Raw genomic sequence first — 54045 nt, 5'->3', positions numbered from 1 at the left:
TCCATATCTGGTCAATTGTTAAGGCCTTGTTGCCAGCCCAACGCTCACCCAATTCCCCTGTATCATTCGCCCAAGCATCATTCCAGACGCGGATATCATGAATCACTTTATTTCCAACATCGTTTAAACGGCAAATAGCGTAAGCAATTGGATTCGACATGTATTCCGATATCGGGTCCCGCAAAACGTATGCGGTTGGATTCTCAAGATGATTTTGGATCACTTTAAGTGCTGCTCGATCACTATCACCTGTGCCGCTCGTTGTTAACACGTTGCATGCAGTAATCAGTGCCTCTCGCAGCTGAAGCTCTATCAGTGGCTGTGGGCTGGTGTAAAACTTAGTTCCTACTGGAAAATCATCATTCACCCATTCCAGGGTAGGCTCTTCCTTCATGAAATCCGCCAACTTAGAAAGCTTTACTGTTGCAACTGGCACATCATGCGTATGCTCACAATCGATCACTGCACCATACTTGCTAAGCGCACCAATCGCCATGTCTAGCATATCGTTAACAAAGTCTGCGAAATGTTCCTCCACGGCCTTTTTAGCTTCTGCTTCACTTGCGTACCCAAGCTTACCCTGGTTGTCCAGTTTAGCTGCCCATAGGTTATCGCCTGCATTGTTTACCACCTCACCTCTGTGGCCCATGCATTCAAAGTGCCACATTGGATGTTCATTGCAATACCCTTGACGTACCCATTGAATCTCATAGGGTTTTGCTTTGATTAACCCGATATTTAAACCTAAAGACATTTCAGCCCCTTTTAATCTACTCTCGAATATTTAATTACCCAGACCCACGGGTTAAGCTTCCAGGAACCCGCACCGTAAATGCTTTCCCAAAGTTCCTTAAACGCGTCTTTGGCGCTGGAGTATTTTGTGACCGATTCTTCGCTCGCCATGTATGCATAATTGGGTAGGGGATACTCAGTATCTCGCCATTGATGCTCTACCTTAATCACGCCTTCAGCTGCTGCATCCTTCTCAGTGATGTCCTGAAGTCGTTCTAATCGGATATCGATAATTTCCAGCATTAATCGACTGTACGCTTTAGGCATGAAACGTGCCGACCGCTTGTACCAAGCTACTGTATCACCATCAGCTTTGCGGCGACCTCTACGGTAACTTGTTGGCGGATCAAAAAGGACCCCTGGTTCAGTTGGCACAAAGCGCCATTTCGCCTTTTTCCCCTTCTTAGTAACCATTCCCTTTACAAGTTCCCAACGACCACGCTCAAAGTATGTTTCGCGGACGTACAGCCTGTCACCGCGTACACCATATGGGCAAACATGTTGCTCAGTCATATTAGAGCCGTCAACCAGTTTGGTGCTGAATTCAGCCTGATATTGCGGTGTTTTCATATTTGGGATGAGGTTTAAACCTTTGAAGGATATATTCCCTTCAACAGCCACATCTTTAAAAGGTATTGATTGAAGTAACCGGCGAGAATTGGTCTTCAGACCTGCCCGGCTCATATTCGCCATCGGCGTAGTAAACAGGAATCCGCGGTCCATTATGCCGCCTCAAGCAATGCTTGCGATTGCTCATATACAGTTTTCGCGTGATTGATGTCTGAATCAGCAATTTCTGAATAATCAACCCATGGAAAGTTTTCGTGGTCGTGATCGCTGGCCCGGCTGCCTTTGCGCGCTTCAGCTGCTTCATCTACAATTCGCTTCAATGCTGCCAGTGGCTCACGTTGAACAGTTTTAAGAAACGATAGTAGGGCTTTGCGGTCAAATTCATAGGTTGTTTTACCATCATGGTTGCTATCACTAGCAGTGCCATGCATGTCTGCCAATTCCCAAATTGTTTTTACTGCCGGCTCTTGTGCGTTTACGATTTCCATTGCTTGTATCCAGTGTATGATTATTTTCAGACTTACAGCCCCATCGCACGACAGGGCTACGCTGGTGGTTTGATTAAGCTGCCTTTTTTAGCGCCTTCAGCTCTTTTTCAGTGGTGACTTTAGGATATTTCCATGCGTCATCATTGATCAGCGCGTTAAACGCGTCTGCCAGGCATTCAAAAGTGAAGTTGTCGCCGCCTTCCATGACCAATTCATCATTCACCAGCAAATCATAAGTGTCATAGCCGAAGTCGTATGCCAGTGAAATAGTTTGGTTTTCCAGCTTGAAGGTAAGGGTAGGCTTCTTATCGCCTGCGGAATCAGCATCCACATCGATGTATGTGAAACCTTCTTTGCGCAAGCCTGCATCGACCAGGGCGCATGAGATGAAGCGCATACCATCCGGCATGATGAGGTTGTTAATCTGGTCAATCATCTCCAGCAAGTAAGGCGACTTGATAACGCCATACTCAATACCTTCATTGATTTTTGTAGAACCACCAATTGTGTACACCGTAGAACCATCAGCATTTCTACGAGCCTCGCTAGTCGGGTGCCCGTCAATGAATTTTGGTGAATATGGCTTTACTTCAAACTTTTTACCAATTTGTCCCTCAAACAACTCAGGTTTTTCAAACACCGATTTTTCGGCAACCATAAATTTATTGCCAGTCAGCTTGAACGCCAACACATCATCAGAGTTAGCTACCAGCTTACCTTCAAAGCTGCCACCAAAACTAATATGCCCTAATGTGCCAACTGATACAGCATCTTTAGCGATCACATTGAATTGATAGTTTTTGGCCGTGCGGCTCAAATGCGGGTGTAGCAGTGTTTCAGCCAATGCACTCACTTTTTTCGCAAATACATTTCTGCGTGCCTTCGCATCATTAAAGCTATAAAGCTGTCCAGTGATAGCGCCCTTAACCAATTCATGCAGTCTTTGATTTTTGGTAGTCATAACTTCTCCGAATTAAGATGTCGTCAACGGCTTTGACGACTTAAGTGAATAATATCAATTTGAACTTATAGATCCGCCGATTGGATTAGCGCTCATCAGGCAAGTGGTGGATAACAGCATCATGCGCTAAGTGATTCTTGCAAACGTGATTAGCAGAACCATTAAACGGCGAGTGGCCCGGACCTGCGAGAAATGCATCGCCACGGCCATATTCCTGATAGTTGCTAGATTCCATGCAAAAGAAGCATGTCACTTTCTCTTCAGGCTCCAGGTCGTATACCGCATTGCTATCGTCAATTTCTGCAATTGCTTTCAGCTTTTCCGCGTAGGCCATAGTCAGAATTTTCAACATCTTGACCGTTTTCCCGGTAATGATGAATTTCTGTTTCTCCACCTCATTCGTGCTGAGATATAGCCCATACTTCTTTTTCTTAGTTACCGGGCATATCTCCGGTGAAATAATAAAAAACTTGTCCAGCCTGCTGACGTATGCGCTATGCCTTTCCTGATTCCGACTGTAATTCCATGATAGATTTAAATCCATTCAAGTCCCTTACTTAGTGAAGAATCCTACATCATGGATGATTGCATCAGCATCCAGATGCTTCGTGCAAATATGTTTAGTTGCCAAGTGTTGAGGTGAATGCATCGGGCCTGCAAAAAATGCCTGGTCCCGTGTTAACGTCTTGCGCTTACCATCCTGCTGGCATAAATGACATTCAACCATTTCTGATTCAGTGATCTTGAATACACCATTAACCTGCTGGCCGCCAAAAGCAATTTTAGATTGCTCCTGATAGATGATGTTTGGCAAGTCTGGGGATTGTGCTGCAACCGCCTTGAAAACGCGTTTCTGACCGCGCCGCCACTGCCTTAATTGAACCAATGCTCCTGCCAATTCAGTTCTTGTGCGGTCAGTATGAATCATTGGGCAAAACTTCGGCTGCTGGAAGCTTTGCTTGCGAGATGTGAATATTGAAAAGGTTGGGAATTCATATTCACGCATTACAACGCCATTGTGATTATGCTTTCTAGTGACCAGACTGACCATATGAAACCCCTTGAATTGGATATATGGTCAATCTTAGCAATTGTCGGCATTCAATTTGCCAAATGGGGTAGGGCTGGTTAGTTTGTTACTCTGACTGTGTAAACCTGTTGCGCTAATAACTCTTGCAGTGTTTTAGCTTCCGTATTTCCCTGTTCTAATCTGCTTGCACTGCGGTTTCTGACATAGTATCAGCAAGCAATGCAGCTGCTTGAGTTATCGCCACAGCTACCGTGCGCAACTCAATGCCATCATAGTCATTATAAAAAGCCCTTACAGGCTCAAAAAGTCGCGGGTGAAACACTTCTACATACTCAGGCTCGTATTTTGGCACCAGCTGCAAAGACACCATCAATTTGAAAGTTTCCTTATAGGAAGCTAGTGGGTTAAATTCAGATCCAGCCTCATTGCCATTCATGATGAAATACCCGCTGGTGATAACCGGGTGAATCTCATAGCCAATGGCTTTAGCCGCTTTAAACACCATGGCCTTTAAATCAATATCGCCTAAACGCATTAATACTCTTTCACCCCAAGCGCACTGCCGATCACCTTACGCATAAATTTATCTGCCGACTCTTCATCCACTTCCACGATGAAGCCATCGCTATCAAGCTCGCCTGGAATCAGCTCGTTTTTGATCAGTGCTTCATATACCGGGCCTTTGAATGCGCCTGCTTTAAACACCGTTAAACCCCGTGCCGGACCTTCAACCCATGCAGACATCAGCAAGTGCCCAAGATACTCTTTCAGCAACATATTGCCATTGCCTTCAATGTCTACGCGGATATCCAAACTATTTTCAATAGAATTCGGGATAACCATCAAACCATAGGTATCGCTACCGACTTTCCACGCCTCGCGTTGCAGGCCAGTCCACGGGTCAAATAGCCATGCTGTTTTGTGGTTCTTTTCACGCCATGCAGCTGCATCCGTAATAATTGGATTTGGCTTTCCGGTGGCCGGGTCAAATTTCATTGGAAGTCGTTGCGGGTCTGACATTATTGTTATTCCTTATTGAATTGACCTATTTTAACAAACTGGCCTTGCTGTTGCGCTGTTTGCTTGATTTCACTGCATCAATGCATTCTTCAAGCCTCATTAGCTGGCTAGGATTAAAACCCAGTGCTTCCAGCTCATCAAACGCGTATTTCATCGCACCAGCTCTGACTTTCTTTTCACTACCTGATAGGTCATGAAACATACCGTCTATGCTGTGGAAGGTATTTGCCAGCGCGAATACCTTAGATGCCAGTGCTAATTCAACTTTAGTCATTAGCAGCAATAAGCAGTTGATGCTCCCTGTAAGTGCGTCTGTACACTTCAATGAAGTATGCAAGAAACGAAATAAGGCACAAGCCAACCGCGAAGATAGAAAGTACGCTGAAGTTCGTGAAAATCAAACTAGCCATTGCAGCAACCAGGCTCGCAACAACCACGATCATGCTCTCAAGCGATCCCAAGCATACAAAAATTAAAGTGATGACTAAAGGGCTTACAACAGCTACCGAAACTGGATGCACCTTTGTGAATATATCCAGAATTTGAGTGAATGATCTGTGTTCGATTTCAGTTGTTACCGCCGCCCATAGGTGCGATACGCTACCAGGGCCAATGCAGATGCCATAGATTAACCATGCCAAAACAATCGCCAAACAGACGGTCACGCCCGGATTTACTTTACCAATCAATTTCCACATTACTAACTAGCTCCAAAATTAAATTATATGTTCGATTTTTACGGTAAGACTGATGCAGGCTCAGAACTGTCTGTGTGTTCAATGCCCAATGCTTTACAAGCAATCGCTCTCGCCACCCCAAAGTTGGTTGTACTACCTCGCAACTGATTAATCTCATGCAAAGCCGCCTGGAATTTACCAAGCAAAGCGAGTGATTCACTCTCTACCATGGTGATGCTAACCACCTCAGAGGCATATTTAATGCGGTTATTGATCATATGCCTGATGATCTCTTCAACTCTTGCTTTGGCGGCCTGCATCGACTCAAAACCGCGCTCTCCGCCACTGTCAACTTTCATGGTCCAAAGTTTATTGTCATTCGATAAGTAAACGTCACCAATGTGACCGAATACTTCGCACTTCAGTATTGGCTCATCGCAATTTTTGCCTGTTTGCACCCATTCAAATACAACCGGCTTCGCGTGCGCCTCCAGTTGTGTCATTAACATTTCTTGGCCGCATCCCCATACACGCCAGTCATCTTGCACTTTCCCATACTTATACCAGCCCGTATCGGGGTCTATCTCGTATGTGTACAAGTGCATGTTTTCTTTCGCGTGCCAGGCTTCAAATGCCTGACGCATAGCGCTTTTAACCTTATCACTCATGATTTCCAGTCCCATTATTTAACTAACTTCGATTTTTTTATGATGGCATCAACCTCATTCGTGAATGCCAGCTCTGGGAAGACCGCCAGACAAAGGCGCTCAAGCTCTGGATCATCCACTTCGCCAGATACGACCAGGCGCAGCGCTTCTGAAGCAATATCGAATCCAGATTCTTTCCTCGCCATCGCCATCTGCATGTTTTCATCAATGATGGATAATGTCTCAGCCTCACGTTTGCTGTTGTGCCCATCATCTTCAAAACTGTTTGTAAAACGGAAAATAGCCATTTCTCCTATACTTCTACCAAAATGTGACGCTGCATATCTGGCAGCTGATTAAGCATATCAATTCCATAGCGTTTTGTTGCCAAACGGGTGTCAGTGATGATTACATCGCCGCTGTCTTCCATTGTTCTAATCAAACGGCCTACGCCCTGAGTCAATTTCTTGATGACATAAGGCAAAATCAGGTCAGTAAAGCTGTTGCCACCCATTTTTTCAATGTGATGTTTCTGCACTAAAAACACTGGGTCATCCATAGTAGGGAAGGGTAGTTTGCTGATAATCACTGTTGAACAATAGTCGCCCTTCAAATCTATCCCCTCATAGAATGAATCGAGACCGAAAATGACGCTTGTGATACCTTTATCAACATTTTGGCAATGCTTGGTAATTAATTCTTTCTTCGATAATTCACCCTGCACCATAATCTGACCGTTGAATGTGCCTTGCATGCCATCGCGCACGGCCAGCATCTGTTTCTTGCTGGAAAACAGCACAAGGCTACCTTTTTTGGGTTTCAGTAATTTCATACTAATTTCTATGACTTCTTCAGTGTGGCCTACCACGTTAGTCGGGTCATTTCTCATCGCTGGCACTGTCAAGGCTGCGTTTTCTTTGTAATTGAATGGTGATGCGCATCTAACCTCGCTAATTGTCTTAGTGATGCCGCAATCACGTTTAAACGTTGCAAAGCCATGTTGATCGCATAAGGTGGCGGATGTGAATACGACAGCTGCGCCGCTATCTACCAAAGTCTCTTTTAAGCGCTTTGCTGCGCTGGTGACGCTTGCGCCAACTTCAATATCTTCGCGCTTGGTGTCATTCTTAAACCATTTTGCTACTGGTGCATCGCCCTCAAACTCTTCACCGAAAAGGTTCCAGACCTTCTGCACTTTCAGGTTTTCCATCATGCCGCGATAAATGGTGGCATGCAGGTTAGCAATATACGGGCTATCGTCATCCGTCATTTCATCGTCAAGCGTTTGGCTCAAGAACTGCATGCGATCATTTAATACCTGTGACATTTCAGCGATTTTGTCTTTGCGTGACATAAGACCACCTGGAATAACACCGTCCTTATAAACAATCATGCCACTGCGTTGCAGGTTTTCTGAGTTTTCCAGCAACATCGACATTTCATCAAGATTAGTGTTTAAACCTAAGATGGATTTATTAATCATTTCGATTTCGCGCTTGTATTCACCTATCGCATTGAACAGCTGCACGTTGCCCAATTCGTCCATGCTTTCGTTAAGAAGATGCTTTTCACTGAATGCGTTGATTGCAATGTTTGGCAGGTTATGAGCTTCATCAATAGCCACTAATGAATCACTCATTTTTGGTAGCAGTATGCCGCCGCCAATAGATAAATCAGTAAGCAAGTAGCTGTGATTGGTCACGATGATATTCGCAACCTTCACTTGAGCTTTATTGTTTTGGTATTCGCACTTTTCATAAAAGGCGCATGTACGGCCTTTGCATTGATGAGTTACGCGCACTCCAGATAGCTTTTTAGCATTGACCGAATCAGGGATGCTGTCCATGTCCATGCTTTCGCCAGCATTTTTCATGCGCATAATCGTATTGCAATCTGGATTAGCTGTTTGCTTTTCGACTTTAGCCCAACATACGAAGCGACCTTTACCTTTCGCTACGGTTGCAAAAATCTTTTCTCCAAGAACATTTTCAATGACAGGGATATCGTTATTCATCAGCTGGCTTTGAAGCGCCACGTTAGACGTGCTTATGATTAACGGCTTATTGGTTTCACGTCCGATGATTGCACCTGGCAATGTGTAAGCATAGGTCTTGCCAGTGCCGGTACCCGCTTCTGATATTGATATACCGCCATTGCGGAATGTACTCGTTGCGGCATTCATGAAATCTACTTGACCCTGACGCGCTGCAAAGCCGCTCATTGAAAGCATTTTTGTATACAGGGTGTTTACAGCAGAATCTTGAATCAACATGGCAATGAACCTAATAAATTTCTATTAGGTTCATTATAGGAAATTAGACTATCGTTTCCGCCGAATGGCGAAGTAGGACTGGCGCTAGTATTCTTTGAAAACGTCGATGTAAATAAACGATGCTATTAAGAAAAAAATCATGGAAAAAGCCCACCACATAAACCCTGGCAGGTATACGTGCTTTGAAAAGTCAGAGTAGGTATTTATTGCAACTGGCGATAATGCCCATGCACCCAAGAGTGAGGCCACTAAATAAGCAATCATGCTTAAAAGTACCAGTTTATCCTTATTGATTGGTTTCGATGCTCGATACTTCATGGCATTAGTACATCTTCTCAGACGCGCCTTTTTTCAGCGCATAAACAACAAAGCAAAAACCAACCCCTGCAATCAGGTAAAAAATGGTACCGTAATCCGGTGTAGCGAAAGCGGATGAAGATGGTAGGGGAGTGTATTCGTAAGCACCATACAACCCATAAAAAAAACAAACCAATCCAACAAACAATTGGATGCCATAAAAGCGCGCTGTGAATAGTAAAGTTCTCATATCAATCTCCTTTAAAAATAGTTGAAGTTAGCAATTTTTATTCCGACTTTGCCCAGTCGGTATTTACCAGCATCGGAATAACTCGTTCATGCAGACCAGCCAATAACAAATCATTCTTTTTATCTAACATCGATTTAAATACAACCCAGTGCGGATCGCTTTGGGTGATGTCAAACAACCTCTTTTCTTTGCCCATGCGCACGCCGTACAAATGAATATTATCCAGATAAACCCTGTAATTTACGCCATTGATCATGTAGTTAAAGCCATTGTCGTCAGGGTTTGGCAATACATCGATATCTGCGTAGTAAGTGAATTTTCGAGCGCCCTTATTCCCATGCTCAGTCAAGCACCACCCCCTGACCGACTTACGAAATTCCACAGCGCCCAATTCCTCCAGGACTTCAAGAGTCACCAGGTTGCCTACCTTCGACTCTCCAATCACCACAATGCAACCTTGATCATTTCGCACGGTAGCTACTTTCCCACCCATCATTTGCAACAAGCACTTAATCTGAGTCTGGGTTAATCGTTTTTCAGTATTGTTTTTCCCAACGAACAGCATTTATCCACCTTAGAAATTTAACTTACTTTCCATACTGCATCAGCAGGAACATTATCAGGCCACAACCCGGCTGCACGAAATGCCGGATCAAACTTTGCTGCCGTCATTTTCTCGCCCCATGATCCATCCGGTTGCATGAAGCCGCCACGTTTTGAAACAGCAATAGATGCACAAAATATCCTGAAAAACTTCGGACTCATTATTCTCAGTAGTGCAATCTGCTCACGTATGGCCTCATACAAGTCCTTACGCTTTACCCTGCTAAGCCCAAGTTTTCGCTCTTTCCACCAGTCTCTTACATTCATGAATGCAGATCCGTAGTCGGTGCTTCTTGCTGCTTTCCACTCACTGCCAACAGCAAAGCCGAAATGGTTATTGCTTTGCTTCTTACATTTTCGGATATTGGCGTGATGCTTCATCGCTTTGTCGTAGCTCATGATTTCAATATCCTATGTCAAACCACGAATGGCAACCCAACCAGAGCCTCAATCTTGTCAAAAATCGAGCCATCAAAATTTGGGATTTTTTCCGTTACGTCTGTCACATCTTCAATAGATGTAGACGTGTAAATTTTCCTGTTAGCGCCCACAATAATATTGTAGCTACCAGCACCCAATAAAACCCGCAATCCGATCACTTCTTTGATTGCATCTGAAATAGCGCTTTCAGTTTTGCCATCGTCAACGTACAACATTTCACCGTCTTGCTTAACCCATTTTTGGTTTAGGTGGAATACAAATGGTAACAAACCATTATTGCCGACTTCGCTTACCGCATCATCTAGCAGGCTGATGTCCTGATTCCCATGCTCAAACGTTGGAGCAATGAAATTGTCATCCGTAAAGCACCAGCGATATTCAGCATCGAAAAAGACTTGAGTTACACCTGGGTACAGGCCAGCAATATGATCCAGCGCCTTTTTCACCAGCGGCCATGAGTTTAGGTAAGCAGTTTTTAAGTTGTTATCCATGTCTGAAATTTTCCTTATGCTACCGCTACAGCTTGGTGCTTGGCTTTTTGCAGGCTACGAACATCAGGGAATTCAACTGGTGCTTCCTTTAGTTTTTTGCCATCTTTGTTTGAATACCATGCGAAAACCTTGCCATCTTTCACAGAATCGATGATCCAGTAGCTAACACCACCTTTTGCTCGCCGCCAGTACAGGCAGCCAATCTCCAGCTGGCTTGATACGCGTGCATTAAGATTTTCATGCAGCCAAATCATGTTTGCTCGTTCTAAAGCTTGATGAGTATCGAGAATGCCGTCAGCTTCATTACCATTGCCAGGCTTTACCGGAATAATTGTTTTGATATCGGATTCCCATGTCTCGCTATCGAATATAACAAAGTGGGCGCTTGAGTTATCATCAATACTCACATTGCCCTCGTTAACCGCCTGGTTGATGGCCTCTACCTTTTCACTCAACTCAGCGTTGCCCTGAGTCAAAACTGTTAATGCTGCCAATTGCGCCAGTAATGCACCTTGTTTCTCTGAACCCAGTAGTAATACGTTCATACAATTTCTCCCTATCAATGAGATTAAAGTATACGAAAATAGGGGGTGTTTCCCGCCGATTCGAGCAGCTGCCAATCGGCAGGAACCCCGCATAAAATCTATATAATCGGTTCCATAAATAAGATGAGTTAAAATCTAATCGAACATGTATACATTTCTTGAAACCGACCTAACTATTGATGTTTTCAATTACGCAAAAAAGCGTCACGGCGCTAAGAAACAGAAACGTAAAGGCACAGGCCAACCCTACATAGTTCACCCCGTAGAAGTCGCTACAATCGTTTCTACTGTGACAAGTAGTGAGATTCTGGTATCAGCTTCTTTACTGCATGACGTTGTTGAAGATACTTTCCATGAAAGAGCTTTCGGCCTGGCTGCCATCGAAAAACGCTATGGCCGTGAAATTGCCTCCCTCGTTGAGATGGTCACTGACATCTCAGTGCCTAGTGACGGCGGTAGGGCGATCAGGAAAGCCATAGACCGTAATCACTTAGCCCAAGCAAACCCTGATGGCAAAACAATCAAACTAGGCGACTGCATATCCAACTCAGCTAATATCCTTGAATTGAAGTGGGATGGCTTTGCATATGTATACCTCCCTGAAATGCTTCAGCTGGTTGACGTGCTGCAAGGCGGCGACACAACCTTGCATGCCAGATTCGTTTCACAGCTAAACCGGGCCAGACTTCAACTTACCGCTAAGTCTTCATAAAGACTCAGTTGTTTGCCAGGTTCATATAGCTCCGCTGGTGCTGTCTTGGCTTCAATTTCAACAATACTGATAATTTTCTTGCCACGTACATCGAGCGCGTTATCGCTCTTCTGCAACTGGCCTGACTTGGAAATGAATTCCAATACTTTTTCTGGTGATCTGAAAACGTTGAATTCTTCATCAACCACCTTGTTGTCATACGCCCACTGATTCCATGCAAAGTTTCTGCCCAGGCCAACCGTAGTGCTACTGCTAGGGAAGCGCTCGCCTGAAGTCACCATCTCTTCCCACGATTTACCTACTATGAGGGTGTCAAAGCGTGAATGGCGGCCTGTAAGCGCAATCCTTTCCATATACAACGCTTTCTCAAGCAATTCAGGCTCGTATCCTGCCAGCCAGTACAATTCCCAGATTTTGGATGCAGGACAAAAAAAGCATGCTGATTTCACGGGCACGTAATCTTCACCTAAGACATCTACAATGGCCTGCACACACTCTTCACGCCTCCAGCCCACAATTTGCAAAGGGTAGATATACTCGAAGTGAGCGTCTTCTGTTTGAAGATTCTTAGAGCGCCGCATGTCTGCTTTACCTGAGTCATAGCCTATCAGTTTAATAATCTTTTTGCCCGATGCTTTTGCCTCTTCCCAGATGGGGTGTGAATCCTGTTTATTTGGCCCACGTTTAACGCCCATTAGGAAATTATCCTGTACAGAAATTTTCCACTTAATCGAGCAACTTTTTAACCCGAAGGAAAGGCTAGGTAGCGTTTCATTTTGGGTACAGTTCCCATACAGGTCGTCGTATTCAGTAGTCTCCAGCGTAGCTTTGCTCACTACACTGATCTCAGGCCAGCCCCATTCTTTCATGACCTTCTGCATTTTTGCTAAATGCTCATAGGTCGCAGTCTTTTCAGATTTAAGATCCGCAAACGTGATTACCGATGGCGTTATACCTGCAACCTTAAGTGCGCACATCATGGCCGTAGAGTCCACACCAGCGCCAAAACAAAGGGCAATCATCCTGCCAGATAACCGCGCTCGCAGTTCATCAATAATTAAAGGGTCAATTACATGAGAAAATTCAGACATAGATTTTTACCAATTATTTAAGGGAATGCGCCTACAGCTTGCCAAAATCGTAGTTGGCCGAAATGTAGACAGCTCTTACGATCTGCTTTGGTTTAGCTATTTGCTTGAAGTCGATTTCAACCCCACGAATCACCGGGATGATGTGCCCACGTACCCAGATAGCGCATTGAGGTACACCTGCAAGCTCTACCAGCATGCGTTGAACGGTCATACCACGTCTGACTCTACGTTTAGTGAGTTTTAGCACATTGGCAGCTTCGTCTATTACCGCATTCTTGGTTCGCATACGTCTTCGTCTGCCACATTCGGCTACGACCGCGTGCGCCTCCAGGTAATCAATGCCGGCTGCAATACTGAAGCCACGGACAACGCAATCGTTTTTCTCGTCATCTGGCCGTCCGGCAAATTGTTTTTCCTCAAACTTCATAATTCCCTTAAATGAATCAGTCTTTGATTTTTATTGTTCCGACTTGAAATCCGTCATGTCTAGCAAGTGGTGCGCTGTCTTTTCAACGCCATCCTCTTCCCACATCACAGCAATCAGAAACCAGCGAGCGGGTAGGGCGATATGAACAAGTTTTGTTTCTACCAGCTCTTTGATCTCATCCTTATCCAGTCTGGAGTTGTAGCCGTATCCCAAACTATTTTCGTCAGCTTCTTCTTCGCTAACGAATAAAGTATCCGTATCGATGTGTTCAACACGATTTGCCATCATGAAAATCATTGCATCATCAGGTAGGCCTAGTTTTAACCTGGCAAACTCAGATTGCTTGGCGTAGATACGCTCACTGTGTAGCACTCTTAATGTTTCACTCATTTCTCAATTCCATTTCTCTGATTAGTCGATACATAATCCTTATGGGGATCAGCACACTGATGTACTCAAGTATCGTGCCAAATCGAACATGAATCAGTGTATTAAAAACCGGGGTCATTTCCGCCGAATGGCGATTGCGCTTTGCATGATATGCAACGGGCACCGTGACTGACTGATATCCAGTCGTCACTAAGCTAGAAAGCTAACGACAATTTATTGAGTTAGTTTCAAATGGCGGTGGGGAGGGTGGTCGGCAAATTCCGGATGGATAATCCGCGATGTAAAGGTGATGAATAGGCATTTGTGGCCGTAAATCCGGCGCTGAAGGCAACCTCGTTTTATGTTAAGCACGAATTTTGCTGGATAAGGCCAGTTAATATCGAGCTTAGAAATATGCAAACAACTACAGATGGACCTAAGTGGCACGACCGGGCGCGCCGGGTTGCAGAAGAGCGATTCCCCGGCATTGATCTGGATAGTGAGTATTACTCTGCGAGACTGTTACCAAAAAAGGGCGGTCTCCGGACTAAAGTAAAAGCTGCTTGTGCAAAACAAGAGCTTAAGTGGATTGAAGAGGGGTTCAAGGGCCGGTATTACAAGGTTTCGCCTAAAAAGCTCTGTTTTGTGGTTGCAAGCCCTGAATTAATAATTCATGTCCTTTCGCTTGTCTAGGCTTCGCTTAAATTGGGGTTAAGCATATCGCTCTGAATCCCTTTTACTTTACCTATTAGGCGAGTCCAGTTACTTGGTGGATGCTTTTCTCCATTCCAGCTGTTTAATGCATTTAACGCATCATCCTTTTCAGCATAGCAATATCGACGTTCAAATGCTCCGCATCCGGTCACACCGATGACAAGGCTCCATGAAAAAGCAAACTCCTTCAACGCACATGTTACGCCACCAATGATTCGGTGGTTAGTGATTGGGAAGTGTTTCCGCTGAGTAAACTTCCAGCTTAAACGAACGTGCCTTGTAGGTATTGCACCGAGTTCTTTAGTGACTACCATTCCACCGACATCACCCTTATCAGGGAACGTTGCGTCAATGACAGTAACTAATCTACCGCCTCTAATTGGCACCTGTTCGCCCACTGCTATAGCGTAGTCACAAAGGCCAACTTTCTTAGTGAGTACCATTCCTGAAATCATAATTATTTTCTCAGTCATTCCAATCCCCTCTAGCTAATGCAACAGCACTGAAGCTGTAATGTGAACGTTGTTTACGGTCTCGCCATGGAAAACTGGGTGGACAAGACAACCGCGTTCATAGTTTTTTACAAAGAAGTTTGCGTCAAAGTCCTGCCCGGCCACAGTGAAGCCTACCCATTCGTCTACGTGCGACTGGTTTAGATCCACTTCCCCATTTTTCACGATAGCGTTAACTGCCACCTGGATATCTAGCTCTTGAGCTTCCAGGACCGCAGTAATTTTTTTGGCAACAAATCCATCAACAAACATTCATTTCTCCTTTAATGACTGCATTCTATCCAACCAGGCGGTCAATTTTGCCGATCCATTGCCGTAAAAAAACCGGGCACTGTCCCGGTCTTGCATTTCTTTAATGTCCAATTTTTATATTCGTATGCTGGTGAAACACGCAAACCATCCAGTGACCGTTAATACTATCTTCGCTGAATGTTTCCTTTTCTGCGCTCAGCCAATCGATTTGCAACGTTTGCTTGAGCCTCCAGGCGCTGAACATAGAATGGTGTGCTGTTAATGCGCAAATCACCTAACCTTGATGAAGTTTCACTGTTTAGTAAATCATCATTGGAGTACGTGTAAATTTCAGCGTTAATTTCTTCCATACTCATATTGCTAATTTCTGGAACAAACTTGCGACCACTTTCAGCCAGTATGACGTAGGGCATAATTCTTCTCACAAACTCAATATCGACAATGTATCAAGACGCGATAGACTTTCCGCCGATACAAATTCCTATGCAAAACAGTGAATGTAAATGCTCAACTTGATTCTCATTCTGGTATAAACTCTGCTATCACTTGTTAAGATATATGACAGATGAATAAATCTAATGCCGATTTTTCGCCATAATTTTTGTGTATTGCCTGATACAGTTCTCCTGATGCATTAAAATGCCTGGAAGTTTTTGATCATAGAACTTAAGTACAAAAAGACTAAAAATCAAACATGCCAAACCTACTGCAACAATTCAAACTCAAATTTTCAGAGGCAAAGGCCGTCAACAGCGAAGTCGAACAAGCCCTAATACGCGTTTCATTCGTCAGTTTTATTACGCTGTACTTACTCTTCAACCATAGCCACTACGAGCCAGTTGCGTTGTGCCTGTTCTACTTGTGCTGTGGTTTCCTGATGTTGTTCAATATCCTCCGCAATCCGCAAAAGAACGAAAAACGTCAGTGGACTGCCATGGTCATGGACATCACCGCCACATCACTGGAACAGATGATTTCTGCTTCTTTGGCCGGTGTGTTTATCGGAGTATATCTGTGGCTGATTATTGGATACGGCCTGCGGTATGGCGTGAAATTCTTCAAAGGCTGCTATGTAATGAGCCTCTTCGGTTTCGGATTAACCTTGTATTTAAACCCCTACTGGAACCAACACACGCATTTAGCCTATGGCTTTATCGTAACTATGTTGCTCATCCCGCCGCATACTTTGCGTCTGCTGGTGCGCTTGGAAAAGGCCACTAAGGATGCAAATCTTGCCAATGAAGCCAAGACAAACTTCCTGTCTAATATTAGCCACGAAATGCGCACGCCCCTAAACGGGATCATTGGCGCGTCTGAATTACTAGAAAAAACTGAGTTAGATAAAAAACAGAACGAATTCTTAGGCATGCTTTCCACATCGGCCACCGCACTAAGAAAACTGATCAATGATGTGCTAGATATCAGCAAAATCGAAAAGGGCAAAATTGAACTTGAGCAGGTCACTTTTTACTTGCCTGACGTGACTTTCCGTTTAAATCAAATGTTCAATATTGAACGTGAACGCAAACAGCTATGGATGCGTTTCCATGTTGATAAATCTGTCGAGAGATATTATGTCGGCAGCCTTCAGCACCTGGAGCAGATTCTTATGAACCTGGTATCTAATGCAGTAAAGTTTACTCAGCATGGCGGTATAGATATTGTCATTACGCCGGTTCATACATATGCCAACTTCAGCAAATTAAGCATAAAAATCCAGGATACCGGCATTGGCATTAAACCTGATATGGTTGCTCACATATTTGAATCCTTCACCCAAGCTGATAGCACAATCACAAGAAGATATGGCGGTACTGGACTTGGCACAACGATTGCCAAAGAGCTATCTAAGCTTATGGGTGGTGATATTACTGTTAGTAGTAACGAAGCCACAGGCACGGCTTTTGAAGTTCTGATCCCACTAAACCACGCCACATCTGCTCAAATTGAAGCTGCAAAGGCTAATCACATAACCGACACATCTAATGTGATTCAACTCAGCAAGTATTCTAAGCTTGGAAAAAAAATCCGCGTACTGGTCGCAGACGATAATATCGTAAATCGATTAATCCTAAATGAGACACTGAATTCTATGGATTGTGTCGTCAAATCTGTTGATAACGGTGAAGAGGTGCTGGATATTTTAGAAAAGCATCAGTTTGATCTGATGATTTTAGATTTCAACATGCCTGAAATGAATGGCCTGGAAGCGTTTAGGATTTATCACACACTGCCAGGCAGTAAGCCAATCAGAACAGTGATTCTCACAGCGGATGCTACCAAGGCCACACAAGATATGTGTTTAGCCGCTGGTATCTACCAGGTCTTAACCAAGCCAGTGATTTCTAAACAGATCCAAAGCTTGATTGATGAAGTAGCTACAATCATAGAGGCGACAGGATTTGATCCTGACAGAAATATCAACGCCACCCCCGACATAGGCCCAATCAAAACTATTGCCAATCAGCCAAAAGAGCCTAGACAAGTCGCTATGATGCATTCAGACGAGCCGCTAGTAGATTCGCTCCGTATAGCTCATTTGAGAGGCTTAAACCCGAACAAGTCGTTTATCCTTACATTGATATCTCAGTTTATTTCCTCCAATGACGATCTCATTGAATTACTGGGCCATGAATGTCTGAATTTAAACCTTGAAACCGTGCATAAGCTCGCTCATCAATTAGCGGGAGAATCTGCGAATATGGGTTTGATGCCACTTAGCAACCTCAGTCGTCAATTGATGGGGCTTACGATGGCTGATGCAAAGAACATTACCGACATATACTCTGCTGTGTTAGATGTATATAAGCGCTCATGCACGCAACTGAATGACATTAAGACAAAATCTTCCTAACTGCCCTCACTACTGTTTTTGTTATCCAGTGTCAGGAAGCTAGGCTCACCTCCTAGTACCTGTTTTGCATGTGCGTTGATCTCTATTTTTGCTTTTTGCACTACACCTTCCATCTGGCCTTGGAATGACTTCAGAATAAATGCTCTTGATGAAGTTATTCTTTGATGAGCCTTATTCGTAGCATTCACCAGTTCTTCAGTCTTTTTCTTCGACAACCCTGAAGCTTCAATTAGCAATTTAAGCTCTGCAAGCGTTTTTTCAGCTTCGTCTATGTCTTTGGATGCATCTGACTCGAATTTCTCGCCCATGGTCTTCAAACCCTCAATGCCAGGCATTTTTTCATCGCCAACATGCAGCAGTGTGCATTGTGTGCCTGATCCAGCATTCATACTTGACAGCAATTCGCACCATTGAGCTTCAGTCATCATGAGTTGAGCCAGCTGCTTACGTGCAAAAGGCCTGTCTTTCGAGTAACTACGCTTCAGGTCGCTAGCGTTAATTGTCAGTTGAATGAATCTGTTGTGAGGCAGTTCCGATCCGTACAGGGAAATTGCCTCGCTACTGTTAACTCTACTTACCGTTATCTGTCCAAAAGCAGGGTGCAGGAAAACCTCACTATCATTTTCCAAGATGGAAGTAGGGCGCTCTCTTGTTGAACTCACAATAATGTCTCCAGTTAATTTTCAACAAGTATATCAATCGCCAATAGTGTATTTGCCAAAACAAAAAAAGCGCCCTAAAGCGCTTTCTTAAATTTATGCTGCCTATAAAGCCATTTTATCTATGTTCGTTATCTCAGTCATCTGCTGAGTGAGACTTATGCTGACTGTCTCCGGTGGGTAACACAGTCCTTGCTCACTACAGCCTTGATATTTGATTTCTACAACTTCCGGCATCTGGCCTTCAAACTCAATATCAGCTACCACCTCATTGAAGAAAACCTGTTGTGGTCCGAAATTAGGGTCTTTTTTCTTCCACCCATCTGGCAAATTCATTTTCCAAATATTACCCGGTGACACAATCCTGAATCGTTCACGGTAAAGATAGTGTCCAGGCGCAATTTCAAAGTTTACCTTGGCGTGCCCGGCAACCACTTCTTTCAATGTAACCACAAAAGCTTTATCAGCCGGAAGATATTCCGCTTCACGAAGTTCATGAATTTCTTCTTTGGTCTGCTCATTAACTTTATGCAAAAAGTAAGCATTTGCAGATGAAATAGCTAATAGGGCAAGCAAGCCAATAGCGATCTTTTTAGAACTCAGCATATCTAACCTTAATTTTTTATAAACAACATTAAATTATTTTTCGCACTGATTCAGCACTTTGAGGTTATCAATCGTTCCCTTGTGCTTTTTATACAGTTTCGAGATGAAGTCTTCACCCGTGTTCTTGTTGATCGTAAACAACTCACCGCATAGACGTGTAGGCAGTAATTGCTTGTCCTTCAAGCATTGCAGCGTGCTTGCCTTCTGTTGGTTGCGCCATTCGATGTACTCATCGCCTTCAGCGACAAGGCGGCCATACCATGTTTTAGCGTACAGATCGTTTTGCTCAATACACACGTATGAAACAATGCCATCCCAGACAAACTCACCATCTTCATGGACAACCTGGCCGTCATTGGTATCAGGCTCAAATTCTTGATCAGCCATAGCAGCCACAGAAAACATGGCACAACAAAGTATCGATAACAGAAATTTATTCAAACGCATCTCTAATCCCTCCGAAAAAACCTATATCAAGCAATAAACGTACTGGCTTTTTCGTTTTTCCAATTTTGCAGTTTTAAAATGCACTTTAGTGCGGTTTTGGCGCTACCACCTTCATTGCCTTCAATGAAAAAGGAACCGTCACCCGGCTGCGCAACCATTGCTGTAATACCCAAATATCGTTTTCGTAGTCAAAATCACTCAGGTCAGAGTATTCCTTAACCTTCATGTATAAACCGTTGAATTCAATCTTGTCGCGTGTGAAGGTAACAGGGTCTTTACTCATACACACAACCAGGTCATTATTCTCATCCTCAGAAAGCCACAGGATCTTACGGTTTACCAGGATGGCAGCCTCTCCTGATTTTTTGCGAATAAGCTCTTCACCCACTTGAGAAACAATCTTCACAAATGTTTGAGTGTCATTCAGTCTCAGTGTTGGTACCTGATTGAAATCGAAGCTAGAAAATACCTTGCGTGCTGAAACATAGTCTCGCGGCTTTGGATTGATTTCCCAACTGCGCTTGATGCCATCATCAAGTTCGCCCCAAGTCTTGCGATGTTGACCATCTGGATACAATGGAATGATCCGCACGTCTTTTTCGTAGGCCTGCTGGCCTGGTGTTTTTGTTTGTTCAGCTTGCATAAAAAATCCTTAAACCAATAATTAATTAAATGTGTTCTGCTCTAGCGGGAATGCCCCAAAGTTACCTGTTGTTGCTGATGCCGCCTCATGATCAGAAAAGACCGCGCCAATCGCCTTAATGAACATCAACACAACTAAAATCCTCAGTACCATTCCCGTCACTCCATGTCCAAGATATCAAAATCAGCCCTCATATCCGCCGATTGCTTAATAGCTATACAAATGTCTACGTTATGCAGCGTACAAGCGCAATTCGCTCAATTTCAATCCATCTGAATACATGCGGCTTCATGTAGCTACCATCTGGCTTCGCAAGCCCTTTAAACGTATTAAATTGCCAAGCATCAATTGGCTTGTATGACTCAATTTTTGTCTGAATCTCAGCTGAGTATGTCCACGCGCTATTACTAAGTACGAGACACATAACCAGTGCTGAAATACACATGCACGTCGATACCATCACAATCAATGACTGCGCTACATGGATGCCCATAAACCCAACACAGGCAAAAAAACACAGTGAGAAAAAATAAGTCAGTATTCCAACCCGACTAGCGATACTCAATCTGGGCCCAAGGAAACTTCTCCCATCCGCAATCAAGGATGCTTCAATCTGTGAGAGCTGCCCCATTTTTACTTCGTAGTCAATATCGCTAACGTATTTAGGATTTTTCATGCTTGATTTTCTTACTTGAAATTAAGCAACCATCTCACTCTTGATTGCCGGATGGCTTTGATGGTCTTCAAGCCAAATATCGTCAGGCATGATGCGCTGAAATGCGCCCTTGTAATTTTCAAGAGTCACTTCCTTGATGTTGTCTGAAAGCATCAATTTAGGCGGTGGCAAGTCATCACGCTCTAGCATCGTATTAACCATATCTAGGTTCCGCGAATATAAATGCGTGTCCAGACTGAAGACGTTTACCATCCTGGGAGTTAGATTTACAAAGCGGCAAACGATGTTCAGCAGAATCGTCGCTAATTGAATATTAAAAGCCTTGGCGACGTCCCACGACCTCATAAAACAGGTAATATCAAGGAATCCACCAGGGATATATTTGAACCCATACGAAAAATGGCACGCGGGAAGTGAGCATTTATCCAGTTGTGTAGGGTCCCATGCTGTAATCAGCATGCGCCTGTCTGATTTATTAGTCAGAAGCAGTTTGATCAAATCATCCAGCTGGTAAATTGTACGGTGCATACAGAAGCGACCGTCTTTTCCCTCCAATTCAACCGTATAGCCCTGCTCGATATAGAAGTCACGCTCAGCTTCGTCATTAACAATGCAGCGATCATCTTTTTCTTTGTACTGATAAATCAGGCCATTGTCGTTCTCGCCTTTACGCCATGGTGATTGCAGCCATTTTTCAGTTTCGTTGGCGTTCTGGTACCAAACATTGGTTCCCCATTTTTCAAATTCAGCTGCATCAGTAACGCCATTTAAAATACCCAGGCACTCGCCGCGAACGTTCTTATGACCAACCTTCTTGCGAGTATTCCATGGGGTTCCTTCGCGAAGATCAAAGCTCAGCAATGTATTTGGAATGAAATAGCAAACCTCACCAGTTCTTTCGTTTACGATCTGGTGCCCATCTTCCAAAACTTCCTTAATCAAAGCAAAGTACGGCTTCATGACATGAGTGCCATCAGAAGCAATTGATTTTTTATCGGTCATAATTTTTTCTTTCAAATTTAAGTTTGAGATGGCTACCAGCCACCTAATAATTCGATGTTAGCAAATCAAGCAATAATTTCTGCCGAACCGGGTAGGGCGCTGAATTTTGGCTTTGATGCTTCTTTTCTACGGATTTTTTCGATAATCTCTGGCACATTCACCCGTGCTAATTCTGTAAGTGCGCACTCATACATATCCATACCAAATGCGTTAGCTAGTGCAGCTGCTGTAAGCATGACTCCACCCAATTCTTGTTTAGGCTCACCAACTGGGCGTGAAAATACATAATCAACTAATTGCAGCACCTCTTCCTTCGTACAATTCAGCGACTGTGCCAGCTCCAATAATTCTTCAACCGCCCGGTGTATCCGACTTGCCTTGTCGTTGTTGTGAAGCTGCCCGAATGCTTTAATTACCCATTCTTGAACTGCCACTTGAAAAGTGTTCTTGTCCCAGTCAACACGGTTGGCAGACATTGCGTATAGCTCTGCGTCACTTTCACTTAGGAAAAACCCGATATTGCCTTGGCTTGACTCGCTGTATACGCGGTATGGCAGTTCAGGTGTATTGGTATCAACTACAAATGGACCTTTTGAACGTTCGGTAGTGGTATCGAGAATTGAGTTATCCGCCCATAAGGAAAGGTCGTTATCCCATATATGGTAGATAGAATCCCACTCTTTAGTTGTTTCGTTCCAAACTGCGGGTGAATTTTGCACAGCACCAAAACCATCATCTAATTCAAAGGGAATTGATTTCAGCGTAATGAGCTGGCCTTCCTCGAATTGTGTTGAGGTTTCAGCGTATTGCTTACCAATGCGTATCACCGCGCCATCGACCAGCAACTTTTCCAACATAGATTTAACGGTAATAAATTTGGCTTGCATCACAAATTCCTTTGTTAGTTGATACCCAAAGAATACCTTTTTAGGTGGCCTTTTTTGCCGATAGGTAACGCTCGAAATGCTCTTGCCAGCGCAATGCTTTCACCTCGCCAGAAACGTCAGAATTGCTGAATTTAATCATGTCTCCAATCGCGTTCACTCGCACAATTTCACCTGTTTCTATGATTTCAAGTTTATTGCCCACCTTCAGTCCAACATCAACCATACGCATTCCCTTTCTGAATCCTATTTAAATCTACTCTGGATTATTCTGATCAACCGGATTGTCATCAGGCTGGTCGCCAAGATACTCAGCTTTGGGTGCCAGCCCAACCTTCATGTTTTCAAATGCAGCACGCCTTAATTTAGGGTGTGTGATATGGCCGCTAAACAAGTTTGCCGTTAATGTATCCAAGAAAATCTCTTTATCCATGCCAGGTCCTAAAAAAGCGAAACCGGGCAATTAACCCGGTCACTAAAAACTAATCGATGTCAGCTATAAGCCTAATTCACGCAATTTCTTGCTTCTATGCCACGCAAACAGCATGAATCCAACATTTAAAATAATTGCCACGATCACCAGTAAATGCGTATATGGGAAGTGGATCTTATAAGGACCCCAGAACATGAAAAGCGCAAAGTGAACCAATATAATCAAGCTAACAATAAGCCCGTTGAACGCAGTAAACCAAACCTCTGATTTTTTCTCTTCCACCTCATCCAACCTATCTGCTCGCTGAACTAACATCCCTTCACCTCTTCGTTTTCTTTTATTAGACTTTAATTAAGTGGACTTCACGACAAGCCTAAATAGCAATTTAGATGCCACTTTATTAATTTCTAACTTTTGTAACGCAATCTTTACTATTGTCAATCAGCCACTTGTACTAACAAGTTTGCAGTCACGACCGCGCTCTTACCCGCATGCCAGCTTTCCTTAACGAAATCAGCATGAGCATCTACAAGCCCCTGCGCATCCCCGCGCGACTCTCCAGAGCCTTCAATGCATGCGATAAGGTCATCTTCCCAGGCAATAAAGTTGATCCGTTCAGCGGTCTCTTCGACGCTCTTATTGGCATTCCAGAAAGGGGGGATGAATGCTCGATTGTTATGTATAAAGGTCTCAGCCTCACCACGGCCAATTTTCTTAATTTCCATAAGCTTCATGGTCAACTCTTCCATCCAAGCCCTGTATTGTTCGTTCATGCCTAATCCTCAAATTAATTTCAAAAACCGGAAGTCATGTTCATAGTACAAAATTAGGCCGTAAAAAATGCCGAATCAAAGTTCGGCATTAATTTTGTTTTAGCTACAGACTTCTAACTGGTTGCGGGTGTAATCCCTAAAAACTCCCAATTGCTCTCAACGATCTGCTTCCTGGAGAACTCGGATACTTCACCTGGGCACTCATCAACCAGTAACGATGTGATCGCTTCATGAGGGTAAGAGAAACCAAGATACGCCTCACGTTTCAAGCAAATCATTAAATTGGTGAAAGGTTTACTATTTTTAGAAGCATCTAACACCGATTCAATCGCATCATCTGGGCTGTAAGTCTGATCGTATGACTGCTTGCATAACTCAATAAAAGCTTTGAAAAATGCTTGCATTGATAGCAAGTCTGACGCTTGTAAATGATTAACCATGCTTAATGTACCGTCCCATTTAATTCACCAGCAAATAGCACTGCCCGGCCAGCAATGTCACCGGCTTCAATCTCTTCTGAAACCCAACGTTGCTGATCTGGAACTGAAAATTGAATGGCAATGTCAGGTAAGCTATAAATTGAAATCATCCCACTCCCATTGATCCTGCGGATATTTTCTTGGACAACACGATAGCCATCATCTGTTTTTGTGAATTTCACAACGTACCGGTATGTTGCTTTATCCAGCGTAACAAATACATTCACTATATCTTTCTCTTCAAAGATAAAAAACGCATGGTTTTTGTAGCTAACCGCAATACCAACACTGCCCATTAAATTAATCGCGTCTGAAGTATCCAAAACCGCAACATCCATTTCAAAGCTGATACTCGACCCTTGTTCTTTCTCACTTTCATCCAGGTTAGTAATATTGAAGCTATGGCATACTTGTTTGCCTTCGCTATGCTTTTCAATAATTATTTGATTTAGCGTAAAACTGACCGACACCAACCTGTCAGAAACTTTCTCCACTTGAACTTCAGTAAACCCCATAACCCGCTTTCTAGCTATTCGCTACTTCCAACAAAATTTCACCGTGCCAGGAATCAGCTGAACATAAGAGGTTCTTACCCTTAAGTTCTTTTATAAGCGATTCACTTAATTGCTGGTTTTCTTTCACATGCGCCTTATATTTTTCACGCACCTCTTCACTGGTCCCGTCCCTGCCAAGCACAAATGGACTCTGCCACTTTGATCGTCTGCCCACGTAAACACATCCAGCAGGGTAGTTATCGAGATGCTTGTTAAAAACGCGCGGTACCATTAATTTATTGTCTTTCCAGTGGTATCTTCACCACTAAAGGTAACATCAAATATTTCCAACCCAGATACATCCACCGGGTCAAGGAATTCACCAGCCACATGCAATGCCAGCTCGCTAAACTCAATGCTCACGGTACTATCAAAAGCCCGGTTAATATCTGCCATTGCTTTAAATGACTTTTCGCTAACATAGATATAAAAACAGAGCGAAATTTTATCTTCCGATATCCTAGTCACCAGCGCCATACCTCGCTCTGGGTACATCTCATTGATTCTCCCAATCTTTTGAGAAAAAGCCAACTGGTCAAAAGGGTTAATGCTATCGCAATTTAACTTAACATTGGTCATCGCTTCTGTTTCGTCAATTGTGATACCAAAGCCCAAGTGCCGCACTTTATTGGCCTCAAATTCAGCCTGAATTAACTTCTGCATCGCTGCATAAGTGAAAATTGCCCTGTCAGGGAATACTTCTTTCATTGTGTCCATATAGCAATATCCATTCTCAAATCAAAAAATATCCGGCATTTATTCTGCCGGACAATTGTTACCCGTGTACTAACAGGGAAGATAGGTCGATTTTTGTAGATGCTTTCACCTTCACATCTACCGGCTCATCGCTGACAATCAGGGAAGACAGGTCTAAGTTTTTATAGATGTCTTCCACAGCTTTAGTGGTCATCATGGCATTACGCTTGTTTTCCGCCAGCGTAGCCAAGTGTTCTGCCTCTTCTGCGATTTCCAATGCATCTGCGCCGCGATATCTGCATGTTTTATAGCGTCTGCAATAATCAGGGTTGCACATCATTGAAGACGGGTTGCCGTGGAAAATCTTATGTTCAAGAATGCGTCCAGCGTTCTGCAACATACCGGCTTCATGCTGAGTGCCAATCAAGATGTCGCGTGAACTCATCGTTTCACCAATAGCCACACGCGCCTTACCGTTCGTCTGCATGCCTACAACTCTTGCCGGTGCATTGACTGGAATGACGATGTTGCCTTTCTTGTTGATGGTATTCTCGCCCATGATTTCATAGATACCCAGTTGCGGCTTATGCGCTACAACTTCAACGATGTTTTGTGCGTTTACAGCCTGTACACCAGTTTTCACGTCCAATACACCACGGCTCATCGGATTGGCATCAGGGATATACAGGCGGTCAATCGTGCCTGTTAATGAGAGGATGACACCCCCTACATCAATCTCCATAGGTTTGCACTTAAGCTCGATATTTGAATAGCTAACTGTCGGAGCAATCTCATTGATATATCTGGCTACCAGCTTAGTGCCGATATTCCGCATGTCTCCGATTTCTTTAGCTGTTGCGTCTTTGATTGCAAATTTAGGATTGTCAAATGCAACCTTGAAAGATGCGAGCGCACGCTGCAATAGCTCGTCGTTTGGTGTAGCAGGCGCATATCGACCCAAGTAATTTTTATCGTATATTTCAGTGGCTTTGTGTACAGCTGTACCTGTATGGCCTTTAATTGAAGTTGGAATAGCAGGGATGCCAGAATTTGTATTGTTTGCTTCCCAACGGTATGGGCAATCGAACAGCTCTTTCAAGCTTGATGCACGCAACCAAATAACGCGTTTGTTATTTTTAAATACTTCAGTATTGTTGTCAGTTACCGCTTTGGAATTTGCCATTTTCAAGCCCTCGTACATATTCAATTTGATATATGAATTGTACAAAATAGCAGGGTCGTTTCCGCCGAATGGAATTAAGCCCTGATTGGTTCTGGCCTAGAAATTGCGTAATAGGGCTACAAGTCTTTTAACAGGAACCCATGATGAAAAGAACATTGATATTTTTACTTGCAGTTGCCTTATTAAATCCAACATCTATTCTTGCCCAGGATAAAGAAGATGCAGCCACCATGCGCTATCAGAATATCCCACTAGGCTATTCATTCGAGTATTCAGATCCGTTTGTGATCTTGGAGCATGAAGGTATAAAGGATGATTTGAAGCCCGTCATTTTGATAAACGAGCGAAACCAAGACACTCTACGAATCGACGTTTTTAAAAATGCGAACAAGAAATCTCTGCCTATCCGCGCATTAATTGAATCTGAATACCCTGAAACTCACCCGCCTGAAGCGTTTAACGTTGTCCGCGAAGTGAATACCACGGGCACACAATATATCGTCAAATACCAGCTCAAAAACCTGTATTACACCATCACATTCAGCACTTTTAATGCTACTGATGTCATCGTTTTGAGTTACCAATCAACCATTGATTTTAGCGTAGCACCGCAGGCCAAAACAGTCATAGCCAGCATTAGAACGGTAAAGAACTAGGCCGCCGCTGTACTACTGAAGCTCTCAAGGTTGAAAAAACCCTCTTGAATCAGCCTTGTGAGCATTAAGGTTTCAATCTCAAGCGCACCCAAAGCTTGTTTTAATGCATTTGTCCTAGAACACAACTTGCGAATTCGAGACTTAATTCTTTCCACCCGTTTAATTGCATTAGCATCAGACAGCTCTTTCACTTCCTGCTTTGATTTACCATTGAGTGTCCGTTCAAACGCGCTTACGTTTTCATAAGCACGCTCATACAAACTCATTCTGAATTTATAAAATCTATCCGACCGCAAATATAAGCTCATCGCCCTAAAATCAGAAACATAGTTAGCCTCAATCGCCTTCATAATCTCTTCATTGATTGGGTGTTTTGCATCAACCTCAAACATTCCTGCATATGTAATCACGCCCATGAAGTCAACACTCCAAAAGCGCTTTCCACTTTCCGTAATATGAGTCTCATGCTTACGCACCGCAATAAGCTCTACCTGTGCTAGTAAAAGCTGCGCTGAAGCCAGTTCATTTTTGCTTAAGTCCACGGCATGCTCAAAGTATTTGTAACCAACGATGCCCTTTAACTCTTCAGAAATATTGCTTCTGTGATTGATGCAGTGCGAGAACATTATCGAAATATTATTCATTACTTAATCTCCTATTTGAACCAATTATAGAAAATCAGATAACTATTTACGCCGAATGCCTGGGCACGTCCAAGAACGAAAAAGCCCGGATATACCGGGCCACTAATTATCGATCTGGATCTATTCTTTCGCATGAATCATCATCAGTATTTAACCTAACGAACTATGCAGGAAGCTAAAAGAAATTGGAACAATATAGGGTAGGGTATACCCGTGCATTTCCCATAAACCACTAGCTTAAGCTACATCATTGCCGCTGGTAGCTCTTGCCGCACGGTGCCTTGTATAACCCCAGAAAAGTCTGGCACATCACTCATCACGGCCAGAATGCTGCCACTGACCAGTAATTTTCTAACTTTGATTCTTTCACTAGGTAAAGTGTCGTGCCACTTGTCGCGTGTCCAGACCATCATTTCACTGACTTTTTCTCGTATCTGTGTCGTGACAGGCGGTACGGTTACGCCGTTATCGATAACTTTGTGGATGCTGTACTTGCCGCAGCCTTCATAGAACATTGGGATTTTGTCCAGACAGTCAGCGCTGATTTTTTCTACCCAGTCTGGGTGATTAGGCTTGCTGTCGGCCTTGTACTCATTCCCTACAATCACTACGCTAAGTTTTGATGCGATATCGACGCTTGACAGGTTGATTTGCTCGCTCATGTTCTCGATATACAGGCCAAATAACTTTTGCTTGCCGTCAGGGATGTGTGTCATTGCACGCTCAACATCCGCATTCTTTTCACAGAAGGCCATAATGCAACAGTTCGAGTAGTCTTCATTCCAATCTTTTGGAAGATGCTTTGCCATATTCTCAATCTGCTCAGTCACGATAAGCCACATGACATTTTGCGTATTTTTGATAATGGTCCACATCACCATTCTTGATTCGCCAAACATGTCACGATCAAGCTTAAGTAAAACCCGCTTCTTTACCCCACTCATTGAGGCCTCGTAGTTCATGTTGGATACCTTAATTAGACTACAGCCTTGTGTATGGGTATGGTCGAACCAAGTCTTTTTCATAAATCACCTTCTAAGATTGTTTAACTCCCGCCACGTATCTACATACCTGGCAACATCGCCTAGTTCAGCAGCTTGAGTTAAAGCAAGTTGGCCTGCACTGGCATTCAGTGATTCACCTAACTGCAATTTTCGTTCCACCCCAAAGATTTTGTTACGGTCTTCGTCGGTTGGTGCGCACTGGCATACGCCTTGCTCATCAACTGTCTCAGGCACCAGTGCAAATAAATCATCGGTCATTGGTTCATTCATAAATGCATTCTAACAATTTCGAGGTTCTTAAAATCCATGTCTAAATTCATCTTAGTTACAGGGGCTTCAACCGGCATAGGCTTTCAAACCGCCAAGCTTTTAAGCGAAGCTGGCTTTCAAGTCATCTGCACTGTGAGAGAAGAGGCCGACAAGGTTTCATTAGCCAGATTTTCGAGGCCGCTATTATGCGATATAGCAAGCCAATCGCAAATTGAAACATTGATGGAACAGGTAGAAGAAATAACTGGTGGCAAGCTTTATGGTGTTTTCCTTAATGCAGCCTACGGCCAGCCAGCCGCTTTATTAGACTTAAGCGAACAAGTCTTCCATCAGCAGCTCGACGTAAATCTCATCTCTCAACATGCCATTGCCCGGCGTGCGGCCAAGATGATGATTGCAAAAGGCGAGGGTAGGATCGTTTTTAATTCATCCGTACTGGGAATTACGCATATGCCATTGCGCGGCGCTTACAACGCTTCAAAGTTCGCACTGGAAGCATACGCATCAACCCTTAGAGTTGAGCTTGCACACCTCGGTATTGAAGTGTCAGTGATTAGGCCGGGTCCAATTTCCACTAACTTCAAACGGAACGCGCTTCAGGCCTTCCGCAAAAACGTCACGATTACCAATTCGCTATATCAGAAACAATACAAAGAAATGGTCAAGCGACTGGATGCGCCGTTTGCAGACTCGACCGTCCCCGCGTCAGTAGTAGCGAAAAAAGTGCTGCATGCGTTTAATGCTGATAAGCCGAAGAAATACTACCGCGCGACAGTGAATACGATTGCAGCTGAGTTTGCGATCAGATTCCTGCCGGCTTTCCTGGTAGATAAAATGGTGGCGAACAGATACTAGCTAGTTGATAGCTTTATTGACGTGCCTGGATAGCTCGATGCAATCGTCTATCCAGTCTGGAGCCACATAACCCTCACGGCGCAGACTGCTGATTCTGGCGATCACTTCCGCCTCATCATTACAATTGTAGGTGCTTGGAGTCAGTAGAAGCTCGACATCACGGGAAATGCCGTCAGTGCCTCTTACTGTAGTTTTTATCAGTCCACTGGTAGCGACGACAAAGTGACTCCCTATCTTTTCGCAAGATATGTCAGAGTGATATTGTCTTGACCCGTGGGCACAAATAATCATTTTTAAGTGTCAAAAAATATTTAAAATAATGCTACCAGTTACAGAAATTTGGATTTAATATTACGCCACACCCTTAAAAACTTCAATCACTCCCAAGTTGAAGTTTTTTGAAAAGCCCCGATAACTCCTAATCAGTCGGTGCTTTTTTTTTGCCTGTCACTTACATCGATATTTGATATTTTTGCAACAACCCCAATTTTCTGAAAAATAATTTATGTAAGCATTATTTAACAATTGCTTTTGCTGGTTAAGATATACCAACATAAATATCCATCTCATATTTTTTTGGGAGCCATCAAAAATGAAAAACAAATTAACGACCGCAGTATTACTTGCAACTATCGTATTTTCAGGTATTTCAGTCGCTGGTCAGTTCGACCAGGAAAAAATGCATTCAGTTTCAAACGTAGCTTTGGGTATCGATCCTGATGCACGCGGCGACCGTTTCCTGCTAATGAAAAACAAACCTATCAACTACGATAGCACTAACGTGCTTGCTGGTGCCGCTGTATCTAGCGCACTTGGCAATAACCCTGTATCCATTAACGGTGCTTCACTCGCCAATAAAATTACTGTCGGGCTGGATCTGCTTTCTATCTTTGGAAAGAGTAAAGAGCCGGTATATGCAGAAGCTAAGACCAAAAATTCTCTGTTTGGTAAGGTCTATGTCAAGGAAGAGCATGAAAACGGCTTCCAGGCTGCGCGTGATGCGCTGGTGCAGCTGACAAATCAGGTTGTTGCCGCGTCTAAAGAGTCATTCGGTGTTGAGACAAATTTCAACCTGGGTTTCATTGATAAGCAAATCGCAGAGTTGTCTGCTAAAAACATCAAGGACCGTAAGATTTACTCAATCGTTGAGATTAAGCTTGATTCAGAGCATATCCTTTATGCCGGTATCAAGATGCTGCCATTGGTTAAGCCTGCATTCAAAAACACTGAGTTGCAATATGACTATGCTTATGAGAATGAGCTTCCATACCAGCTCACTATTGACTTCCAGATGCGCAACCCACAAACAAACAAGTCCACGTTTGTTTTAAATGAGTTGCTACAGGATGAGAAATACAATGCCTTCTTTGCAAAAATCACTGAAGCAGGCAATGTCGTGCTGTTTACCCAGAACCTGAAAAATACGTTCTACGATGGCAACCACTACGTTGAACAGCCTACGGCCAAGAGCTAATCACACTTAAATCAAAAGGGGCGATAAGCCCCTTTTTTTACGCATTAAATCCTGCCTTCAGTAGCTGGCGGCCAATTTCATCAGCATGTTGCTCATTCACTGCACTTATCACTATCTTGGACTGTAGAACCATCTGTTAATGGTTTCTCTTCTTGCCAGAAAATCTGTGAACTAATACTTCCTCCTTAGTGAATTAGACTGTCATCAATCATGCCACCAATCATCTCGCCGCCGTGGTGGTTAATGTTGGTGAATGAGTAATTGTTGCTGAAGCTCGGTGTGTCGAATGCATCCATGATGCCGTCAAACATGGAACCGAATACGGACTGCTCTTCTTCATGATCAATTAAATCTGTATCGATGCCACCAAATATGCTACTCATGATTTCACCCAGGATACCAATAATCAAACCGAATATTTCCAGCAGAAAGTTGGCGAAAGTAGCTTCATTTACATCATAGTTTTCTTTAAACATTCTTTTTACCTTTTACCCCTTAGTTATTGATTACATTATACAAAATAGGGGAGGTAAGGCCGCCGATAGCTAATAAAAAAGCAGCCCTAAAGCCGCTTGAATGCTACTCAACAAAATTGTTTTGTGACTGCAAAGTTATGGGGTAATTTCCCTTAAAATCTGGTGAGTCTGTCTGGCGTACTGGCTGAATTGATACCAAATCTCTGCATCCAGTTCAGATGTTCTAGTGCCCAGTGCGTTACTGAAGGCAATAAACTGTTCTTCAAGCTTCAGGTAGTCTTTCTGCACCGTCAGGGTTGGATCTAGGAAGCCTCCAATTTTGCCAGCGCGCAAAATATGAATGTCCAGGATAGCGATATCATCAGCGTCGAGAAAATTTCGGGCGGCCCAACCTGCCGTTTTTGGCCCACAGCCCCGCATGTTCATCAAACCATCTCTCAGGCTCTTGCCGCTATCCATAGGCATTTGGTTAGTTGTGAGGTATTCAATTGCACCTGCAATGTATTTCGCCTTTTGTTTAGCAAACCTGTACTTAACTGGCCTCCCATCGATTAGCATCGGTTGTGATAGCCACTCTACAATCAATTCTTCATCCCAGTGAGTACCATTGAATGCACCAACGTCTTTTAACGCCTTAAACGCTGCCAAACCGACATAGGCGGGTATGCCATAGCCACCCAACAAACAAGCGCAAACCTCTTCAAGTAATGTACTTCCGATTTTGTTATTGATTGGTTTTCCAGCATGCTTTCTAGCTTCTACCAGGTATAGCCAGTTTGCAGGTGTATAAGTGGCCTCAAACATTCCCCATTTCACATTGGGTAACAATTCGACATCGGCTGCCGGGCACCTTATTTCTGCGAAATCTGGCCCGGAGCCAATCATCGCATAAGCAACTTGCAAGTTACTTCCTAACCCTGCTGGTAGCGTCAATCTTAAATTCTGGGTTAACCGTAGCAATGATCCCAAAATAAAGAACTGTTGAAATGAGTATCAGCGCGTAGATCGCACTGAATTCAACCCCGTAGAGACTGACTGATATACTCATACCTTGTCCGTTAATACCTGAATCATAGACTCTATAAAATAAACTTAAGGCTAGTATCACCAACATTACACCAAACAGCCTTAAGGAATATCTCTTCCACATACAAATCCCTAAATCAGAAGAACATCACTCGATCAATACCAATCGGCGCGAAACTCAGGAAAGCAAGTAAAAGACTGAAAGTTAGAATCTCAGTGTCAACCTTTTTACCCTTGAAAGCGAGTGAATAGTAAAACGCCGTGATTCCGAATACTATCAGCCAAAGAATCCATGTGCTATTTGAATCGCCATCGACATCGAAATATTGCATCAAAATGACGTTTACCCTATGCAGTAGCAAATCAAAACCTGCACTAGACTGGTAAGACTCAATCTGGCCCTTTGAATAAGCGCTTATGAATGCTTTGTGATCAGTGGTCATCACATCATTAAGCACTGTCCAACCAACACGGCCTTTTTCCAACTTAAACTTTATGTACACGTCTGTGTACTGCAATCGCCTGCCTTTAAGGTCACTTGTGTCCACATACTCATAGTCGTGGGGACTTATCAATGGGATCTTGTACTTTACAACCGCTACTGCCTGGCCTTCGATGTTTTCATCAATGCTTTGCACCTTCGCAATGGTTTCTCTATCGAGATAGCAGTCAATGTTAGCTGCCGACTCGCAAATAAATCCCATACGAATATGCTTACCTAAAGCCGTATCTTTAGTGCCTACAACCTGGGGATAATATGAGTTGAGGGCACCGAAAACACTTGCCCAAAACAACAATACTCCAATAACTCTAACCAATGCACCCCTCCCGGTCATTAACCCATTCGATGTTTGACAAACTTAAGTCAGTCAGCATTTTCTTCAGCATGCTTTCATAGAACTGGCGCACGCTGTATTGATCGTGAGGCTCGCCTGACCCTGTATTCACTGCGAAATTCCCACGTACCGGGGCAAGAATCATGTCTCTAAGCTGCGCATCCTTGTTACCCAGTTTGAAGTTTGGATTTTCGACTGCCTCCATCCAGCATGCAGATACCAGATGGACAACTTCAGGGTAGGGCATGCCAATCGTATACATGGCCGCCAATGCCTTCTGTACTGAAGGTAAAGAAAAATCTGCGTTAGATTTTTTTGAGAATGCTAATAGCAGGTTAAGTGTAGAAGAAATACCGGGAATTGCTTTCAAAATAATCTCCAAATGTTTTATCAGTCTGATATAGCACAAAGCCTGCCAGCCTAATTAGGAAGGTTTATCAATCACTTTGCAAAACTGTGCTTCCAAATCTTCAATTTTAAGCACACCAAATGCCAGCGCTATGCGTGCAAGAACTGGCAACCGCTTTCTCTTCATCATGTATACCAATGCCCCACGACACACTTTTTCGTTGCCGCTGGACTCATACAATCCAGTGTCATCGTTAAATTCCCCCCCATCTTTAGAGTGTACTGATTTGTGACAGTGGAAGATTTGGTTATCATCAGCTTCAAGCCCGTTCACTATCCCCTCAACACGACCAGGCGCGAGCTGAATAGCTTTGCTGTCATTGCGGAAAGGGCAATTTCCGCAAGGCTTTGTGATTGAGAATATTTTCTTTAAATCCATCTTTTATGTGCAATTAAAAGCGGGTTATTTACTTAGTAGAATTATACTTTAAAATTTAATAGAGTCGGCTTGTAACCCGCGCCAATTCTAGCTTAACGCGTAACTACTAGGTGCTTTGGCGAATGGAATGTCATCTAGGGGATCTAGCGGTCCGCCAGGATTTCTATTGTCGTTACCAAAAGATGAGTATTGGTTGTTACCACCCGCATGTTGCTGGTTCTGATTGTTATTAGTTCTCGACCCTTGATTTTGATTTTGATTTTGGTGTTGATGCTGCTGACCACCATCATAATCATCACCGGATTGCTGGCCGCCGCCGTTACCGTCACCCAACATCTGCATCTGATCAGCAATAATTTCAGTCGTGTAACGCGTCACACCATCTTTTTCCCACTTACGGGTTTGCAAACGGCCTTCAATGTACACCGGACGGCCTTTTCTCAGGTATTCACCCGCAATCTCAGCCAGCTTGCGGTAAATGACAATGTTGTGCCATTCGGTCTTTTCCTGCTTAACACCAGACTTGTCTTTCCAGTTTTCAGTGGTGGCTATACTGAAGTTTGCGACCGCCTCACCATTAGGCATGAAACGAACATCCGGGTCTTTGCCTACGTTGCCAACTAAAATCACCTTATTTACTGAAGCCATTTTTATTCTCCAAAATTGTTTCGTTTAGCTATTTGCTATGTAACTTAATTATAAAAAAAACTCTTCGCGTTTCCGCCGAATCAGCTAAACCAAAAACTTATCAATGGCCTTGTTGTACTCGAAGCCTTCAAAGTCTTTAAATCTATATGACGCACCCGCCACGTAGTCAAACGTTTTATCTGTAGTAATCCATCTTCGATTGTTTAACTCAGATGCTAGGCCTAGAGTGCTTGACCCGCCGAACATGTCCATGCACAAATCATGCTCATCAGTTAGAAATTTCACAAAAAAGTCAGCCAGCTTGAGCGGCATAGTTGCCCCGTGCTGCGCCAAACCTTGCTCAGAGCAATACCGTTTATACTCTCTCTGGCTTTTGCAAGTTGTGCTAATCCTAAGTACATTTCGCGGAATCGTGCCTTCAGTCATGTTGGAAAAAGCCCCAACCTTAACCTTCTGAGTCCGATCACCGTTCACTCGCTCTTTCTTGTTGCCCCCACTGAGAATAAACTTTTTGTGAATCTCTGTATGGGGCTGCAAGACGTTTTGATTATTGGATTTAACTAATGCCGGGTTCTTTGCAAACCACAGTACAGGCTCATAACCATGATTCACATGTACCCTGTTATTGCTCACCCAATGAACCGGACCTCGCGGTTTATTAGGCGAATCCCAAATTATCCGGTCCATTAACGCCAAGTTGAATCGATCTTCTAATGCAATTATTAGTCGTTCCAAGTAAGTGCTTCTTGCAGGCGAGTTGTGCATAAAAATATCGTTACTCAAGTTCAATACCAAAGAACCTGAATCAGCCATTTTATCAACGGCCAATTCTACAAAACCGCTTAGCCAATTAACGTACTCCTTTTGATCAACTCCACCGTAGTCTCTTTGATTCCTAAGTGGGTAGGGTGGTGAGCTTAAAAACAGGTCTACCTTCTGGTCAAGACCAGCCAGCATTGTTTTTGCATCTGCGACCGCTGCAAACCCTAGTAGGGTAGAGAACCCTAAAATGATGAAGCCGGACTTGATTTCCGTTAAGTTCTTTTTGGTTTTCTCAGCCATCTTCCACATGCCGCGAGTCGCAACACGTTCAATCACACCAGCTGCCTTAAGCGTTTGCTGGAACCAACGAATTTTCCGCTTTAGTAACGAATGGGAATCCCCGCCGATATCCAAACGATTTCCAACCAGGTCAGATTCTGAAACTACCTTACTCTCGCAAAGTGCTTCATAAAGTTGCTCATTGCTAAGTGGGCCGTCTGCTTTCTCATAAATGCGCTCGATTTCATCGAATAATTGTCTTTGGGCTTGATCAACCATTTTTATAACCGTCTGTAATTAATACCTAAATTATACAAAAACCATACCCATAATTTACCAATGCTCTAACTGGCACAAATAGTGCATTAAATGGCTTAAAACCTAACACTTAAGCCATGGAACTACTTTTCTCAAAACAAATAATAAGAACAGTCCGAAATCTATACAGAAGTTCGGGGCTTGAATCCGCCCATAACAAAGCACGTCTTCACCATGTAAAGAGGGAGGTGAAGACTACTCCTGAAGACAAGGCGAAAGTGACTGATGTATTTATTTCTTACACCGTTTTAAGCGATGCTCAAGAGTACAGGGACCGGATCGAGAAAAAGATGCTCCATGTTCCGATCAACTTCGCCAACATCGCTTTTTTCCGGAAGGCATATCCACCGCCAACCACCATTAAGTTTGTTGGTTTCTCCACTGATGGCAACACACCTCTTGAAGTGGTGCGCCTTATGGTGACTGGAACCAAATACCTGCACTTCACGATTGAATAATCACATGGCAAATACCCAGAAAACATCCCAGAAAAATCATACCTCTATGAATTCCAACAGTTTCCACAAGACGCTGTTGCTTCGTTTGCTGGTGATTATATTTACGGTTTCTTCCGTTCTGTTTATCACGTCCAAGGCGCACGCTGAAACTTATCCATTCTATGTCCAGATTGTTTACCGTGGTGAAACCACTATCGAGGTCAAGGCCACGAACGGCGGCAACGTGCCCATCATCCTGAAAATCAACCCACTCACCTTTGATGGTTATAAGTACACCAGCTCGAACAAGCCAAGCCGCGATACGGCAATAGTGGTTGATAAATTGTCAAAGAAAACCGTTTTGACCGTTGTAGCTGATCGCGGTGTGAATATCCATGACTACAAATTCAACTATGCCTGGACATTTGGTAATCCCAAAAAGGCTCAGTACATGGACTACATCTATTCCATGCCATACGACAAAATGGATGGTACATCCGTTGAAAAGCTTTACAAGGCAGATGAAGAGAATAACCAAAAGCGATATCGCCACGCTTACAAGTTCACTGGTCAGGGCGGCAATATCATCACATCAAGACCGGGCATCGTGTTCGACTTGCGCGCTTATGATACTGAAGTCCCAAATAAATCTGATGTAGATATCATGGGCTTTGTCCGCGTTTTGCACACCGATGGCACATGGTCAGAATACTTCAACATTCCCTATGACACTATTCAGGTGAAAATTAATGATTACTTGCCTGAAGGCCGCGTAATTGCCAAGGCTGACACATTTGCCTTCGCCATCATGCTACCGACTACTGATGGCATCCCATTGCCAATTCAGTACACCATGAACCTAGAGACTGGTGGAAAGATTAATACGTCTTACATAACTGACTCTTTGAATCTTGAGCAATATAACCCTGAAAAGTACCGCGTCACATCCTGGTACCAGACCATCATAAAGGCCAAAAGCAATCGCAAATATCTGATTGGTGCAGCCGTTGTGCTGGTGGTCGTGATTTCCGTAGGTATTTATTTCTATATTACATACAGGAAGAAAAAAGCGCTTGCTGCGATACAGGCCTTGCATGTCGCCGCTGATCCGGTAGATGACGATCCAGATTTTGAGCCATTTAGTGAAGAGCGCCTGGCTGAAATTGAAGAGCCTGAAGACGATGTATTTGATCGTATTAACCAGATGCTTGAGATTAGTTCAAACCAAAATCAAGCCAATGAAAAAGTAAAATTGGAATCCTAGATGAGACTACAGCATAAATTCGGCATTGATCAGTATGCCGCAAAACAGCAGGGTAAAACTACTGAAGTAATCTACGACTCGGATGCCATGATTAACCCTCATGTGCTTTTAGCCGGTTCAACTGGTACTGGTAAGTCACACCAGCTCCGAGAACTTCTTGATCGTGCATCAATGTATATCGATGGCGATTCTTCAATTGATATTTTCGATGTCCATGCTGAGTTGGATATCGGACAAGCTTCAGTAGTCAAATATTCCGCTCAGACAGGATACGGCTACAACCCGCTAATCATTAATCCTGATGTGCATTCAGGTGGTGTACTTAACTCTATCAACAATTTTATCAGGCTTGTTAATACCACTACTGTGCAACTGGGCACAAAACAACAAGCTACGCTACGCTACCTAATGATTGACTTGTATGCTGAGAGAGGCATTACTGAAGACAATGTGCGTTCATGGCGTATGGCTTATGAAAAACAGCCATCCATTCAGGACTTAATTGACTTCACCAGAACAAAGGTACTTACCACCCAATTCGGTACAGACTCAATTGCTACAAACGTACAGTCCATTACCAGGCTTGTCAAAGGCATACGTCGAAGCAAGCTTCATGAAGCCGCCAGGCAGAAGCTTTCAGTACAAGGACACGCAGTAAACGAAGACCTTAGTGCTGAAGAGGCTGCCGATCAGGGTTCAGTCGAGGAAATGGAAAGCCAGCTTGATAAGCTAAATGAAAAAACAGAAAACATGTTTCAGCTTTTCCTCAAAGGATTAAAAACCGGGGATGAGTTGGATGTGTTTTTCAAATACAACAATAAAGAAGTCATGATGAGCCTTGTTGAAAGGCTGACCACGATCAATTCAGCCGGCATCTTCAATCACAACCCTCCGCCTTTTGATTCAAATGTCCGTTGCCACGAAATCATGTCCCTGGGTGATGACTTCCAGAAGCTATTCGTTTACATGCGACTCGAAGCAATATTCCGTGAAGCGCGCGATAGAGGGCACACCAGCGAAATTCGCTATATTGTTGTACTCGATGAGGCTCATAAATTTTTTAAAGATGAGTCAGACAATATCATCAACATCATAGCCAAAGAAGGCCGTAAATTCGGTATCGCATTATGGTGTGCTTCCCAAAGCCCGACACACTTCTCAGAAGAGTTCCTAATCAACACTGCATGTATCGTATTATTGGGTATTCATTCAAGCTACTGGGATATGGCCGTTAAGAGACTGCGCATCAAACTGGATAACCTCAAGTGGACCAAGCCCAAAAAGGTCGTATCTATCAAAATGCAGCTGAAGGGCGCAAGCGATCCTCAATTCAGAAGTGTCGTACTTGCCAGTTATGAAAGTGAATTCCTGGCAGAGATAGCCCAAGGTCGAGCCGCATAATGCAAAATAGCCGCTTAGCGGCTATTTTTTTACCTTCCTGAATACCTAACTGACAACTTGCATCGAAACTCTGTCCAAATCAGCTGTAGATATTAAAACATACGGCGACTCGTTAACTCTTTGTACAATAAGTTTTGCATTATCCAGGCCTACATTGGAAACAACTGTCGTTCCGTCTGCGGCATCCACGTCACAATAGCCTTCCGAATGTCCACGGGTGACTACCTCCCACGGCAAAGCAGAATGATTGATTTCATTTTTTTGTTTTATAGCATCTATTTGTTCTGTCATGAATTACCCCTAAATCAATCATAAAAATATCCAACCTAGTATCCAACATTGATTATTATTTTACATCTCATATTGGTAACTTATTATCAGCTTAAGTCCTTGCTGTGAATAAGAAAAACACTGGAATAAATTTCCAATCTAGTTACCAACCGTTGATAACTTTATTGGTCAAAAAACATTACCTTAATTGGATATAAATAAACGCCAGATTAGACAACCTTTTGCTGCTGTTTTAAAACATAGCCATCGCTATTCAAACCCCAAGTTTCTGCATCTGGCGCATTCGGCAAATCTTCCGGGGTTTGCAGCCTCAGAAAAGGTGCGGTAATGCATAAACGTTCTTCAGTCGCTAGATCTGTATACAGATCCTTGAAGCGTCTAAACAGTGTCAGCTTATTCCATACATCATAGGGTGTAAGTAGCCTGGCCTTTTGTATTTCCTTGCCGCAGTCATTTTTAAGTGCATTAAACTCTTTCCTGAATGACTTCCGGAACCCTGAAGTAATGCGGTCATACATCTTGCTTGAATAACCAGCCGCTGCCAATGCGATTTCGGTCTGCATAACGATACTGCCATTCACCACGATATTTCGAGGTATCAAGCTAATAGCCGGTGCAATCGCATACCCAAAGTGAATCTCTCCATCGTCATCTGACACCTCATCGGTAATGACGCAGCTGCAAATAAGCACCATCCTGCGCCATTCGTAGACGGTTAAGCCTTCAATGACCTCCGAAAATCCTTGGCCGCCGTAGCCAAGCTCCCACATTTCTGGAAATGATTTATCGCCTTTGCAAGTATTGGCTTTGGTACTCATGATCACCAGGTTGCCAGGCACGTACCCGCCATTGTTATTGATCCGGTCCACCGACCAGTCATTTTCAGTAATGGTGCCATGGGTTAGATCCACCCCAGTTACCGGGCATTTACCTGAATCAATGCTTTTCAGGAACTTTGTCGTCACTTCGTCGCTGAAAATACGGCCACGTTTCCACGCATTCAACCGCAGAAGCATTATTTTTCTGCTGAACCTGTCATGGTCAAGTGGGCTTACGCGTGCGGCCTTGGCCGCGTTGTAACCCTCCATAAATGCCGCATAACCGGATGCATTGTCTGGCACCTTTAATCTGTATGCATACCAGTCCCAACCAACATTAAAACCATTTTTTGGTTCACACTTGGCAATCGCAGCGTGTTTATTAGGTAACACGCTCATGCGAACAACCCTTCCTGACTTTCATCAATCCCTTGCACTAACAGCTGAATGCTCTTATTACCGTTCCACACGTTGATATCCAATGCATAAACCAGGTTGCTTATAGGGGGCAGAAAGTGTGCCCGGCCAAAGAATATCCCTTGTACCATCAGTCTGCCAATTTTCCCAGTAAATTTGCAGTGAGCATCTTTTAAAATTTTTTGATCCGTAATTTCAACTGGACCTGCAAATAGAGGCGCGGCCATTCCCTGACCCCACACCTCAGTAGAAATATCTTCTGCGAGTCTCATATTGATGTCAGATTCTTTGAGTTCACCATCAACCATGAGGGTAGGGTTGAAAGCATCCTTTTCAGCAAGCTCTATCACCGCCTGGTTAAATGTCTCCTTGAAGATATCCCATTTATCCGGGTCGCACTTGGCTCCAGCAGAAGCCGCATGGCCGCCGCCAGACAGCTTAATGTCTGGCCTTAATTGCGATACTAAATCGATTACATCGCGTATATGGACTCCTGGAACTGATCTAAAGCTCCCCTTGATATAACCATGTTCAGTTGCAGTAAAAACGCATGAAGGTAAGTTAGTCAGGTCTTTCACTTTGCTCGCAATTAGACCAACAACACCTTCATTAAACTCTGGATTAAAAATGCATGCAGAATGTGATGACACATCCATTGCTAGATTATCTATCGCCAATTCCGACATCTGCTTTTGCATTAATTTTCTAGCGTCGTTAGTCTCTTTTAGTTCAGAAGCAAGCATGAAAGCTTCGTCATAATCGTCTGTACATAATAGAGTCATTGCGCGCTCAGCGCTGCCAAGCCTACCGCAGCTATTCAGCATTGGCCCAATACCAAACCCTATTGTTTGTGTATTTGCTGCTTTCTCGTTATATTTTGAGACATCCATTAACGCCGCAATGCCTGGATTGACGTTGTTACTATTCATCTTCTCAAGCCCAAGCTTAACTAATTTAATATTGTTATCGTCCAGCCTAACCATGTCTCCAACTGTTGCTACAGCAAGAATGTCTACCAAGCTTTTCATGGCGAAACTATGTTTCCAACCACGCTTTTCCAGGTAATCTTTAACGCAAGCCATGACATACCAGGCCACACCAGCACCGCAAAGATTTTTGCTTCCAAACTGATTCTCACCAGTTTCCGCCCACGGATTAACAATTGCGTCTGCTTTGGGGAAAATCATTCTGTTATCTGGCATGTGATGATCAGTAATCACAACATCCAATCCAAGCCGTTTAGCTTCAAGAACAGCCTCAAAGGATACAATGCCATTGTCACATTATACGGAACTACACTGTAAATGACTACATATATCATTTAAACCAGTAAATATATTGGTAATTTACTTATGGACATTTTTTTTAGAAATAACATTAGTATTGTTATTGAGCAACTAATAAGATTGTCCACAAATGAAACAATATCGTATCAAATCTATTCGATTACAAACCGGTGAGCGGTTACCGCTTCTCATAGATTCAAGTGGAATACCACTCTTTGAGCCTACGGTATTTGCTATCTCTGTATTGCGTGGACGCAACCTCGCCTCTAACACAATTAAACAAGCGCTTCGTGGGGTGATGGTGCTACAAACAATGCTAGATAGAGAGAGCATTAACTTAGATCGGCGCTTTGAGCAGGGTGAATTTCTGACTTATGGAGAAATCGACCGCTTAGTCGCATTAACAAAACTTGAAATGGACGCAATCTGGGAAATAGATAAACCTATTGGTCAACCACGCAAGATGATTTCGTTAGAACAAGCAAGATTGAATCTAACCAGAAAAAAAGCAATGGGCGAGGTAGAACCTGGGACTTCGGCAATCCGACTAATTTATATCCGCAAGTACCTTGTTTGGTTTGCAAACAGTCGGATTATGAGGATGCATCAAGGTTCGAACAGAAGCGACATGATCGAATTGCGAGATCTTGTACTAAGTGCAATTGAGGAGCGCACTCCTTCGTCTAGAGGTCGCAGCGGAGAACCAGAACGTATGGGACTCACTCCTGAATCACAAAAAATCCTTATGGAAATCATTGAACCAGACCACCTGAATAACCCATGGGATACTTCGCATTCCAAGGAGCGAAATGCTTTGATCGTCCATATGATGATTGAACTCGGCCTACGAAGGGGTGAATTGCTTGGCGTGAGGATTAACGATATAAAAAGCAATGAACTCTACGTGGCTAGGCGACCAGACGATGAACTCGATAGTCGACTAGACGAACCCAATGCAAAAACTAAAGCCAGACCAATTCCGCTTTCACGAGCACTTTCGCAGCGAATCTATGAGTATGTGAATGGTACGCGCTATGCAATCAAAGCGGCGCGAAAAAAACCAATGCTAATTGTTTCAGAAGAAGGTCAGGAACTCTCGCTCAGTTCTGTTAACAAGCTTTTTGTTCCTCTCCAGCAATCATCGTCATTACTAAACTTTCTTACTCCTCACATCCTGAGGCACACCTTCAATGACAATTTGTATGAATCACTTGATAAGGCTGGAATGAGCCAGGTGGAAATAAGGAAAGCTATGATTCGCCTTAATGGGTGGAGCGATAACAGCAATAGTCCAGACTACTACACAAAACGTTCGACTATGCGCAGGGCTCATTCTGCACAAATTACATATCAGAACAATATATCCATGGTTGAAAAAAATGAAGTCTGCCGCTAAAAAGTTTCTCGCAACCTTTCCAAATGACCTTCCTGAGGTTGCCCACACAAAGTCTGGAATTGAATACAATCCTCGTCTTCAGCATTGGAGAATCAGAGATCAACTTTCAACCTCTAACTTTAACTTTGACTTGTTGCCGCCACAAGCTGAGCCATTGATCTTTGGGTTGAAATATACCCTTATCAATCTATTGGGAATAAGGGCAAGCAATACCATTTATCGAGAATTTCATTCTTTTATAGCACTCACTCGATTCATAGTCTCTGAAAAATCAGATTTCATCAACACAATCAGTGTTGTTGACATCCAAAACTTCATGGCGAGTAGCAAAACAGCATATAAGTACACACAGGGTTGCAGGATGTTGCTCCGCAAGTGGTGCAATTTGGGGGTGCAGGGAATTGATCCTAATTTAAATCCCCTGTTAGCCAAAATCAAGATTAAACGCCCACCCGATATGATTGCAGTCTCAACGCTGTGCCCAAAGAAGGGGCCGTTTACTGATCTCGAATTCGAGTCCATTGACCAGCAAACCAACGAGTCATATGCTGATGGCAAATGGAACGAAGCCGATTATTTCCTAGTTAAACTTTTGATGGCGCTAGGTGCACGCCCAATCCAATTTGCGGCTCTTAAGCTGGTAGATTTTCATACACCCGAATCTGAAGGTGCTGACTACTGGCTAAACATGCCGATTGCCAAACAGACGAACACTATCGCTCGTGACAAATTTATGCCATGCCTGCTTGGCCGGCATCTTGGAGAACCCCTTTATTTGTACGTGTTGTCAGTGTGGCAACAGTACAAGGACATACTTCCTGACCCTTGGCAAGCACCGCTATTCCCAGCATTAGAAATTAAGAAAGATCCTGACCCAAAAGGGTTTGAGTTTCACTTTACAAACCAAGACATCATAACTCGTATCATGGCATTGTTTGATCGTCTTGCTGTCCCGTCGGAGAGACTAGAAAGTGCTATGAAAGTTAGTGCTCGTCGTTTTCGCTATACCTACGGCACTCGTCTAGCGGAAGAAGGGCATCCGGTTCAAGTTATAGCACGCTGTCTCGGGCACACACAAAATTCAACCGCACAGGTGTACATCGCCTTAACACAGCGACTAATGGACAAAATTGATGCAGCAACGGCGTATGCCATGGCACCTCTTGCCAAGGCGTTTATGGGACGGCTGATCTCCGGTGAAGATGAAGCCTCCCAGCCAAACCGTTCGAGCCGGATAATCGACTTTCGTGTGGACCAAAGTGGCAGTGGGATGGGCAGTTGCGGGCAACATGGAGATTGCAATTTCTGTAAACCGATTGCCTGCTACCCTTGTAATCGCTTCGAGCCATGGCTAGATGGACCTCATGAAGAGGCACTGGCCTTTATGCTAGCCAGGCGCGAGGCATTAATCAAAACCACCGATCTTAGAATTGCCAGTATCAATGATCGCGCAATCCTTGCTTGCGCCGAGATCATCTTACGTTGCAGAGAACTCAACAGACAGCATCCATGAACAATATTCTAATCATCCCTTCGCGTTCAGAGCTTGATGCTAAAGCGTCACTCGAGCTATTTGTTAAAAATAACCGACTTATAAAACCATTAGGCTATGACCAATCATTCGAAAGTAACGCCTGGGGATTTGGGCATATGTTTCCTAAGAATAAGGCCAAGTCTGAGAATAGGTTGCACTTCACCCGTCTAGATATGTATGGAGATGAGCTTTCAACTGGCAAAAAGTACCAAGGCACGCCATTTAATGAACCTTTCCTGTCTTTTGCTAAAGCGATGTTCAATCATTTACACTCAACTAGAGGGCTCGGAAGTGCTGACAGCAAGCTCACAGCCCTAAGGTACATGGAGTATGCACAAAGGACCCTAAATGGTAATTCTGATCCCTGGAGTATTACGCCTCAAGAGTTAAATTTTGCAACTCAGAAGATCGTAGAAAACTATGAATCCGCATACTACATAAGCAATCAGCTTGATTTAATCTACAGGGAAATGGTAGATCAAAGGTTGGTATCACTCCCTACAGTATGGACAACCTTTGTTCCGTCGCCAGAGATACAACGTCGCCGAAGCGATAAGGAGTTTGACGCGGTCCGGAATAAAAGACTGCCATCCCCCGAAGCGCTTTTAGCACTTGCTCATATTAGAAACCACAGCCAAGGCTTTGCTGAACGTTTCATTGGCAACATCACCTACTTGATGTTATGTTCACCTGACCGTATCGTAGAAACGCTAACCTTGCCCAAGAATTGTATTGTCTGGAAGGACGGCTCGAAGAAGCAACGGATGGGCCTAAGATGGTTTCCTGCAAAGAACAACGCACCTTTGGTAAAAGATGTTTTACCTATTATGAAGGATGTTGCCCAAGTTGCGGTCGATGAACTGATTGCCATGACTGATCAAGCGAGGGTAGTGGCGAAATGGTATGAAGAGAACCCCGACCAGATATATCTATTGTCCAAACATGAGCACTTCCGTACTCAGGAATGGCTATCTTATGATGAACTGAATGCCATCCTTTTTGATGGCAAACATACCTCTATTACTGCCTATTGCCACTATCTGAAGTTGAATTTACGCAAATTCGGCAGGACAAATCTGTTGAGATTCCAAGAGGTCGAACAAGCAATTCTTTCTTTGCTCCCTGCCGGGTTTCCTGTCCTCGATATAACCCAAAACCTAAAATATAGTGAAGCTCTCTGTGTTTCCAGACTAAATGAAATGTCTGGTAGAGCTATTTATGTTGGAATGATCCATCCTGTTAATTATTCCCAAGTAAATTCACGGATTTCTGCAAAAACCACTTCCAAAATCCAAAATATCTTCGAGAAACATAATCTTCGCAATCCTGATGGTACTAGGATTCACCTAACTACACATATGCTACGGCACTACGGCAATACTGTGATGCAGGCTGGTGGCCTAGACGAAATGATAATTGCTAAACTCTCGGGTCGAAAAGTGACGACAAACCGTGCCTATGACCATGAGTCGGATCGGGACGTGGTTGACAAAGTTCGTAAAGCCTTAGGGCCAGACTTGGTGTCCAAGGTCGCTAAAGCTATTGGTGACAAAAGTCAGGAAGATAACGAGCTAGTTACTACCGACACGCGTGTGTATAAGTTACGAGCAGAATTCCCAGGCATCAAGGTCATATCGGCACACACCACCGAACTCGGCTATTGCATCCACAACTTTGCAAGCGAGCCCTGTCCGCTACATGGCGATCATATCCATTGCGAAAAGTCTGTCTATATCAAAGGGGACAGCGAGTGTGAGCACAAGGTACGTTTCTTGCACAAGGAAACGGAAACCTTATTAGATATTGCCCATAAAGCGTTGACTGAGGAAGAATATGGAGCAGATAAGTGGGTGTCTGGTTACGAAAGCGTGCTTGAACGCACTACACAAATTATAGGTTTCTTTGAAAATACAGAAATCGTCGATGGCGCTGGAATTGTGTTGGCAGGCCCCAACGGGGCGAGCAGAATACTTCAATCAATGGAGCTGCGCCTCGAAAAACACGGCTCGGTATGCGGCATTAATTTCCAATCACTGGACGAGCTTAAGCAATACCTAGAAAACCAATCAACTAAAATAGAGAATAACCATGCCTAAATTAACTAGTTCTAGAGCACCCAATCTGGATGATGCGACAATCGAGCGCATCGTTCAGATTCTTGATGGCTGGAGCGGTAAGCTTAGCTGGAAATTATTCATAGAGGCTATCACCATACAGCTGCACCTGTCATATGCACGTCAGACGTTAAACAATCATGAGCGCATCAGGTCTGGGTTTGTAGCCCGTAAAAAAGAACTTACTGGTCAGGAGCGAAAGAGTAAAAATACCGAGTCTCCTGAGCTTCAACTTGCCGCCCAGCGTATCAAACTTCTAGAGGCGGAGATAGCTCGTCTTACCCGTGAAAACAATACGCTACTAGAGCAATTCGTGCGATGGGCATACAACGCATCAACACGACAGCTCGATCTGGACTTCCTGAATACGCCACTACCATTAATCAACCGAGACAGGACGAAGAAACCAAAGGGCATTAAATCCTAATTTCGAGAAAGCCAGGTCACAAAGTGCATTTGACATACGAGTTTGAATTAAACATTTAATAAAGCAATTCTCGTTTAAATAATTTTCTTACTAAGTTATTTATAGACCATATTCAGACTTTAGCTCCAAGCATATATCTTGAAGCTTGTCCCCTTCTGGAAATAGGGCATCAACTGGAATGGCATGAAAATTCTTTTCCCAAAAGTTGAGGCTATTTAATTCAAATTTGGCTATGAGCCTAACTCCAATATCTAAATTAGGACGTCTTTGCATACGATAAGCTGGGAAACTTCCAACTAAAAATCCCTCTTGAAAATACGGTCTTTGTGCTTCAGGAGGGCAGATACTTAATAATCGTATATTTAATAGTTCACTTTCAACTGAATATGTGATGCTCCCTTCCGGAAAGGTGTTCATTAGAGGATCTGGATGACAGGCCTAGTAGAGACTTGGATAAGCCATTGATTTCAACATTGGCGACATGTGAGTGGGTACATCGAAAGCAAAACTTAACGATTCGCGGCGCGACTGGTACAGGTAAAACCTGGCTAGGAACTGCTATTGGAACCCAAGCATGCAGGCTCGGCATATCGGTGATATACATACGTAGTAATCAGCTGCTTTCAGATATTGCGACAGCATTGGCTGACGGGTCATTAGCCAGCCTGAAAACCAAACTCATTAAACCAGCATTATTAGTTATTGATGATTTTGGACATGGCCAGATAAATATCTCGGTGGGTCATGTTCTATTGGATATTATCGATCAAAGAATGCGCTCAGGCTCTTTACTCTTCACAACTCAATATCCCTTCGAGCAATGGCATGATTTGTTTCCTGATCCAACACTAGCAGACGCTATATTGGATCGCGTGGTACACCAATCGCATGTTCTGCATTTGAAAGGTGAGTCTATGCGGAAATTGCGTGCAAAGAAAAAGTTGACTGATCGCTAACCTAGTTCGCCCATACCCAAATTGCCACCAATATTGCAGTTTGGGTATATAACTTCTATAAGTTAAATTACAAAACATTATTCAAAATAAATATTATAAAAAAAATCACAAGAAGGCTTGAAATTCCTACAAGCACCCCTACATATAGAATATGTGCCGACTTAAAGTACTATATGTTGTAATCATTGCAAGGCACAACTCTCAATCGTAAAGGGGAAGTGAATGTATTGTCAGCAACAGTTCAAAGAGTATTACGAAGAAATTAAGATCAGTGATGAAAAAGCAGGATTGCGTGAGAAACGCACAATCCTGCTAGAGGCCCTTAGTGCAGGCCTTTCGGAAGAAGTCCCAACCTGGACTCACTTCAATCAGGGTAGTTATGCCATGGGCACTGGTGTTATGCCATTGGACGGAAATTACGATATCGATGTTGGTATCGTGTTCGACATGGATAGTACTGAGTACACAGCACTTGAAATTAAAAAAGAGGTGTTCTTCGCTTTAAACAAAGGTAATCGTTCAGTGGAAATCAAATATCCATGCGTTCGAGTTAACTATATGAAGGGCAGCGAGGTAGATTTCCATGTGGACTTGGCAATTTATTGCAAAGAAGATAATGATTATTACATCGCCAAGGGAAAAACCAACTCAGACGAAGACAAAATTCTCTGGGAAGATTCAGCTCCCAAAGAGCTAATCGACTGGGTATATGAGCGATTTAGCGGTGATGACCGTAAGCAATTCCTCAGAGTCATTTCATACCTTAAAAGATGGCGTGATCTTAAACTTGGTCACTCTAACCTTCCAAGTATTGCTTTGACCGTATTTGCAGGCGAGTACTTTGTCCCTAATCATGATGTTTTTAATGACAATAAACCACGTGATTTACTGGCTCTGAAAGACTTAGCTGAAATGATGAAAAATAAACTGGATTGGGGTATGTTCGACATTCACCTCCCGGTTTCACCATTTACAAGTTTGGTAGCCAAACTCACAGAGCTTCAGAAAGAAAACTTGCAAGACAAACTTGAATGTTTAATTTCAGTTTTAAACGAAGCTCAAAGCGAGACTGACACTCATAAAGCTTGTAAAAAACTAGCTAAACAATTTGGTGATGAATTCCCTGTGCCTGAAGCAGAGGCTGCGAAGTCTAATACTCCGCGATCTGTGACTGTCACAGGGAGTTCTGCTTGAAAAAAGCTCATCCTCTTGAAGCACTAGCATCTACTGCTTTGACAAACGTAAAAGCAGTAGATGTCTGCGTGGAAGAATCCACGAGTGCTTTACTGAAGATTAATTTTTCAATCAACGAACTTCCATTACAAATATCGTTTAAGGGTGACTTGATGTTTGAGTTGCCTACAATTTACATTAGAAATCCAGATTACTTCTGGGGGCACCCTCACATTTCACCGTGTGGCAACATCTGCATTTCCGATAGACAAGGTGTAGTTTTCAATCCCGATGATGTGGATGGTGTAGTTGAGTTTGTCGTCAAATCCGCACTAGTAATTATTGAGGATGCCAATAAACTAACCGCATCTGAAAAACTTCAGGCATTTGCCAATGAGCTTCAGGATTATTTATCCGAGAGATTTGTTACTGGCAATCGGATGATTGAAGGTGGATTTGGATCAGCTGATTCAGTCTTTTTCAATGTGAATGTAGGCAAGAAAGAGCATTCACTAGTTTCGATTACCGCTTCAGGTCAAGCAACTGCTGGGAAGCAAGCAACTTTTCATACGGCCAATGTCATTAAAACTAGCATTGAACGCATACCCTCCATGGGCTCAAAGCCAGATATTAACTGGTTGAAATCTTTCTTAAATAATCATCCTGATTTGCAGTTATCAAAAAAAAGAATCGGGGGATTAGTAATCAGGGTAGCCAATGTCTTTGGTTATTCAAATTTCGCCATCTCATTTGTAAGAAGTCAGAATTCTGAGATATCCCAACTGAATTTTTATGCAGTCAAAGAATTAAGTCCCTACTACTATGCTCAGCGTGGTGGAACTGAAATTAAAGATATTCGGGTTGCTATTGCTGGAGTCGGGGCAATCGGTTCAAGAGTAGCTGAGTTGTTGTGTATGTCTGGAATCACAAACCTTTGTTTGATTGATAGCGATATATTCACCAACGACAATGTTTACAGGCATGTACTAGGCAAACAACATGTAGGTAAAAATAAAGTAAGTGCTTTAGCTGAACACCTAAAACAGAGGTTTCTTGAACTTACTATTCATCCGGTTCCTGAGAGTCTGGAAAGCTATTTTGCCTCTGGCCTGCCTGATATCGACTGTTTGATATTGACTACCGGCAACATGATTTTGGAGCGTTATCTTGTAAAACGCGCAAAAAATGAGGGGTGGCCGTTTCAAATCGTATGCGGATGGGTGGAGGCTTTGGGGCTCGGTGGCCATGCAATATCGATGGCAGCTCAGGAGAAAGGATGTCTGGAGTGCCTTCACATCGTTGACGGAAATGCACCTGGTAATTTATCTCGCACCTCATATTTAGAGCCAAATCAGAAAATTACAAAAAACTTGATGGGATGCATAGGATTTTTACCATACTCTGGCTTGGACGCCCTCAAAAGCGCTCAATTGATTACGGATTTCGTGCTTTCCCAAAGGACTGGTTACAGCCGCTGGATCGGTCCGGAAGATAATGCTATTACGAATAATATTAAAACGTCTGAAGTTTATAAAAATGCGCTGGGCGCAAATTCAAAGCTTGTTTTTACAAGTACTGATATTTTTGAAGGCAACTGCCCATGCTGCAATACATAAGTAATGATAGGGCCTACTTCGAGTTCAATAAGGTTAAAGGAAATATTGACTCTAAAGTGATTAATCAATTCAGAAGCTATAAGCAGAATCGAGTCTACTCAAAGGAAGCAGGCGGGCTTTTGTTGGGCTACATTGATCAATTCAGCCATGGTTTATTAGTTGAGTTATGTACTGTCCCATGCTTTGGCGATAAGCGCTCTCGATACTCATTTTATAGAGGTAAAGGCCATCAGAAAAAGGCTGATAGATGGTGGAAAGATACCAACTCTAAAGGTACTTGTTTAGGAATTTGGCATACGCACCCGGAAGAGATCCCCACTCCATCCTCTGTCGATAATGCAGATTTTAGAAAGATATTGAGTACTTCAAATTCGATATCTCCAAATTTACTTTCGATCATTGTAGGAACGGAAAAATTTGGTGTGTGGGTAGGAAATAAAAATCTTGAAATTCAATTAGTGGGGTATTTAACGATATGAAATACTTTTTATTGATAGTAGATTTAATCAAATTTTTTAGGCCTTCTTTTGCTGGAACACTCGTGAAGTGTGGGGTTGCATTAGAAGTCCTTGCCTTTGGTGGTTATAAATTAATCTTTGAATATGACCGTTATATAAACAATGGGCATTTAGCCGTCGGTATAAATACTTCGGACACTTCTGAAATTGTCCTCTATATCATAGGCGTATTCGGAGCCCTATTAATGATTGGTGGCTTTTGGATTGGTATAAAAGATTGGGTAACTCTTCGACGTAATAACGCTAGGAAGAAAAATATCATCATCGAGCTTCGCGGATTGTCTGCAACGCTCAATCAAAGTTTAAAGTCCTCAATCTCTAAGACAATGATTGGTCAGGTAGATGAGGTCCTGGTCGAGATCGGCCAGCATGTGACTGCGGGCACATCTTCAGAGTTAGAAAAGGCCCTAGACAAGGTTAATAACATACACTCCAGAATTGAAACTGCCATAGCAGGTAAAGATCCTGGCGATGTTTCCATTCATGCAGGTACAGTTGCCCCGACCCCATTTCAATTTTTATTTGGTGTAATTCTGGATGATGAATTCAGTCCTAACGTATGGGAATATGAACGCCTGAAAGATGAATGGCAAACTTTAGATCAGAATGAGCCATCGATTGTAGTTAACGAGCAAATTGATCCCAGAATTTCCAGTCAAGATACTGAGGTTGTCGTTGCAGTGGCGGCTACTTTTGCAGTTTTGGATTCAACCATTTCGAATACATGGCCTAATCTCAAAGTGGCTAAAATCGAGAATCCGACTGCAACACCTAATTCCATATGGACTGAAGCAGATCAAGTACAGATTGTTGAAAGTTTTTTGCGCGTTATGGCGTTACTAAAAAATCGGGGAGTTAAGAAGGTGCATTTAGCGCTAGCTGCCTCGCCATCAATTTGTATAAGGTTAGGCAGACATTTTGATCAACGCAATCTCCCTGAAGTCACTGTATATCAATTTGACAAACTCAAATCGATACACTTGGGGTGTAGAAATTGCATCAATCGGAACACAATTACCCCAAAAAAGGAAAGTTCATACAACCCAACTGTGTCGAACTTAAATTGTGGAGGGTGTTATTTTGAAAAACCTTATCGTATCTAATCGCAAATGAAGAGCTAAAGTTAGATGATCTCCAAAAAAAAATATGCGATGAATTAAAAGCAATTAATCGCACTTAAGCTACATTCCTACTCATCCAATCAATTGATTCATTGAAATACAATCAGTTGAGTCTCAGCGGTTGAATTGGTATTCCACCTGTTCTAGATATAAACTACAAATCCCTTAAATTGCATTTCAGCTGACAAGGG

The 54045-nt window shown here is 43.2% G+C and carries 72 protein-coding genes (1 of these 72 only partly in view); 18 read left to right on the top strand and 54 right to left on the bottom strand.

Annotated elements, in window-relative coordinates:
- From ACTS9Y_RS00360 to ACTS9Y_RS00275, 18 genes are all read right to left on the bottom strand, one after another.
- Positions 1 to 754: the 5' portion of a hypothetical protein gene (locus ACTS9Y_RS00360; protein ID WP_442584035.1), read on the bottom strand. It extends 617 nt beyond the left edge of the window; the window shows 754 of its 1371 coding nt (coding positions 1-754); the start codon lies at positions 752 to 754; its stop codon lies beyond the left edge, outside the window.
- An 11-nt stretch (positions 755 to 765) separates the two neighbouring features.
- Entirely contained in the window at positions 766 to 1515 is a 750-nt protein-coding gene (locus tag ACTS9Y_RS00355; protein WP_442584034.1) for a hypothetical protein, read from the bottom strand.
- Entirely contained in the window at positions 1515 to 1850 is a 336-nt protein-coding gene (locus tag ACTS9Y_RS00350; protein WP_442584033.1) for a hypothetical protein, read from the bottom strand. The genes ACTS9Y_RS00355 and ACTS9Y_RS00350 overlap by 1 nt, the downstream gene beginning before the upstream one ends.
- 73 nt (positions 1851 to 1923) lie before the next feature.
- Entirely contained in the window at positions 1924 to 2811 is an 888-nt protein-coding gene (locus ACTS9Y_RS00345) for a hypothetical protein (protein WP_442584032.1), read from the bottom strand.
- A gap of 85 nt (positions 2812 to 2896) precedes the next feature.
- Positions 2897 to 3355, bottom strand: coding sequence for a hypothetical protein (locus ACTS9Y_RS00340; protein ID WP_442584031.1), 459 nt, complete (start codon positions 3353 to 3355; stop codon positions 2897 to 2899).
- A gap of 9 nt (positions 3356 to 3364) precedes the next feature.
- Entirely contained in the window at positions 3365 to 3817 is a 453-nt protein-coding gene (locus tag ACTS9Y_RS00335) for a hypothetical protein (RefSeq protein ID WP_442584030.1), read from the bottom strand.
- Between the two features lie 199 nt (positions 3818 to 4016).
- Positions 4017 to 4376: a hypothetical protein gene (locus tag ACTS9Y_RS00330; RefSeq protein WP_442584029.1), complete on the bottom strand. Its 360-nt coding sequence runs from the start codon at positions 4374 to 4376 to the stop codon at positions 4017 to 4019.
- Positions 4376 to 4861 (bottom strand): hypothetical protein, encoded by a 486-nt coding sequence (locus tag ACTS9Y_RS00325; RefSeq protein WP_442584028.1) that lies wholly within the window; start codon positions 4859 to 4861, stop codon positions 4376 to 4378. The genes ACTS9Y_RS00330 and ACTS9Y_RS00325 overlap by 1 nt, the downstream gene beginning before the upstream one ends.
- A 25-nt stretch (positions 4862 to 4886) precedes the next feature.
- On the bottom strand, positions 4887 to 5135 hold the full coding sequence (locus ACTS9Y_RS00320; RefSeq protein ID WP_442584027.1) for a hypothetical protein: 249 nt from the start codon (positions 5133 to 5135) through the stop codon (positions 4887 to 4889).
- Positions 5128 to 5559 carry a hypothetical protein gene (locus ACTS9Y_RS00315; RefSeq protein WP_442584026.1) on the bottom strand — a complete coding sequence of 144 codons (432 nt, stop codon included), beginning with the start codon at positions 5557 to 5559 and terminating at the stop codon, positions 5128 to 5130. The genes ACTS9Y_RS00320 and ACTS9Y_RS00315 overlap by 8 nt, the downstream gene beginning before the upstream one ends.
- Positions 5560 to 5597: 38 nt before the next feature.
- Positions 5598 to 6206, bottom strand: a complete 609-nt coding sequence (locus tag ACTS9Y_RS00310; RefSeq protein WP_442584025.1) for a hypothetical protein — start codon at positions 6204 to 6206, stop codon at positions 5598 to 5600.
- Positions 6207 to 6220: 14 nt separating this feature from the next.
- Positions 6221 to 6493: a hypothetical protein gene (locus ACTS9Y_RS00305; RefSeq protein WP_442584024.1), complete on the bottom strand. Its 273-nt coding sequence runs from the start codon at positions 6491 to 6493 to the stop codon at positions 6221 to 6223.
- 5 nt (positions 6494 to 6498) lie between these two features.
- The gene (locus ACTS9Y_RS00300) at positions 6499 to 8457 is read right to left on the bottom strand and encodes a helicase C-terminal domain-containing protein (protein WP_442584023.1); all 1959 of its coding nucleotides are present in this window, start codon (positions 8455 to 8457) and stop codon (positions 6499 to 6501) included.
- A gap of 322 nt (positions 8458 to 8779) precedes the next feature.
- On the bottom strand, positions 8780 to 9004 hold the full coding sequence (locus tag ACTS9Y_RS00295) for a hypothetical protein (RefSeq protein WP_442584022.1): 225 nt from the start codon (positions 9002 to 9004) through the stop codon (positions 8780 to 8782).
- 37 nt (positions 9005 to 9041) lie between these two features.
- Positions 9042 to 9569, bottom strand: a complete 528-nt coding sequence (locus tag ACTS9Y_RS00290; protein WP_442584021.1) for a hypothetical protein — start codon at positions 9567 to 9569, stop codon at positions 9042 to 9044.
- Positions 9570 to 9586: 17 nt separating this feature from the next.
- On the bottom strand, positions 9587 to 10006 hold the full coding sequence (locus tag ACTS9Y_RS00285; protein ID WP_442584020.1) for a hypothetical protein: 420 nt from the start codon (positions 10004 to 10006) through the stop codon (positions 9587 to 9589).
- 17 nt (positions 10007 to 10023) lie between these two features.
- A complete protein-coding gene (locus ACTS9Y_RS00280; protein WP_442584019.1) occupies positions 10024 to 10539 on the bottom strand; it encodes a hypothetical protein in 516 nt (171 codons plus the stop codon).
- 14 nt (positions 10540 to 10553) lie between these two features.
- Complete coding sequence (locus tag ACTS9Y_RS00275; protein WP_442584018.1) at positions 10554 to 11084, bottom strand: hypothetical protein; 531 nt, start codon at positions 11082 to 11084, stop codon at positions 10554 to 10556.
- Between the two features lie 145 nt (positions 11085 to 11229).
- On the opposite strand from ACTS9Y_RS00275, the gene ACTS9Y_RS00270 reads away from it, so the two are divergent.
- Complete coding sequence (locus ACTS9Y_RS00270) at positions 11230 to 11796, top strand: HD domain-containing protein (RefSeq protein ID WP_442584017.1); 567 nt, start codon at positions 11230 to 11232, stop codon at positions 11794 to 11796.
- Here ACTS9Y_RS00270 and ACTS9Y_RS00265 read toward each other — a convergent pair.
- From ACTS9Y_RS00265 to ACTS9Y_RS00255, 3 genes are read right to left on the bottom strand one after another with little or no spacing between them, the layout of a single operon-like run.
- Positions 11772 to 12887, bottom strand: a complete 1116-nt coding sequence (locus ACTS9Y_RS00265; RefSeq protein ID WP_442584016.1) for a hypothetical protein — start codon at positions 12885 to 12887, stop codon at positions 11772 to 11774. The genes ACTS9Y_RS00270 and ACTS9Y_RS00265 overlap by 25 nt on opposite strands.
- 31 nt (positions 12888 to 12918) lie before the next feature.
- Positions 12919 to 13314 (bottom strand): hypothetical protein, encoded by a 396-nt coding sequence (locus tag ACTS9Y_RS00260; RefSeq protein ID WP_442584015.1) that lies wholly within the window; start codon positions 13312 to 13314, stop codon positions 12919 to 12921.
- Between the two features lie 30 nt (positions 13315 to 13344).
- Entirely contained in the window at positions 13345 to 13704 is a 360-nt protein-coding gene (locus ACTS9Y_RS00255) for a hypothetical protein (protein WP_442584014.1), read from the bottom strand.
- Positions 13705 to 14007: 303 nt separating this feature from the next.
- On the opposite strand from ACTS9Y_RS00255, the gene ACTS9Y_RS00250 reads away from it, so the two are divergent.
- Positions 14008 to 14376: a hypothetical protein gene (locus tag ACTS9Y_RS00250; protein WP_442584013.1), complete on the top strand. Its 369-nt coding sequence runs from the start codon at positions 14008 to 14010 to the stop codon at positions 14374 to 14376.
- On the opposite strand, the gene ACTS9Y_RS00245 is transcribed toward ACTS9Y_RS00250, so the two are convergent.
- From ACTS9Y_RS00245 to ACTS9Y_RS00235, 3 genes are all read right to left on the bottom strand, one after another.
- The gene (locus ACTS9Y_RS00245) at positions 14373 to 14870 is read right to left on the bottom strand and encodes a hypothetical protein (protein ID WP_442584012.1); all 498 of its coding nucleotides are present in this window, start codon (positions 14868 to 14870) and stop codon (positions 14373 to 14375) included. The genes ACTS9Y_RS00250 and ACTS9Y_RS00245 overlap by 4 nt on opposite strands.
- 15 nt (positions 14871 to 14885) lie before the next feature.
- Positions 14886 to 15161: a hypothetical protein gene (locus tag ACTS9Y_RS00240; RefSeq protein WP_442584011.1), complete on the bottom strand. Its 276-nt coding sequence runs from the start codon at positions 15159 to 15161 to the stop codon at positions 14886 to 14888.
- A 164-nt stretch (positions 15162 to 15325) separates the two neighbouring features.
- Positions 15326 to 15511: a hypothetical protein gene (locus ACTS9Y_RS00235; protein WP_442584010.1), complete on the bottom strand. Its 186-nt coding sequence runs from the start codon at positions 15509 to 15511 to the stop codon at positions 15326 to 15328.
- 344 nt (positions 15512 to 15855) lie between these two features.
- Between ACTS9Y_RS00235 and ACTS9Y_RS00230 the strand changes: the two genes are divergently transcribed.
- Positions 15856 to 18015: an ATP-binding protein gene (locus tag ACTS9Y_RS00230; RefSeq protein ID WP_442584009.1), complete on the top strand. Its 2160-nt coding sequence runs from the start codon at positions 15856 to 15858 to the stop codon at positions 18013 to 18015.
- Here ACTS9Y_RS00230 and ACTS9Y_RS00225 read toward each other — a convergent pair.
- The 16 genes from ACTS9Y_RS00225 to ACTS9Y_RS00150 all read right to left on the bottom strand — a co-directional run bounded on the left by ACTS9Y_RS00225 (position 18012) and on the right by ACTS9Y_RS00150 (position 27050).
- A complete protein-coding gene (locus tag ACTS9Y_RS00225) occupies positions 18012 to 18677 on the bottom strand; it encodes a hypothetical protein (RefSeq protein ID WP_442584008.1) in 666 nt (221 codons plus the stop codon). The genes ACTS9Y_RS00230 and ACTS9Y_RS00225 overlap by 4 nt on opposite strands.
- Positions 18678 to 18779: 102 nt before the next feature.
- Positions 18780 to 19280, bottom strand: a complete 501-nt coding sequence (locus ACTS9Y_RS00220) for a protein-disulfide reductase DsbD domain-containing protein (protein WP_442584007.1) — start codon at positions 19278 to 19280, stop codon at positions 18780 to 18782.
- 33 nt (positions 19281 to 19313) lie between these two features.
- The gene (locus ACTS9Y_RS00215; RefSeq protein ID WP_442584006.1) at positions 19314 to 19727 is read right to left on the bottom strand and encodes a hypothetical protein; all 414 of its coding nucleotides are present in this window, start codon (positions 19725 to 19727) and stop codon (positions 19314 to 19316) included.
- Positions 19728 to 19812: 85 nt separating this feature from the next.
- On the bottom strand, positions 19813 to 20370 hold the full coding sequence (locus tag ACTS9Y_RS00210) for a hypothetical protein (protein ID WP_442584005.1): 558 nt from the start codon (positions 20368 to 20370) through the stop codon (positions 19813 to 19815).
- 226 nt (positions 20371 to 20596) lie between these two features.
- Positions 20597 to 21046 (bottom strand): hypothetical protein, encoded by a 450-nt coding sequence (locus ACTS9Y_RS00205; protein WP_442584004.1) that lies wholly within the window; start codon positions 21044 to 21046, stop codon positions 20597 to 20599.
- A gap of 21 nt (positions 21047 to 21067) precedes the next feature.
- Positions 21068 to 22048, bottom strand: a complete 981-nt coding sequence (gene thyA, locus ACTS9Y_RS00200; protein ID WP_442584003.1) for a thymidylate synthase — start codon at positions 22046 to 22048, stop codon at positions 21068 to 21070.
- Between the two features lie 65 nt (positions 22049 to 22113).
- Positions 22114 to 22935, bottom strand: a complete 822-nt coding sequence (locus tag ACTS9Y_RS00195) for a hypothetical protein (protein WP_442584002.1) — start codon at positions 22933 to 22935, stop codon at positions 22114 to 22116.
- A 40-nt stretch (positions 22936 to 22975) separates the two neighbouring features.
- On the bottom strand, positions 22976 to 23164 hold the full coding sequence (locus tag ACTS9Y_RS00190) for a hypothetical protein (RefSeq protein WP_442584001.1): 189 nt from the start codon (positions 23162 to 23164) through the stop codon (positions 22976 to 22978).
- A 24-nt stretch (positions 23165 to 23188) separates the two neighbouring features.
- Positions 23189 to 23365 (bottom strand): hypothetical protein, encoded by a 177-nt coding sequence (locus ACTS9Y_RS00185; RefSeq protein ID WP_442584000.1) that lies wholly within the window; start codon positions 23363 to 23365, stop codon positions 23189 to 23191.
- 63 nt (positions 23366 to 23428) lie between these two features.
- Positions 23429 to 23680 (bottom strand): hypothetical protein, encoded by a 252-nt coding sequence (locus ACTS9Y_RS00180; protein ID WP_442583999.1) that lies wholly within the window; start codon positions 23678 to 23680, stop codon positions 23429 to 23431.
- Between the two features lie 122 nt (positions 23681 to 23802).
- A complete protein-coding gene (locus ACTS9Y_RS00175; protein WP_442583998.1) occupies positions 23803 to 24138 on the bottom strand; it encodes a hypothetical protein in 336 nt (111 codons plus the stop codon).
- A gap of 113 nt (positions 24139 to 24251) precedes the next feature.
- Entirely contained in the window at positions 24252 to 24578 is a 327-nt protein-coding gene (locus ACTS9Y_RS00170) for a hypothetical protein (protein WP_442583997.1), read from the bottom strand.
- 2 nt (positions 24579 to 24580) lie between these two features.
- A complete protein-coding gene (locus tag ACTS9Y_RS00165) occupies positions 24581 to 25132 on the bottom strand; it encodes a hypothetical protein (protein WP_442583996.1) in 552 nt (183 codons plus the stop codon).
- A gap of 10 nt (positions 25133 to 25142) precedes the next feature.
- Entirely contained in the window at positions 25143 to 25403 is a 261-nt protein-coding gene (locus tag ACTS9Y_RS00160) for a DUF4326 domain-containing protein (RefSeq protein ID WP_442583995.1), read from the bottom strand.
- A complete protein-coding gene (locus ACTS9Y_RS00155) occupies positions 25403 to 25888 on the bottom strand; it encodes a hypothetical protein (RefSeq protein WP_442583994.1) in 486 nt (161 codons plus the stop codon). The genes ACTS9Y_RS00160 and ACTS9Y_RS00155 overlap by 1 nt, the downstream gene beginning before the upstream one ends.
- A 58-nt stretch (positions 25889 to 25946) precedes the next feature.
- Positions 25947 to 27050, bottom strand: a complete 1104-nt coding sequence (locus ACTS9Y_RS00150) for a PD-(D/E)XK nuclease family protein (protein ID WP_442583993.1) — start codon at positions 27048 to 27050, stop codon at positions 25947 to 25949.
- Between the two features lie 143 nt (positions 27051 to 27193).
- Here ACTS9Y_RS00150 and ACTS9Y_RS00145 point away from each other — a divergent pair, with 143 nt between their 5' ends.
- The gene (locus tag ACTS9Y_RS00145) at positions 27194 to 27706 is read left to right on the top strand and encodes a hypothetical protein (protein ID WP_442583992.1); all 513 of its coding nucleotides are present in this window, start codon (positions 27194 to 27196) and stop codon (positions 27704 to 27706) included.
- Here the strand turns inward: ACTS9Y_RS00145 and ACTS9Y_RS00140 are convergent.
- From ACTS9Y_RS00140 to ACTS9Y_RS00130, 3 genes are all read right to left on the bottom strand, one after another.
- Entirely contained in the window at positions 27703 to 28350 is a 648-nt protein-coding gene (locus ACTS9Y_RS00140; RefSeq protein ID WP_442583991.1) for a hypothetical protein, read from the bottom strand. The two genes, ACTS9Y_RS00145 and ACTS9Y_RS00140, sit on opposite strands and share 4 nt — an antisense overlap.
- Positions 28351 to 28592: 242 nt before the next feature.
- A complete protein-coding gene (locus ACTS9Y_RS00135) occupies positions 28593 to 29312 on the bottom strand; it encodes a DUF5131 family protein (protein WP_442583990.1) in 720 nt (239 codons plus the stop codon).
- A gap of 66 nt (positions 29313 to 29378) precedes the next feature.
- Positions 29379 to 29624: a hypothetical protein gene (locus ACTS9Y_RS00130; protein WP_442583989.1), complete on the bottom strand. Its 246-nt coding sequence runs from the start codon at positions 29622 to 29624 to the stop codon at positions 29379 to 29381.
- Positions 29625 to 29660: 36 nt separating this feature from the next.
- On the opposite strand from ACTS9Y_RS00130, the gene ACTS9Y_RS00125 reads away from it, so the two are divergent.
- Both ACTS9Y_RS00125 and ACTS9Y_RS00120 read left to right on the top strand, forming a co-directional pair.
- A complete protein-coding gene (locus ACTS9Y_RS00125) occupies positions 29661 to 30479 on the top strand; it encodes an SDR family NAD(P)-dependent oxidoreductase (protein ID WP_442583988.1) in 819 nt (272 codons plus the stop codon).
- A gap of 592 nt (positions 30480 to 31071) precedes the next feature.
- On the top strand, positions 31072 to 31953 hold the full coding sequence (locus ACTS9Y_RS00120) for a hypothetical protein (RefSeq protein ID WP_442583987.1): 882 nt from the start codon (positions 31072 to 31074) through the stop codon (positions 31951 to 31953).
- A 185-nt stretch (positions 31954 to 32138) separates the two neighbouring features.
- On the opposite strand, the gene ACTS9Y_RS00115 is transcribed toward ACTS9Y_RS00120, so the two are convergent.
- From ACTS9Y_RS00115 to ACTS9Y_RS00085, 7 genes are all read right to left on the bottom strand, one after another.
- Complete coding sequence (locus ACTS9Y_RS00115; protein WP_442583986.1) at positions 32139 to 32429, bottom strand: hypothetical protein; 291 nt, start codon at positions 32427 to 32429, stop codon at positions 32139 to 32141.
- A 135-nt stretch (positions 32430 to 32564) separates the two neighbouring features.
- Positions 32565 to 33332 carry an 8-oxoguanine DNA glycosylase gene (locus ACTS9Y_RS00110; protein ID WP_442583985.1) on the bottom strand — a complete coding sequence of 256 codons (768 nt, stop codon included), beginning with the start codon at positions 33330 to 33332 and terminating at the stop codon, positions 32565 to 32567.
- A gap of 260 nt (positions 33333 to 33592) precedes the next feature.
- The gene (locus tag ACTS9Y_RS00105; protein WP_442583984.1) at positions 33593 to 34273 is read right to left on the bottom strand and encodes a hypothetical protein; all 681 of its coding nucleotides are present in this window, start codon (positions 34271 to 34273) and stop codon (positions 33593 to 33595) included.
- Positions 34266 to 34661 carry a hypothetical protein gene (locus ACTS9Y_RS00100; protein WP_442583983.1) on the bottom strand — a complete coding sequence of 132 codons (396 nt, stop codon included), beginning with the start codon at positions 34659 to 34661 and terminating at the stop codon, positions 34266 to 34268. Before ACTS9Y_RS00100 ends, ACTS9Y_RS00105 begins: the two co-directional genes overlap by 8 nt.
- Positions 34662 to 34715: 54 nt before the next feature.
- On the bottom strand, positions 34716 to 35078 hold the full coding sequence (locus ACTS9Y_RS00095; protein WP_442583982.1) for a hypothetical protein: 363 nt from the start codon (positions 35076 to 35078) through the stop codon (positions 34716 to 34718).
- An 87-nt stretch (positions 35079 to 35165) separates the two neighbouring features.
- Entirely contained in the window at positions 35166 to 35726 is a 561-nt protein-coding gene (gene ssb / locus ACTS9Y_RS00090) for a single-stranded DNA-binding protein (RefSeq protein ID WP_442583981.1), read from the bottom strand.
- 84 nt (positions 35727 to 35810) lie between these two features.
- Positions 35811 to 37046: a DNA methyltransferase gene (locus ACTS9Y_RS00085; protein ID WP_442583980.1), complete on the bottom strand. Its 1236-nt coding sequence runs from the start codon at positions 37044 to 37046 to the stop codon at positions 35811 to 35813.
- A gap of 227 nt (positions 37047 to 37273) precedes the next feature.
- Here ACTS9Y_RS00085 and ACTS9Y_RS00080 point away from each other — a divergent pair, with 227 nt between their 5' ends.
- Genes ACTS9Y_RS00080 through ACTS9Y_RS00070 form a run of 3 tightly spaced genes read left to right on the top strand, consistent with a single transcriptional unit; the run spans position 37274 to position 40187 of the window.
- Complete coding sequence (locus ACTS9Y_RS00080; protein ID WP_442583979.1) at positions 37274 to 37543, top strand: hypothetical protein; 270 nt, start codon at positions 37274 to 37276, stop codon at positions 37541 to 37543.
- A gap of 4 nt (positions 37544 to 37547) precedes the next feature.
- Complete coding sequence (locus tag ACTS9Y_RS00075; protein ID WP_442583978.1) at positions 37548 to 38786, top strand: hypothetical protein; 1239 nt, start codon at positions 37548 to 37550, stop codon at positions 38784 to 38786.
- Entirely contained in the window at positions 38787 to 40187 is a 1401-nt protein-coding gene (locus tag ACTS9Y_RS00070; RefSeq protein ID WP_442583977.1) for a helicase HerA domain-containing protein, read from the top strand. It abuts the gene before it with no gap.
- A gap of 45 nt (positions 40188 to 40232) precedes the next feature.
- Here ACTS9Y_RS00070 and ACTS9Y_RS00065 read toward each other — a convergent pair whose 3' ends face one another.
- The 3 genes from ACTS9Y_RS00065 to ACTS9Y_RS00055 all read right to left on the bottom strand — a co-directional run bounded on the left by ACTS9Y_RS00065 (position 40233) and on the right by ACTS9Y_RS00055 (position 42984).
- Entirely contained in the window at positions 40233 to 40478 is a 246-nt protein-coding gene (locus tag ACTS9Y_RS00065; RefSeq protein WP_442583976.1) for a hypothetical protein, read from the bottom strand.
- Positions 40479 to 40687: 209 nt separating this feature from the next.
- Positions 40688 to 41695, bottom strand: coding sequence for a hypothetical protein (locus tag ACTS9Y_RS00060; RefSeq protein ID WP_442583975.1), 1008 nt, complete (start codon positions 41693 to 41695; stop codon positions 40688 to 40690).
- A complete protein-coding gene (locus ACTS9Y_RS00055) occupies positions 41692 to 42984 on the bottom strand; it encodes a single-stranded-DNA-specific exonuclease RecJ (RefSeq protein WP_442584245.1) in 1293 nt (430 codons plus the stop codon). The genes ACTS9Y_RS00060 and ACTS9Y_RS00055 overlap by 4 nt, the downstream gene beginning before the upstream one ends.
- Before the next feature lie 145 nt (positions 42985 to 43129).
- On the opposite strand from ACTS9Y_RS00055, the gene ACTS9Y_RS00050 reads away from it, so the two are divergent.
- From ACTS9Y_RS00050 to ACTS9Y_RS00035, 4 genes are read left to right on the top strand one after another with little or no spacing between them, the layout of a single operon-like run.
- Positions 43130 to 44395 (top strand): site-specific integrase, encoded by a 1266-nt coding sequence (locus tag ACTS9Y_RS00050; RefSeq protein WP_442583974.1) that lies wholly within the window; start codon positions 43130 to 43132, stop codon positions 44393 to 44395.
- A complete protein-coding gene (locus ACTS9Y_RS00045) occupies positions 44379 to 45908 on the top strand; it encodes a site-specific integrase (RefSeq protein ID WP_442583973.1) in 1530 nt (509 codons plus the stop codon). The genes ACTS9Y_RS00050 and ACTS9Y_RS00045 overlap by 17 nt, the downstream gene beginning before the upstream one ends.
- Positions 45905 to 48025: a hypothetical protein gene (locus ACTS9Y_RS00040; protein ID WP_442583972.1), complete on the top strand. Its 2121-nt coding sequence runs from the start codon at positions 45905 to 45907 to the stop codon at positions 48023 to 48025. The genes ACTS9Y_RS00045 and ACTS9Y_RS00040 overlap by 4 nt, the downstream gene beginning before the upstream one ends.
- A complete protein-coding gene (locus tag ACTS9Y_RS00035; RefSeq protein WP_442583971.1) occupies positions 48018 to 48470 on the top strand; it encodes a hypothetical protein in 453 nt (150 codons plus the stop codon). Before ACTS9Y_RS00040 ends, ACTS9Y_RS00035 begins: the two co-directional genes overlap by 8 nt.
- 99 nt (positions 48471 to 48569) lie before the next feature.
- Here ACTS9Y_RS00035 and ACTS9Y_RS00030 read toward each other — a convergent pair whose 3' ends face one another.
- Complete coding sequence (locus ACTS9Y_RS00030; protein ID WP_442583970.1) at positions 48570 to 48887, bottom strand: hypothetical protein; 318 nt, start codon at positions 48885 to 48887, stop codon at positions 48570 to 48572.
- Positions 48888 to 48919: 32 nt separating this feature from the next.
- Between ACTS9Y_RS00030 and ACTS9Y_RS00025 the strand changes: the two genes are divergently transcribed.
- From ACTS9Y_RS00025 to ACTS9Y_RS00005, 5 genes are all read left to right on the top strand, one after another.
- Positions 48920 to 49426, top strand: a complete 507-nt coding sequence (locus ACTS9Y_RS00025; protein ID WP_442583969.1) for an ATP-binding protein — start codon at positions 48920 to 48922, stop codon at positions 49424 to 49426.
- Between the two features lie 222 nt (positions 49427 to 49648).
- Positions 49649 to 50620, top strand: coding sequence for a cyclic GMP-AMP synthase DncV-like nucleotidyltransferase (locus ACTS9Y_RS00020; RefSeq protein WP_442583968.1), 972 nt, complete (start codon positions 49649 to 49651; stop codon positions 50618 to 50620).
- Positions 50617 to 52215 (top strand): ThiF family adenylyltransferase, encoded by a 1599-nt coding sequence (locus ACTS9Y_RS00015; protein ID WP_442583967.1) that lies wholly within the window; start codon positions 50617 to 50619, stop codon positions 52213 to 52215. The genes ACTS9Y_RS00020 and ACTS9Y_RS00015 overlap by 4 nt, the downstream gene beginning before the upstream one ends.
- A complete protein-coding gene (locus tag ACTS9Y_RS00010; RefSeq protein ID WP_442583966.1) occupies positions 52200 to 52694 on the top strand; it encodes a Mov34/MPN/PAD-1 family protein in 495 nt (164 codons plus the stop codon). Before ACTS9Y_RS00015 ends, ACTS9Y_RS00010 begins: the two co-directional genes overlap by 16 nt.
- Positions 52691 to 53836 (top strand): SAVED domain-containing protein, encoded by a 1146-nt coding sequence (locus ACTS9Y_RS00005; RefSeq protein ID WP_442583965.1) that lies wholly within the window; start codon positions 52691 to 52693, stop codon positions 53834 to 53836. The genes ACTS9Y_RS00010 and ACTS9Y_RS00005 overlap by 4 nt, the downstream gene beginning before the upstream one ends.
- The last annotated feature ends 209 nt before the right edge of the window (positions 53837 to 54045 follow it).

Origin of the sequence: Methylophilus sp. (assembly GCF_052173275.1) — a bacterium.
Classification (GTDB): Bacteria; Pseudomonadota; Gammaproteobacteria; order Burkholderiales; family Methylophilaceae; genus Methylophilus.
The sequence above is the reverse complement of the archived record's forward strand: the minus strand, read 5'-3'. Positions and strand labels throughout refer to the sequence as shown.

What these genes read in the sequence shown, in the direction of transcription:
- ACTS9Y_RS00355 (WP_442584034.1), bottom strand. Translation starts at nt 1,515, where the DNA reads ATGGACCGCGGATTCCTGTTTACTACGCCGATGGCGAATATGAGCCGG.
- ACTS9Y_RS00350 (WP_442584033.1), bottom strand. Translation starts at nt 1,850, where the DNA reads ATGGAAATCGTAAACGCACAAGAGCCGGCAGTAAAAACAATTTGGGAA.
- ACTS9Y_RS00345 (WP_442584032.1), bottom strand. Translation starts at nt 2,811, where the DNA reads ATGACTACCAAAAATCAAAGACTGCATGAATTGGTTAAGGGCGCTATC.
- ACTS9Y_RS00340 (WP_442584031.1), bottom strand. Translation starts at nt 3,355, where the DNA reads ATGGATTTAAATCTATCATGGAATTACAGTCGGAATCAGGAAAGGCAT.
- ACTS9Y_RS00335 (WP_442584030.1), bottom strand. Translation starts at nt 3,817, where the DNA reads ATGCGTGAATATGAATTCCCAACCTTTTCAATATTCACATCTCGCAAG.
- ACTS9Y_RS00330 (WP_442584029.1), bottom strand. Translation starts at nt 4,376, where the DNA reads ATGCGTTTAGGCGATATTGATTTAAAGGCCATGGTGTTTAAAGCGGCT.
- ACTS9Y_RS00325 (WP_442584028.1), bottom strand. Translation starts at nt 4,861, where the DNA reads ATGTCAGACCCGCAACGACTTCCAATGAAATTTGACCCGGCCACCGGA.
- ACTS9Y_RS00320 (WP_442584027.1), bottom strand. Translation starts at nt 5,135, where the DNA reads ATGACTAAAGTTGAATTAGCACTGGCATCTAAGGTATTCGCGCTGGCA.
- ACTS9Y_RS00315 (WP_442584026.1), bottom strand. Translation starts at nt 5,559, where the DNA reads ATGTGGAAATTGATTGGTAAAGTAAATCCGGGCGTGACCGTCTGTTTG.
- ACTS9Y_RS00310 (WP_442584025.1), bottom strand. Translation starts at nt 6,206, where the DNA reads ATGAGTGATAAGGTTAAAAGCGCTATGCGTCAGGCATTTGAAGCCTGG.
- ACTS9Y_RS00305 (WP_442584024.1), bottom strand. Translation starts at nt 6,493, where the DNA reads ATGGCTATTTTCCGTTTTACAAACAGTTTTGAAGATGATGGGCACAAC.
- ACTS9Y_RS00300 (WP_442584023.1), bottom strand. Translation starts at nt 8,457, where the DNA reads ATGTTGATTCAAGATTCTGCTGTAAACACCCTGTATACAAAAATGCTT.
- ACTS9Y_RS00295 (WP_442584022.1), bottom strand. Translation starts at nt 9,004, where the DNA reads ATGAGAACTTTACTATTCACAGCGCGCTTTTATGGCATCCAATTGTTT.
- ACTS9Y_RS00290 (WP_442584021.1), bottom strand. Translation starts at nt 9,569, where the DNA reads ATGCTGTTCGTTGGGAAAAACAATACTGAAAAACGATTAACCCAGACT.
- ACTS9Y_RS00285 (WP_442584020.1), bottom strand. Translation starts at nt 10,006, where the DNA reads ATGAGCTACGACAAAGCGATGAAGCATCACGCCAATATCCGAAAATGT.
- ACTS9Y_RS00280 (WP_442584019.1), bottom strand. Translation starts at nt 10,539, where the DNA reads ATGGATAACAACTTAAAAACTGCTTACCTAAACTCATGGCCGCTGGTG.
- ACTS9Y_RS00275 (WP_442584018.1), bottom strand. Translation starts at nt 11,084, where the DNA reads ATGAACGTATTACTACTGGGTTCAGAGAAACAAGGTGCATTACTGGCG.
- ACTS9Y_RS00270 (WP_442584017.1), top strand. Translation starts at nt 11,230, where the DNA reads ATGTATACATTTCTTGAAACCGACCTAACTATTGATGTTTTCAATTAC.
- ACTS9Y_RS00265 (WP_442584016.1), bottom strand. Translation starts at nt 12,887, where the DNA reads ATGTCTGAATTTTCTCATGTAATTGACCCTTTAATTATTGATGAACTG.
- ACTS9Y_RS00260 (WP_442584015.1), bottom strand. Translation starts at nt 13,314, where the DNA reads ATGAAGTTTGAGGAAAAACAATTTGCCGGACGGCCAGATGACGAGAAA.
- ACTS9Y_RS00255 (WP_442584014.1), bottom strand. Translation starts at nt 13,704, where the DNA reads ATGAGTGAAACATTAAGAGTGCTACACAGTGAGCGTATCTACGCCAAG.
- ACTS9Y_RS00245 (WP_442584012.1), bottom strand. Translation starts at nt 14,870, where the DNA reads ATGACTGAGAAAATAATTATGATTTCAGGAATGGTACTCACTAAGAAA.
- ACTS9Y_RS00240 (WP_442584011.1), bottom strand. Translation starts at nt 15,161, where the DNA reads ATGTTTGTTGATGGATTTGTTGCCAAAAAAATTACTGCGGTCCTGGAA.
- ACTS9Y_RS00235 (WP_442584010.1), bottom strand. Translation starts at nt 15,511, where the DNA reads ATGGAAGAAATTAACGCTGAAATTTACACGTACTCCAATGATGATTTA.
- ACTS9Y_RS00230 (WP_442584009.1), top strand. Translation starts at nt 15,856, where the DNA reads ATGCCAAACCTACTGCAACAATTCAAACTCAAATTTTCAGAGGCAAAG.
- ACTS9Y_RS00220 (WP_442584007.1), bottom strand. Translation starts at nt 19,280, where the DNA reads ATGCTGAGTTCTAAAAAGATCGCTATTGGCTTGCTTGCCCTATTAGCT.
- ACTS9Y_RS00215 (WP_442584006.1), bottom strand. Translation starts at nt 19,727, where the DNA reads ATGCGTTTGAATAAATTTCTGTTATCGATACTTTGTTGTGCCATGTTT.
- ACTS9Y_RS00210 (WP_442584005.1), bottom strand. Translation starts at nt 20,370, where the DNA reads ATGCAAGCTGAACAAACAAAAACACCAGGCCAGCAGGCCTACGAAAAA.
- ACTS9Y_RS00205 (WP_442584004.1), bottom strand. Translation starts at nt 21,046, where the DNA reads ATGAAAAATCCTAAATACGTTAGCGATATTGACTACGAAGTAAAAATG.
- thyA (WP_442584003.1), bottom strand. Translation starts at nt 22,048, where the DNA reads ATGACCGATAAAAAATCAATTGCTTCTGATGGCACTCATGTCATGAAG.
- ACTS9Y_RS00195 (WP_442584002.1), bottom strand. Translation starts at nt 22,935, where the DNA reads ATGCAAGCCAAATTTATTACCGTTAAATCTATGTTGGAAAAGTTGCTG.
- ACTS9Y_RS00190 (WP_442584001.1), bottom strand. Translation starts at nt 23,164, where the DNA reads ATGCGTATGGTTGATGTTGGACTGAAGGTGGGCAATAAACTTGAAATC.
- ACTS9Y_RS00185 (WP_442584000.1), bottom strand. Translation starts at nt 23,365, where the DNA reads ATGGATAAAGAGATTTTCTTGGATACATTAACGGCAAACTTGTTTAGC.
- ACTS9Y_RS00180 (WP_442583999.1), bottom strand. Translation starts at nt 23,680, where the DNA reads ATGTTAGTTCAGCGAGCAGATAGGTTGGATGAGGTGGAAGAGAAAAAA.
- ACTS9Y_RS00175 (WP_442583998.1), bottom strand. Translation starts at nt 24,138, where the DNA reads ATGAACGAACAATACAGGGCTTGGATGGAAGAGTTGACCATGAAGCTT.
- ACTS9Y_RS00170 (WP_442583997.1), bottom strand. Translation starts at nt 24,578, where the DNA reads ATGGTTAATCATTTACAAGCGTCAGACTTGCTATCAATGCAAGCATTT.
- ACTS9Y_RS00165 (WP_442583996.1), bottom strand. Translation starts at nt 25,132, where the DNA reads ATGGGGTTTACTGAAGTTCAAGTGGAGAAAGTTTCTGACAGGTTGGTG.
- ACTS9Y_RS00160 (WP_442583995.1), bottom strand. Translation starts at nt 25,403, where the DNA reads ATGGTACCGCGCGTTTTTAACAAGCATCTCGATAACTACCCTGCTGGA.
- ACTS9Y_RS00155 (WP_442583994.1), bottom strand. Translation starts at nt 25,888, where the DNA reads ATGGACACAATGAAAGAAGTATTCCCTGACAGGGCAATTTTCACTTAT.
- ACTS9Y_RS00150 (WP_442583993.1), bottom strand. Translation starts at nt 27,050, where the DNA reads ATGGCAAATTCCAAAGCGGTAACTGACAACAATACTGAAGTATTTAAA.
- ACTS9Y_RS00145 (WP_442583992.1), top strand. Translation starts at nt 27,194, where the DNA reads ATGAAAAGAACATTGATATTTTTACTTGCAGTTGCCTTATTAAATCCA.
- ACTS9Y_RS00140 (WP_442583991.1), bottom strand. Translation starts at nt 28,350, where the DNA reads ATGAATAATATTTCGATAATGTTCTCGCACTGCATCAATCACAGAAGC.
- ACTS9Y_RS00135 (WP_442583990.1), bottom strand. Translation starts at nt 29,312, where the DNA reads ATGAACTACGAGGCCTCAATGAGTGGGGTAAAGAAGCGGGTTTTACTT.
- ACTS9Y_RS00130 (WP_442583989.1), bottom strand. Translation starts at nt 29,624, where the DNA reads ATGAATGAACCAATGACCGATGATTTATTTGCACTGGTGCCTGAGACA.
- ACTS9Y_RS00125 (WP_442583988.1), top strand. Translation starts at nt 29,661, where the DNA reads ATGTCTAAATTCATCTTAGTTACAGGGGCTTCAACCGGCATAGGCTTT.
- ACTS9Y_RS00120 (WP_442583987.1), top strand. Translation starts at nt 31,072, where the DNA reads ATGAAAAACAAATTAACGACCGCAGTATTACTTGCAACTATCGTATTT.
- ACTS9Y_RS00115 (WP_442583986.1), bottom strand. Translation starts at nt 32,429, where the DNA reads ATGTTTAAAGAAAACTATGATGTAAATGAAGCTACTTTCGCCAACTTT.
- ACTS9Y_RS00095 (WP_442583982.1), bottom strand. Translation starts at nt 35,078, where the DNA reads ATGGATTTAAAGAAAATATTCTCAATCACAAAGCCTTGCGGAAATTGC.
- ssb (WP_442583981.1), bottom strand. Translation starts at nt 35,726, where the DNA reads ATGGCTTCAGTAAATAAGGTGATTTTAGTTGGCAACGTAGGCAAAGAC.
- ACTS9Y_RS00085 (WP_442583980.1), bottom strand. Translation starts at nt 37,046, where the DNA reads ATGGTTGATCAAGCCCAAAGACAATTATTCGATGAAATCGAGCGCATT.
- ACTS9Y_RS00075 (WP_442583978.1), top strand. Translation starts at nt 37,548, where the DNA reads ATGGCAAATACCCAGAAAACATCCCAGAAAAATCATACCTCTATGAAT.
- ACTS9Y_RS00070 (WP_442583977.1), top strand. Translation starts at nt 38,787, where the DNA reads ATGAGACTACAGCATAAATTCGGCATTGATCAGTATGCCGCAAAACAG.
- ACTS9Y_RS00065 (WP_442583976.1), bottom strand. Translation starts at nt 40,478, where the DNA reads ATGACAGAACAAATAGATGCTATAAAACAAAAAAATGAAATCAATCAT.
- ACTS9Y_RS00060 (WP_442583975.1), bottom strand. Translation starts at nt 41,695, where the DNA reads ATGAGCGTGTTACCTAATAAACACGCTGCGATTGCCAAGTGTGAACCA.
- ACTS9Y_RS00050 (WP_442583974.1), top strand. Translation starts at nt 43,130, where the DNA reads ATGAAACAATATCGTATCAAATCTATTCGATTACAAACCGGTGAGCGG.
- ACTS9Y_RS00045 (WP_442583973.1), top strand. Translation starts at nt 44,379, where the DNA reads ATGAAGTCTGCCGCTAAAAAGTTTCTCGCAACCTTTCCAAATGACCTT.
- ACTS9Y_RS00040 (WP_442583972.1), top strand. Translation starts at nt 45,905, where the DNA reads ATGAACAATATTCTAATCATCCCTTCGCGTTCAGAGCTTGATGCTAAA.
- ACTS9Y_RS00035 (WP_442583971.1), top strand. Translation starts at nt 48,018, where the DNA reads ATGCCTAAATTAACTAGTTCTAGAGCACCCAATCTGGATGATGCGACA.
- ACTS9Y_RS00030 (WP_442583970.1), bottom strand. Translation starts at nt 48,887, where the DNA reads ATGAACACCTTTCCGGAAGGGAGCATCACATATTCAGTTGAAAGTGAA.
- ACTS9Y_RS00020 (WP_442583968.1), top strand. Translation starts at nt 49,649, where the DNA reads ATGTATTGTCAGCAACAGTTCAAAGAGTATTACGAAGAAATTAAGATC.
- ACTS9Y_RS00010 (WP_442583966.1), top strand. Translation starts at nt 52,200, where the DNA reads ATGCTGCAATACATAAGTAATGATAGGGCCTACTTCGAGTTCAATAAG.
- ACTS9Y_RS00005 (WP_442583965.1), top strand. Translation starts at nt 52,691, where the DNA reads ATGAAATACTTTTTATTGATAGTAGATTTAATCAAATTTTTTAGGCCT.